Annotated in this window: 48 protein-coding genes (1 of these 48 running past the window's edge); 5 read left to right on the forward strand and 43 right to left on the reverse strand. The window is 46.4% G+C overall.

From position 1 onward, the window contains the following. Window positions 1–295: 295 nt before the first annotated feature. The 23 genes from J2736_RS22270 to J2736_RS22380 all read right to left on the reverse strand — a co-directional run bounded on the left by J2736_RS22270 (window position 296) and on the right by J2736_RS22380 (window position 26,525). On the reverse strand, window positions 296–1,126 hold the full coding sequence (locus tag J2736_RS22270; RefSeq protein WP_310500796.1) for a glycerophosphodiester phosphodiesterase: 831 nt from the start codon (window positions 1,124–1,126) through the stop codon (window positions 296–298). An 18-nt stretch (window positions 1,127–1,144) separates the two neighbouring features. After that, complete coding sequence (locus J2736_RS22275) at window positions 1,145–2,260, reverse strand: alcohol dehydrogenase catalytic domain-containing protein (protein WP_310500797.1); 1,116 nt, start codon at window positions 2,258–2,260, stop codon at window positions 1,145–1,147. Between the two features lie 62 nt (window positions 2,261–2,322). Beyond that, complete coding sequence (locus J2736_RS22280) at window positions 2,323–3,090, reverse strand: MgtC/SapB family protein (protein WP_310500798.1); 768 nt, start codon at window positions 3,088–3,090, stop codon at window positions 2,323–2,325. Window positions 3,091–3,650: 560 nt separating this feature from the next. Continuing rightward, window positions 3,651–4,481 (reverse strand): tetratricopeptide repeat protein, encoded by an 831-nt coding sequence (locus tag J2736_RS22285; protein ID WP_310500799.1) that lies wholly within the window; start codon window positions 4,479–4,481, stop codon window positions 3,651–3,653. A 133-nt stretch (window positions 4,482–4,614) separates the two neighbouring features. Then, entirely contained in the window at window positions 4,615–5,796 is a 1,182-nt protein-coding gene (locus J2736_RS22290) for an anhydro-N-acetylmuramic acid kinase (protein WP_310500800.1), read from the reverse strand. 26 nt (window positions 5,797–5,822) lie between these two features. Then, window positions 5,823–6,893 (reverse strand): serine hydrolase domain-containing protein, encoded by a 1,071-nt coding sequence (locus tag J2736_RS22295; protein ID WP_310500801.1) that lies wholly within the window; start codon window positions 6,891–6,893, stop codon window positions 5,823–5,825. A gap of 35 nt (window positions 6,894–6,928) precedes the next feature. Next, the gene (gene nagZ / locus J2736_RS22300; protein ID WP_310500802.1) at window positions 6,929–8,563 is read right to left on the reverse strand and encodes a beta-N-acetylhexosaminidase; all 1,635 of its coding nucleotides are present in this window, start codon (window positions 8,561–8,563) and stop codon (window positions 6,929–6,931) included. Window positions 8,564–8,593: 30 nt separating this feature from the next. Beyond that, a complete protein-coding gene (locus J2736_RS22305) occupies window positions 8,594–9,505 on the reverse strand; it encodes an N-acetylglucosamine kinase (RefSeq protein WP_310500803.1) in 912 nt (303 codons plus the stop codon). Window positions 9,506–9,535: 30 nt separating this feature from the next. Next, on the reverse strand, window positions 9,536–10,675 hold the full coding sequence (locus J2736_RS22310) for an exo-beta-N-acetylmuramidase NamZ family protein (protein WP_310500975.1): 1,140 nt from the start codon (window positions 10,673–10,675) through the stop codon (window positions 9,536–9,538). Window positions 10,676–10,765: 90 nt separating this feature from the next. Beyond that, a complete protein-coding gene (locus J2736_RS22315) occupies window positions 10,766–11,467 on the reverse strand; it encodes a PIG-L deacetylase family protein (protein WP_310500804.1) in 702 nt (233 codons plus the stop codon). After that, window positions 11,464–12,435, reverse strand: coding sequence for a GNAT family N-acetyltransferase (locus J2736_RS22320; protein ID WP_310500805.1), 972 nt, complete (start codon window positions 12,433–12,435; stop codon window positions 11,464–11,466). The genes J2736_RS22315 and J2736_RS22320 overlap by 4 nt, the downstream gene beginning before the upstream one ends. 28 nt (window positions 12,436–12,463) lie before the next feature. Next, window positions 12,464–13,324 carry a carbohydrate ABC transporter permease gene (locus tag J2736_RS22325; protein ID WP_310500806.1) on the reverse strand — a complete coding sequence of 287 codons (861 nt, stop codon included), beginning with the start codon at window positions 13,322–13,324 and terminating at the stop codon, window positions 12,464–12,466. A gap of 17 nt (window positions 13,325–13,341) precedes the next feature. Further along, window positions 13,342–14,247, reverse strand: a complete 906-nt coding sequence (locus tag J2736_RS22330) for a carbohydrate ABC transporter permease (protein ID WP_310500807.1) — start codon at window positions 14,245–14,247, stop codon at window positions 13,342–13,344. A 93-nt stretch (window positions 14,248–14,340) separates the two neighbouring features. Next, window positions 14,341–15,777: an ABC transporter substrate-binding protein gene (locus J2736_RS22335; protein WP_310500808.1), complete on the reverse strand. Its 1,437-nt coding sequence runs from the start codon at window positions 15,775–15,777 to the stop codon at window positions 14,341–14,343. 68 nt (window positions 15,778–15,845) lie between these two features. Continuing rightward, window positions 15,846–16,760: an N-acetylmuramic acid 6-phosphate etherase gene (murQ, locus tag J2736_RS22340; protein WP_310500809.1), complete on the reverse strand. Its 915-nt coding sequence runs from the start codon at window positions 16,758–16,760 to the stop codon at window positions 15,846–15,848. 185 nt (window positions 16,761–16,945) lie between these two features. Continuing rightward, entirely contained in the window at window positions 16,946–17,812 is an 867-nt protein-coding gene (locus tag J2736_RS22345; protein ID WP_310500810.1) for a MurR/RpiR family transcriptional regulator, read from the reverse strand. Between the two features lie 569 nt (window positions 17,813–18,381). Then, entirely contained in the window at window positions 18,382–19,263 is an 882-nt protein-coding gene (gene rarD, locus J2736_RS22350; protein WP_310500811.1) for an EamA family transporter RarD, read from the reverse strand. A 170-nt stretch (window positions 19,264–19,433) separates the two neighbouring features. After that, complete coding sequence (locus tag J2736_RS22355) at window positions 19,434–20,453, reverse strand: alpha/beta hydrolase family protein (RefSeq protein ID WP_310500812.1); 1,020 nt, start codon at window positions 20,451–20,453, stop codon at window positions 19,434–19,436. Between the two features lie 149 nt (window positions 20,454–20,602). Further along, window positions 20,603–21,484 (reverse strand): carbohydrate ABC transporter permease, encoded by an 882-nt coding sequence (locus tag J2736_RS22360; RefSeq protein WP_310500813.1) that lies wholly within the window; start codon window positions 21,482–21,484, stop codon window positions 20,603–20,605. A gap of 21 nt (window positions 21,485–21,505) precedes the next feature. Continuing rightward, entirely contained in the window at window positions 21,506–22,387 is an 882-nt protein-coding gene (locus J2736_RS22365; RefSeq protein WP_310500976.1) for a carbohydrate ABC transporter permease, read from the reverse strand. Between the two features lie 87 nt (window positions 22,388–22,474). Further along, window positions 22,475–23,833, reverse strand: a complete 1,359-nt coding sequence (locus tag J2736_RS22370; RefSeq protein ID WP_310500814.1) for an extracellular solute-binding protein — start codon at window positions 23,831–23,833, stop codon at window positions 22,475–22,477. Window positions 23,834–23,926: 93 nt separating this feature from the next. Then, on the reverse strand, window positions 23,927–24,736 hold the full coding sequence (locus J2736_RS22375; RefSeq protein ID WP_310500815.1) for a response regulator transcription factor: 810 nt from the start codon (window positions 24,734–24,736) through the stop codon (window positions 23,927–23,929). Further along, window positions 24,702–26,525 (reverse strand): sensor histidine kinase, encoded by a 1,824-nt coding sequence (locus tag J2736_RS22380; protein WP_310500816.1) that lies wholly within the window; start codon window positions 26,523–26,525, stop codon window positions 24,702–24,704. The genes J2736_RS22375 and J2736_RS22380 overlap by 35 nt, the downstream gene beginning before the upstream one ends. 375 nt (window positions 26,526–26,900) lie before the next feature. On the opposite strand from J2736_RS22380, the gene J2736_RS22385 reads away from it, so the two are divergent. After that, window positions 26,901–27,146: a hypothetical protein gene (locus J2736_RS22385; protein WP_310500817.1), complete on the forward strand. Its 246-nt coding sequence runs from the start codon at window positions 26,901–26,903 to the stop codon at window positions 27,144–27,146. Window positions 27,147–27,415: 269 nt separating this feature from the next. Here J2736_RS22385 and J2736_RS22390 read toward each other — a convergent pair whose 3' ends face one another. The 12 genes from J2736_RS22390 to J2736_RS22445 form a co-directional block, all read right to left on the reverse strand. Then, window positions 27,416–28,504: a nitric oxide synthase oxygenase gene (locus tag J2736_RS22390; protein ID WP_310500818.1), complete on the reverse strand. Its 1,089-nt coding sequence runs from the start codon at window positions 28,502–28,504 to the stop codon at window positions 27,416–27,418. Window positions 28,505–28,518: 14 nt separating this feature from the next. Then, complete coding sequence (locus J2736_RS22395; RefSeq protein WP_310500819.1) at window positions 28,519–28,848, reverse strand: hypothetical protein; 330 nt, start codon at window positions 28,846–28,848, stop codon at window positions 28,519–28,521. 33 nt (window positions 28,849–28,881) lie between these two features. After that, the gene (locus J2736_RS22400; RefSeq protein WP_310500820.1) at window positions 28,882–29,580 is read right to left on the reverse strand and encodes a pirin family protein; all 699 of its coding nucleotides are present in this window, start codon (window positions 29,578–29,580) and stop codon (window positions 28,882–28,884) included. 123 nt (window positions 29,581–29,703) lie between these two features. Beyond that, window positions 29,704–31,641, reverse strand: a complete 1,938-nt coding sequence (abc-f, locus tag J2736_RS22405) for a ribosomal protection-like ABC-F family protein (RefSeq protein WP_310500821.1) — start codon at window positions 31,639–31,641, stop codon at window positions 29,704–29,706. 107 nt (window positions 31,642–31,748) lie between these two features. Beyond that, entirely contained in the window at window positions 31,749–31,892 is a 144-nt protein-coding gene (locus tag J2736_RS22410) for a hypothetical protein (protein WP_310500822.1), read from the reverse strand. Window positions 31,893–32,012: 120 nt separating this feature from the next. Further along, window positions 32,013–32,774: a sulfite exporter TauE/SafE family protein gene (locus tag J2736_RS22415; RefSeq protein WP_310500823.1), complete on the reverse strand. Its 762-nt coding sequence runs from the start codon at window positions 32,772–32,774 to the stop codon at window positions 32,013–32,015. Between the two features lie 108 nt (window positions 32,775–32,882). Next, window positions 32,883–33,428 carry a nucleoside/nucleotide kinase family protein gene (locus J2736_RS22420; RefSeq protein WP_310500824.1) on the reverse strand — a complete coding sequence of 182 codons (546 nt, stop codon included), beginning with the start codon at window positions 33,426–33,428 and terminating at the stop codon, window positions 32,883–32,885. Window positions 33,429–33,542: 114 nt separating this feature from the next. Further along, window positions 33,543–34,091 (reverse strand): NADPH-dependent FMN reductase, encoded by a 549-nt coding sequence (locus J2736_RS22425; RefSeq protein ID WP_310500825.1) that lies wholly within the window; start codon window positions 34,089–34,091, stop codon window positions 33,543–33,545. A gap of 155 nt (window positions 34,092–34,246) precedes the next feature. Next, the gene (locus tag J2736_RS22430; protein WP_310500826.1) at window positions 34,247–35,365 is read right to left on the reverse strand and encodes a Ger(x)C family spore germination protein; all 1,119 of its coding nucleotides are present in this window, start codon (window positions 35,363–35,365) and stop codon (window positions 34,247–34,249) included. Continuing rightward, window positions 35,362–36,432 (reverse strand): GerAB/ArcD/ProY family transporter, encoded by a 1,071-nt coding sequence (locus tag J2736_RS22435; RefSeq protein WP_310500827.1) that lies wholly within the window; start codon window positions 36,430–36,432, stop codon window positions 35,362–35,364. Before J2736_RS22435 ends, J2736_RS22430 begins: the two co-directional genes overlap by 4 nt. Continuing rightward, window positions 36,429–37,856, reverse strand: coding sequence for a spore germination protein (locus J2736_RS22440; protein ID WP_310500828.1), 1,428 nt, complete (start codon window positions 37,854–37,856; stop codon window positions 36,429–36,431). Before J2736_RS22440 ends, J2736_RS22435 begins: the two co-directional genes overlap by 4 nt. A 165-nt stretch (window positions 37,857–38,021) precedes the next feature. After that, window positions 38,022–39,779, reverse strand: coding sequence for a glycoside hydrolase family 35 protein (locus J2736_RS22445; RefSeq protein WP_310500829.1), 1,758 nt, complete (start codon window positions 39,777–39,779; stop codon window positions 38,022–38,024). Window positions 39,780–39,941: 162 nt separating this feature from the next. Here J2736_RS22445 and J2736_RS22450 point away from each other — a divergent pair, with 162 nt between their 5' ends. Beyond that, complete coding sequence (locus tag J2736_RS22450; RefSeq protein WP_310500830.1) at window positions 39,942–40,856, forward strand: AraC family transcriptional regulator; 915 nt, start codon at window positions 39,942–39,944, stop codon at window positions 40,854–40,856. A gap of 305 nt (window positions 40,857–41,161) precedes the next feature. Here J2736_RS22450 and J2736_RS22455 read toward each other — a convergent pair whose 3' ends face one another. Next, the gene (locus J2736_RS22455) at window positions 41,162–41,932 is read right to left on the reverse strand and encodes a DeoR/GlpR family DNA-binding transcription regulator (protein WP_310500831.1); all 771 of its coding nucleotides are present in this window, start codon (window positions 41,930–41,932) and stop codon (window positions 41,162–41,164) included. Between the two features lie 231 nt (window positions 41,933–42,163). Here J2736_RS22455 and J2736_RS22460 point away from each other — a divergent pair, with 231 nt between their 5' ends. The 3 genes from J2736_RS22460 to J2736_RS22470 are packed head-to-tail and all read left to right on the forward strand — an operon-like array spanning window position 42,164 to window position 44,834. After that, the gene (locus tag J2736_RS22460; protein WP_310500832.1) at window positions 42,164–43,105 is read left to right on the forward strand and encodes a metallophosphoesterase family protein; all 942 of its coding nucleotides are present in this window, start codon (window positions 42,164–42,166) and stop codon (window positions 43,103–43,105) included. Between the two features lie 26 nt (window positions 43,106–43,131). Then, a complete protein-coding gene (locus J2736_RS22465) occupies window positions 43,132–43,995 on the forward strand; it encodes a GRP family sugar transporter (RefSeq protein WP_310500833.1) in 864 nt (287 codons plus the stop codon). A 17-nt stretch (window positions 43,996–44,012) separates the two neighbouring features. Continuing rightward, the gene (locus J2736_RS22470) at window positions 44,013–44,834 is read left to right on the forward strand and encodes an alkaline phosphatase family protein (protein WP_310500834.1); all 822 of its coding nucleotides are present in this window, start codon (window positions 44,013–44,015) and stop codon (window positions 44,832–44,834) included. A gap of 471 nt (window positions 44,835–45,305) precedes the next feature. Here J2736_RS22470 and J2736_RS22475 read toward each other — a convergent pair whose 3' ends face one another. The 7 genes from J2736_RS22475 to J2736_RS22505 form a co-directional block, all read right to left on the reverse strand. After that, entirely contained in the window at window positions 45,306–46,733 is a 1,428-nt protein-coding gene (locus J2736_RS22475; protein WP_310500835.1) for an alpha-L-fucosidase, read from the reverse strand. A 30-nt stretch (window positions 46,734–46,763) separates the two neighbouring features. After that, window positions 46,764–47,942 (reverse strand): metallophosphoesterase family protein, encoded by a 1,179-nt coding sequence (locus J2736_RS22480; RefSeq protein WP_310500836.1) that lies wholly within the window; start codon window positions 47,940–47,942, stop codon window positions 46,764–46,766. Window positions 47,943–48,076: 134 nt separating this feature from the next. Further along, window positions 48,077–49,624: a type 2 periplasmic-binding domain-containing protein gene (locus J2736_RS22485; protein ID WP_310500837.1), complete on the reverse strand. Its 1,548-nt coding sequence runs from the start codon at window positions 49,622–49,624 to the stop codon at window positions 48,077–48,079. A 96-nt stretch (window positions 49,625–49,720) separates the two neighbouring features. Beyond that, window positions 49,721–50,599, reverse strand: a complete 879-nt coding sequence (locus J2736_RS22490; protein ID WP_310500838.1) for a carbohydrate ABC transporter permease — start codon at window positions 50,597–50,599, stop codon at window positions 49,721–49,723. A 1-nt stretch (window position 50,600) separates the two neighbouring features. Further along, window positions 50,601–51,593: an ABC transporter permease gene (locus J2736_RS22495; protein ID WP_310500839.1), complete on the reverse strand. Its 993-nt coding sequence runs from the start codon at window positions 51,591–51,593 to the stop codon at window positions 50,601–50,603. A 211-nt stretch (window positions 51,594–51,804) separates the two neighbouring features. Then, window positions 51,805–54,054, reverse strand: coding sequence for an AraC family transcriptional regulator (locus J2736_RS22500; protein ID WP_310500840.1), 2,250 nt, complete (start codon window positions 54,052–54,054; stop codon window positions 51,805–51,807). Window positions 54,055–54,532: 478 nt separating this feature from the next. Continuing rightward, on the reverse strand, window positions 54,533–57,671 hold the 3' portion of the coding sequence (locus J2736_RS22505) for a polysaccharide lyase family 8 super-sandwich domain-containing protein (protein ID WP_310500841.1). The gene runs 542 nt beyond the window's last position; only the last 3,139 of its 3,681 coding nucleotides appear in the window; the start codon falls outside the window, past its right edge; the stop codon is at window positions 54,533–54,535.

Raw genomic sequence — 57,671 nt, forward strand, 5'->3', positions numbered from 1 at the left:
ATTGGCTTTCAATTCGTCGTAGACGAAGGAGAAGTCGACTAGCTCATTGATCTGGCGCAGCATGTTGTCTTTAGGCACAATGAGGTCGTAAAGCGCTGTATATGGACTTAATGCAAAAGAGAGTTGAGGCTGAAACATGGTCTTCACCCTTCCGACGTAATACTTAAAGTATACAGGAAAAAAGGCACAGCGCCCTCATAAAATGAGAGTCTGTGCCTTTTTTCTTAGTATACTTTTTCAGTGGCCTCCCCCTAGAGCGGTCCCTCTTTTTCCTTGTTTGTGAAACATTCATTCCCTATTCAAAATACCGTTGTAAAACCTCAACAAACCGTTTAGGCTCATCTACGGCATACCTGCGAATGCCCATATCTAATAATTCGAATACATCGCGATCAGCAAAATGGAATGGCAATACTTCCAATTCAAGCCCACGTTCCTCCAATTGCGCCAAAGTATCAGCGACATAGGACTGAGGTACGCGATATCTCCATTCTCCTTCCGTAGCGGCTTCTTCATCAACTAAATGAAGCTGTATGATATCTAACGTAGACGAATCCCCCTCAAGCACCTCGGTGCAGGTACGCATCAGCGTTTCAGGTACGCGACCTGATATCCACAGCATCGTTCGCACTTCTGGCACTAGCCGCTTCATTGCAGAACAATTCCCATGGTCATTATGAGCAAAAATAAGTTGCCGCGCTACGCCATACTTGCCGATTAGTTCTGCGAGCGACTCTAGATCAACACTCTTATAATCCAAATATAACTCTCGCTCGGCATGTTCAGCTAATACTTTGAATATGTGTTCCAAGTCGGGAATACGCTCTCCCTGAAACTGCTCCCCAAATTTAATGCCCGCATCCCATGCACACAATTGTTCATAGGTCAGCGTCGAAACGAGCTTATCTTTATCGGCCGCCGGAGCATTTGTCGTTCTTTCCGGCGTAGCATCATGGAGTCCTACAATTGTCCCGTCCACCGTTTGGCGAATGTCCAACTCCGGTATACCGCCAAGCTCCCAGGCATAGTTTACAGCCGCCAGCGTATTCTCAGGCATTTCTGAATTGGAATTTTGATGCGCCTGCCACTTCACACTCTTCCACCAAATCTCTTCACGTAACACCATTTCTCTACGCCTCCAACTCTAGCAAGATGGCTCCCATCTGAAATCCAGCAATACCTTCGTCCAACTGCGGTGCTCTTCTGCAAAAGCCATCGCTTCCGCAAAATCCTCATTCGACTTAATTTCGATAATGGCGCTAGGCAAAAGCTTGCTTAACGTCGCCTGACATGTCGGATCTTTCATGGCATGAAGAACAGGGATAAAGTCTTCAATGGAACTGCGGGAACTTCCCTTCAATGTAAGGCCTTTTTCTAGCACATCCCTCGTATTTATAGGTACTCGTTCCTCTGTAACTCCCATTAAAATAAGATGCCCGCCAGGATTCAACACATCAATCGCCTGATTAATTGCACCCTCGGAAAATTTACCTCCTGTGCATTCTAAAGCAATATCATAGGAAGTTCCCGATGAAAAGTCATATTCCTGCACAAGCTTTCGGTTAGGACAATCGAACTTTTCCAGTTTTTCAGGAACTGCACCAAACACCGTTATGCGATCTAGATCTACCTTATACACATGTTGAAGCATCGCCGCTGCTAAATACCCCACAGGACCATCGCCAAAAATAACAATATTCGCGTTCGTTAATCGATCAGCTACGTGGCTTAGCGCTTGATACGATACCGAACACAGCTCGGTCAACACCGCGATCTCATCCGGCACTTCTGCCGGAATCGGTATGGCACTTGCGGCCGGTACGACTAGCCTGCTTTGCGCGATACCGTCCATACCGCTCCCCAGGAAGCGACCATGCGTACAGTAATTATTTCCCTTATTGCCTCTGCAGGTTTCGCAGCATTGATCTTGATTCAGCCCTTTGATCAAGTAGCCTTGTAGATTCGGCACAATGACAACGCGCTGACCTGGCTGCACATGAGGATTTTTGCTCTGAATGATGGTGCCAATTCCTTCATGAATAAGTGCCATAGGCAACTTGCGCGCCAGCGCCTCGGCACGTCGTTGACCCGTGAAATAACGCAAATCCGCATGGCATACGCTCCCAATTTTCGGTTCAACAACAACCTCCCAGTCATGCACTTCGTGTTCTATAACAATATCCTGTACATCTCTAGGCTTCACAAGACGATAAGCGCGCGAAACAACGTTGGTATTCAAAGCTTGATGGGCATGGTTCATTGTGGATTCCTCTCCTGTCACATCTAGTTAACTTCATTAAACGCCAAGACATCCAAAGGTCTTCATCTAGGAAAAACAGAAGCTAATCGACTTTCATTCCTTTTTTTGAAAATGGGAAGACCATGCGGTTCAATCGCTTGCACATGAGGAATCCCGCAAATCATGTTTAACAAACTGCTTATGTGCTGCTCATCCTGCTGAGCTGATAACGAAATGCCAATTGCGATCAGCCCTGAGGCTTCCCCATCTTCATCGGACGCTCTATCCATTTGTATCTGTCGGATCGGGATGTTTAATTCAACCAAGCGCGCGATGACTTCGTTTATACAACCGGGATGATCAACCACTCTAACTGTCAATTCTTCATGTTTGCGCTTGCGATTCCAATATTTCTCCCAGTAATTCAATACAAATAAACAAAATAAAACAAGAATGACCGTGACAAGCGATACGTAATAAAAACCAGCGCCTACAGCTAATCCAATCGCGGCGACAACCCAGATCGACGCAGCTGTCGTCAAGCCGGATACCCTCGAGCCTGTCCGCATAATGGCTCCTGCACCTAGGAAGCCGATACCGCTGATGACTTGTGCAGCCAATCTAGCCGGATCACCGCGCAGTGTGGGTTCATTGATAAAAAACTCGCTAAATCCATACATCGACAGCAGCATGATTGTTGTAGAACCAAGACAAACCAAAATATGCGTACGCAGCCCTGCCGCATGGTTGCTCCATTCTCGCTCCAATCCGATACATCCGCCCAAAAACAGCGATAATACCAGACGCACTGTGAGATCAAAATGTGAAATGTACCATATTTGATCAGCCAACTCCTCACCTCCTTACTCTTCATTTGGAGCACTCGTATTTGTTCACTTACACTCATTTGTATTAATGTTTTGCTCATTTATGTTTAATTCGATGATATGTCAATCTAGATTCAGCGTCAAGGTGTCAATTTTCAAGAAAAACACAAAAAAACTATTCATCGTCACGATGAATAGCCCAACCATACAAACTTCTTGATCTTGCCTTGTTCAGACGAATTTCCCCTGTTCGGAACGATCGGGTCGAGGATACTCCTTCTCTCCTCCCATTAGTCCGAAATTGCCTAACTATTTTCACTGTCGGCGACCATAATCCTTCATTAGTCCGACTTTGCCGAACTAAATCGCCCAAAACGATTCCCTCCGGCGAAAAAAGTCCATTTAGTTGGGTAAAATCCAACTATTCATGTTTTTTCGCACGAAATCTCCGATTCAGTTCGGAAATATCGGACTATCGCCACTCCCGACATCTTGTCTATTGAGCCACTCACGAGTAAAGTCGCGCACAAAAGCCGAAGAGTTCAACTCTTCGGCTACTTGTTGTTGTATACGTCTTCGATTTTCTAATGTACAACCTCAACCTCATCTTTACCTAATTGGCTTGCAAAAAGCGCAATATCCTCCTTTGTCAAAGGAGTTACTAGAGCAAGTTCCTTCTCCTGCGCTATCGCCAACTGCTCTCGAGCCTCCTGTGTGCGACCGAGTTTATGGAGCGTTTGTGCATAAAAATAATAGGACTCCGCGTGCTTAGGCGTTTTCGCCATCACTTTCGTATACATCTCTTCCGCTTCTTCTAGACGCCCCAGCATATAGTAGTTCTGCGCTAAGTTATCCATAATGGTCAGATCACTGTCATTATACGCATAGGCCTCGAGATTATAGGTAAGCGCTTCTTCTACGTTGCCAAGCAAAATCTGAAAATAACCATAATTCCCATAAACCAGTGTATTTTTAACCTCTTGTGATAGCTCCTGCAAAATCTGGAGAGCCTCGTCCCTTTTATTCTGAAGCCAGTATACCGTAGCGATATTGAGCCTCGCTTGAATACGGATATCCGTTGCTTTCGTCATTTGTAGGACCTCTTCGAACATTTGTTGAGCCTTGGTGAGATCACCTGTCTTCATTAACAAGTAACCGTATCCAATCTGATGTTTCGGTAGAAATGCTTTAGAAAGATAGGCTTTTTCCATCCAAATCAATGCTTGTTCACGATCACCCTTCATATAAGCCAAATTACCTCGCTGTGCATAAAAAGCAGATCGATTCACATAAACAAAATAACCGAGGATGACTACGATCGCAGCTACCCCCACTAGCCAATTAACCCGAAACGCCATAACAATCACGATTAGCACTGCGATTAGTTTAAGAACACTTTTTAGGATAGGCGGCATGTCTACTATTCTCCTTTATAAAACGCTAGTAAGTTGTAAACATTGTATCAAAAAAGTAGACACTTCTCCTACTCCAAAAAAAAAAGACCGACATTCCACCTGCTAATCAGATGGCTTCGGTCTCTTGTAAATCCTATGGCAGTGCTAGTTTCCCCATAATTGTCGGTCTCACCGCTCCTGTTGCCGCAGGGATATTGTTCGGCTCACCTTGGATGAAAGAATTGCCTAGCAACGCAAATAACATCGCTTCCTTCGCATCTGCAGATATGCCGAGCTCGTCTGAGGTAAGAATGGTTTGGTTAGGGAGTAGCTCACCTAACATGTTAAGCAGTGTGCGATTATGTGCCCCGCCTCCGCTGATAATAACTTCCGCAATGTCACTCTGTGGAAAAATAAAATCCTGATATCCGCGAGCGATACTATGTGCGGTAAAAGCAGTCGCGGTCGCTACGATATCTTCGTGCGGAAGCCCTCGCTCCAATGCGGATGCGAGCCATGCAGCCGCATACCCTTTTCCGAAAAGTTCGCGTCCTGTCGTTTTTGGCGGCGGTTCTTGGAAGTACGGATGTGCAAGCATACTCTCTAGCAGCTCCATATCTACCTTGCCTTCTGCCGCCCAGTCGCCATTGGCATCGTACGACTTTCGTCCCTCGGACAACTCGTATACGACTTGATCCATAATCATGTTACCTGGCCCTGTATCAAAAGCGCTAATCCCACTGGCACCAGCAGGAATGGCTGTGCAATTCCCAATTCCGCCGATATTCTGAAGGATGCGCCCTTTATTTGCGTCTTTGAAAAGAAGATAATCACCGTAAGGAACAAGTGGCGCACCTTGTCCGCCAACCGCCATATCCGCTGTCCTGAAATCACCGACAACAGGTCTGCCTGTTTGTTTGGCAATGACGGAAAGATCTCCGATTTGCAGCGTTGATTTGGGTAGAAAAAGGTCAGTCTCATCCGCAGTCGGAATATGCCAGATCGTCTGACCATGTGAAGAGATAAGGTCAATATCCGCCATGCTCATGTTAGCTGCAGCTGCCGTATGGATGACAGCATCTGCGAAGCGTTGGCCGATGGCAAAGTTCATACCGCACACTTGCGCAACATCGGAATGCTCGATTGTGCATAGCAGCTTAAGCTTTTCTCTCATCTCGTCTTCGAAAGGAAGACTTTCAAAGTGAAGCAGCTTGATGTTCGTATCCGCGCCTCGCCCCTCTATGTGGACAATGGCCACATCAATCCCATCCAGAGATGTACCCGACATGAGCCCTGCAATGGTAAGTGATGTTTGATTCAGAAGTGTACGAAGCAAAACAATTCATCTCCTTTGGTTATGGGTTACTCGATTTGAGAAAGTATGAGATTGTGCAGCCTTGGCCGAATCCGCAAGATATGTTCTGTTCGTCCAAAATGAACCCGATTGGTGAGCAAAATGATTTGCAAATCCTGCTTAGGATCGAACAATAGACTGGTCCCTGTAAACCCTGTATGCCCGAAGGAATACTCGGATACGTAGTCTCCGCCGAACCAGAAGCTGCTCTGATGATTCAACATCCAGCCGAGCCCTCGGTGCTCTTGGTTATAAGGGGTAAAGTTGTGCGTCATCAGCTCGATCGCTGCTCTCGACACGATACGTCGCCCCTTAAAGATGCCTTGCTGCCGTATCATTTTCGCATAATTGGTTAGGTCGTGGACTGTTGAGAATAACCCCGCGTGACCACTTACACCACCCATTAGTTCCGCCTTTTCATCATGAACAATACCTGATTTGTAGGCTTGACGTTGTTCGGAATACTCGGTAATCGCATAACGCGTATCATCGAAGATCGGACAAAAACCTGTTTCCAACATCTCGAGCGGTTCATAAAGTTCCCGTTTGAGATAGGTATCGAACGCTTCACCTGTCACGGATTCAACGATGAGATAGAGCAATATCATTCCAATATCACTATACATGACCTTAGTCCCTGGGGGATGAACAGGCCGTTCGTTTAAGATGATGTCCACCAGCTCATCCCTCGACAGATGCATCATCCCTCGAATACCCGGAATATCTGCCCTAAGCCCTGAGGAATGTGTAAGCAGATGCATGATCCGGATCGGTTCTTCCTGAAGGTGCTGAAATTCAGGCAAGAAGACTCCTATCGGATCCCCTAAGGATAGCTTCCCTTGATCCATCAACTGAAGTACCGCCGGCATCGTTGCAACTACTTTGGTCAGTGAAGCTAAGTCAAACACCGTGTCACTTCTCATTGGCGCTGTTTCGGGATAAACAACGCGACTGCCGTAGGCTTCCTTGAGCACTTCGTTACCTTTATGAATAATAGAGAGAACTGCACCGGGGATATGCCCGGCAGCAATTTCTTGTTCGATGAAAAAGCTTATTTTGCCGATATCTACATTAGACACGATACTGAGCTCCCTCCATTTGAAATTCTTCAATCTCAAACCAAACTTAATTGAGCGCCTTCCCATCTCCATCCAGCTGGATAGTCAGCCCCAAGTGTAACAGGCAACCGGCCTTGCGGTGTCAATATACCGAGCAGAGCTCGTGCCGTACTTTGCAGCGCTAACGGGCGGCTTTCGTAAGCTGCGACGAACGTCGCTACGTCAGGGAACTCCAGCAGATCATACGGCACGCGCAGTGCGACGACGACCAGCGGCTTGCCGAGCGCTTGCAGTTCGCGCACCAGCTCGACCTGTGAAGGATGGAATCGGGCGTTGTACGTCCCGATGACGATCTGCTCCGCAGCTGCCGCTTCTGCAAGCACACTTGCGCGGCGCTCGTTCACTTCCGCAAGCGGAAGCACGCGGTCGATCACGTCCAAGCCGTGCCCAGCCAGCGCAGCTCCCAAGCTTGCGACGCCTGCATACGCTTCGTCGACACCCGACGAAACGGCTGCGGCCACGGTGATCGCCAGCGTCCGCACACGCGGCAGCGGAAGCAGCTGCTGCTCGTCCTTGACGAGCGTAATGCTCGCTTCGCTGAGTCGCTGTGCGACTTCGCAATGCGGCGCGGTTCCGACCTCTTGCGCAGCCGTTGCACGAGGCTGCTCCGCGATGACTCCGCGGCCCGCTTTCAGCGCAAGCAGGCGGTGGACGGAAGCGTCGATCTGAGCTTCAGCGATACGCCCTTCGCGCACCGCTTGCTCGATCGCCGCAATCGCGCCGACCTGAAGATCACGTCTGTGGCTGATCAAGACGAGATCCGCCCCTGCTTCTACCGCCATCACAGCGGCGGCAACCGTACCATAATGCACAGAAATCGCGTGCATCTCCATGCAATCGGTCATGATGACGCCGTCATAACCAAGTTCTTCTCTAAGCAGACCGGTTAGCACCGTCTTAGATAGTGTAACAGGCAGCTTGTTTTGTTCTAAAGCTGGGAAATAAATATGCGAGGACATTATCGCATCGACACCGTTTTGTATAGCTTCTTTGAACGGTACAAGCTCTACAGTCCGAATTCGCTCCTCACCGTGTGTAATGGTCGGCAAATCGAGATGTGAGTCTACATTGGTGTCCCCATGACCCGGAAAATGCTTAGCGGTTGCTACAACGTTCGCTTCTTGAAAGCCACGTACAGCCTGACTCCCGTACTGAGCAACTAGCTGTGGCGACTCACCGAACGACCGCACGCCAATGACCGGATTATCTGGATTGTTGTTGACATCCAAGTCCGGTGCAAAGTTTAGATTGATTCCGAGCGAGCGCAGCTCTTTACCCGAAATAAGGGCTGCCTCATAAGCACCCTGCGGACCTGCATCCCCGGCAGCCAATGCCATAGACCCTGGCATAAGGGCAACCCCTTCGGTAATACGGGCCACCATGCCGCCCTCTTGATCGATGGAAATCCATAGCGGCAGCGTACCGTTACGTTCCGCAATTACCTGTAGTCTGCCAGATAACTCAGCAACCTGCTTGGTATTCTCAACATTGCGGGCAAAATAAATAACTCCGCCGATGCGTTGTTCTGCAATTAGTGCTTCCAGCGATTCAGACGCTTCTGTGCCCTCGAATCCGCAAAGAAGCATTTGTCCGATTTTCTCTTGTAGCGACATCTTCTGAATTTCTCTCATAGTTGACTCCTTCTCTCGTCGCATTTATTTCTAGATACGGTTTAGTGCCATCAGCGCAGCGCCGCTAGCTGCATCACTCTTAGGCGTGATACATGTCATAGCCGGATAATGTGCTTTGAGCAAATCCATAAACGCTGACTGTACAAAGCTGTTCTTCAATAACACGCTCCCAGCCATGGCCAGACTGCCTTCGTGCATCGATAATTTCTCAACTAAAGGAACAACTAGTTCGAACAACGAATGGGCGCTTTTCTCGACTATTTTCCATGCCGCTCCGTCCCCAAGCTCGCAAGCTTCAGTTAGGATAGGTGCAAGAGCAGCGATATCCTGTTTATTCGTCTGTTTATCGTAAACAAATCGGATGATTTCCTGAATGGATGTCATACCTAATTGCTCATACACCTTATTCGCAATCACAGTCTCTGGCAAGCGACCATCATGCGCCCTTACTACCGCGGACAATAGATCTCTTCCGATACTGTAGCCACTACCTTCATCATCGATGAGATAGCCGAAACCCCCCGTGCGATGCGTTTCACCTAACTCGTTTTGACCATAACAAATCGAACCCGTACCCGCAATCAAAATCATGCCAATTTCGCTTTGATGTGCGCCGCTAAGTGCCGTCTGTTGGTCACCGGTTATGAATAGACCACCTTCGTAGCCACATGCACGTACACTGGCTTCCAGACGAGTTATGACGGTCGGATTGCTGACGCCAGCTGCGCCAATACATACCTGAGCACAATGCGAAAGTCCACCACATACATCCGCAATTGTACGAAAGATCTCCTCCAGACTGGCCGCAACACTCGCTTCGTCCTGTCCATTATAATTAATGGCCCCCGATGTAAAGGTATGTACGACATGACCCTTCTCATCAACGATTTTTACTGCGGTTTTCGTACCACCGCCATCAAGACCCACTGCAAATTTCTTCATCTCAATCGTCACCTCGATGTCTTCTAGTATCTAATACAGATGATATGGCTGCTTTCTCCGAGCAAATTCACGGCTCTCCTCACGGAATTGTTCCAACATCGCTGGAATATCAATCTGCGCCTCGCGATAGTGACTACCTCCGCCAAGCAAATCAATAAATGGTCTTGAGCCCTCTTTAAAAGGCGGCAAAAATGAAAATTGCTCATAATTGTTCTTGATCGTATACATTAACGTAACGCCTATATCAATTGGACGTACTGCGCGATTGTCTAGGACATGAATTTGCACGCCTGCACATTGTTCCCCCTGAAACTTGGAAAATGACGGCTTAAAATAAACAGGACGGAACACGACACCTGGCAATTTCTTCGCATTCATTTCATCGGCTAACTTGTATGCATCAATGAACGGAGCACCTATGATCTCAAACGGGGCCGTCGTTCCTCTGCCTTCCGATAAATTCGTCCCTTCCATAATACAAGTGCCGGGATACAGCACCACGGTCTCAAATCGAGGAATACCGATGGATGGCATAATCCATGGACGTCCTGTGTCTGAGAATAGCATGTTTCTCTCCCAGCCTTCACAACGAACAACATGCAGCTGACAGTTTAACTTCCTTTCATCGTTCGCCATCAAAGCTACTTCACCTGGCGTCAGTCCATACCGAACGCTGAGCGGGTAGTTGCCAACAAAGGATTCGAAGCCGCTTTTGAGCACATTGCCTTCTACCGTTACGCCGTCCAGCGGATTGATGCGGTCTAAAATGACAAATTCTTTACCAGCTTGCGCACAATCTTCCAAAGCATAAAGCATCGTATAAATGAACGTATAATAGCGAGTCCCTACATCTTGAATATCGTAGACGATAATGTCGACCTCATCCAGCATTTCTTGTGTCAAACGTTTGGAATCTTTCCGGTACAAACTATAGACAGGAACACCTGTCATCGGGTCTACATACGTATCAACCAGCGCACCTGCGGCTAGATCACCACGAACACCATGTTCCGGCGAAAACAGGGCCACTAAGTTGAACTTCTCATGAAAAATTTGGATAGTCGATACAAAATCGTTATTTAATCCGGTCGGTGCTGTAATTAGTCCTACCCGTTTACCCGCGAACAAATGAGCATACTTCTCTATAACATCGATACCATTTAAAATCATCGCTTCCTCCGCCTCCCGATTGTAAAATGACTGCAACAAGCTCCTCGTCTCGTTACAGTCATTTGTAGGTGTTTGGTGTTCTTAGAGATTTTATAATTCTGATTGACGAAGACGCATCGTCTCTTCTGGAATCATAAAGGTTTCTGCGTATTGTTTTCTAGCTTCGATACCGCGAACGCGGGCCAAATGCTTATAATATTCTAAATACGGGAAGGACTTACTGCCCGTCACGAACCAATGTGTGGACACAGCTTTCACCCATAGATCATACGCTTCTTGAGAGAAGTCGACATATACATAAGGGCGGTAATCGACGGCATCTTCCCAGTTCTCCGCATAATATAATTTGCTCGCAAAATGATTAGGCAGCTCTCGCTCGAATGAAGCTAGGCCTGCATAGAATCGCGCATCATTGACAATGCGATGCGTTGTCATGTGGTCTTTGTGCATACTGTTTTTGAAATGGGTAATAATGATATTCGGTTTCACCTGACGAATCACATCACATACCCTATAGCGCATGTCATCATTATCCTGCAACTCGCCATCAGGAATATCGAATACAATGGCTTCTCCGCCAAGCATTTTGGCAAATTCATTAGCCTCATTAACCTTCTGCTCGCGGTACTCCGACATGATTCTGCCTGCAGGTACACCTCGCTCACCAGCCGTCAACGCCAACGTTACTACACGATCGCCTTTCAGTGCGTGACTAGCTAATACGCCGCCTGCTGTGAGCTCCATATCCCCCACATGCCCGCCAATTCCCAGTATTGTGATCTTCTCGCTCATAGCTCAAACTCCCTTCTCATAACAGCAAATTGTTTAACGGTTTGAAATCCAGCACGCTCGTAAATACGAATCGCGGGATTCGAGATGCCTGTAAAGAGTGACATGTAGTCAGTTCCAATAGACTGAAACGCTTCACACAGCTTGAAAAAAAGAAGGCTCCCCAAACCATGGCCCTCATGGTCAGGAAGCACACCGATGCCGGCAAAATAACCTCGTCCGTTCGATTGACGAATAACTGGGCCTGCGAAACCAATGGTTTTACCTTGATACGCTGCAATGACGACTGGCACGCCAGTACGTACAGATGCACCGATCTCCTTGGTCCACAACGGATTCCCAAAGCCCTCCAGCATGTCTTCTACGCCAGCGTGCTTACCCGGGTCAAACCTTGCGATGGTGTACCCTTGGGCGCTCGCTTTCGCTTCTTTCACGCTGATTTCATCCGGTATCGAGAACCCTGACAAATGAAGATACATCGCACATTGCTTGGCACGTTCCACGTACCCACGCTTCAGTAAAAACGTATACAACTTACTATCCAATGGAACACCCGGGGCATTATTATGCTCATGCTGATCTGTTCCCGGGATATACCATGGTAATAGCATCGGATTAAAAAAGAGGATGTCGGCTTGCTTTTTACCTAACTGTTTAAAGCGATCTTCCAAAGCAGTTAATAGCATGAAATAACGGTCGTCCGTTTCATAGCCGCTGGCTAACACGATACATGTAAGGTAGCCGGCAACTTCGCCCAGGGGGAGCTCATCCCCCGTACATCCACAGGCAAAGCCGATGACCTTATCATCCGCTAATAGAAGGAATGTATTTTCCTTATCAAAGTACCGATTGCTCAGAAAAATATCATCCAAGCTTTGTTCCGTAAGTTCCTTATAGCCATCCTTCACCGCGGCATCATTCCATAACGCGATAACGGCTTGCCGATAGGAATCATCCCAAGTTATCAGCATGCTGCAGCTGCCTCCTTTTGACCCGAATCTAGCCCTTCACCGCACCTACCGTAACACCTTCCAAGAAGTATCTTTGTAGGCTAAAGAATAGAACAAACATAGGTAGTGCAGAGATGGTTGCCCCTGCCATCATTGGCGCAATCATGGTTGTATTCGCAAATCGGAAGCTCTTGAGGCCGACTTGGATGGTTTGCATCTCCATGGAATTGGTCACAAGCAACGGCCAGAAGAACGTATTCCAGCTTTCCATAAACGTCAGAATCGCCATAACGGCCATAACGGTTTTGGACAAAGGCAAAATAATTTTTCCGTAAATTTGAAACTGGTTGCAGCCTTCAATCTTGGCGCACTCCAGAATTTCGTTCGGAATACTGCCCATAAATTGTTTAGCAAGAAAAATATTAAACACGGTAACTAAACTCGGTAAAATCAAGGCGCTGTACGTATTTTGCAATTCAAACACGTTGACCATCAAAATGTATAATGGGACAAGCGTCACTTGCGTTGGAATCATCATGGAACCAAGCAGCAAAGCAAATAGAAAGCCTCTGCCTTTAAATTGAATTTTGGAGAAAGCGTAACCCGCCATACTCGCAAAAAGAACGTTCGAAATCATGACGGTGACTGCAACAATAAGCGAATTGAGCAGCCAACGAACGGAATGCTCGTTAAAATTAAAAAAGTATTTATACGAATCAAGCGTAAACTTTTTAGGAATGATTGAATACTCAATCTCTCCGACCGCTACTGGATCACTGAGCGATGAAATGAACATGAAGTAAATCGGAAATATCGTTGCCAAAGCAAATAGGATAAGGGCGATAAAAATGATCGCATTTCGAATCTTTTTCACTTTGGGCTTGCCTGCGTGAGTGCTATATAATGCCATTTATTATCCTCCCTCTCCTAATACTCGACGTCTTTACCTGCGTATTTAAACTGAATAAATGCAATAACACCAATAACGACTGCCAGTAGCAGTGATTGTGCTGCTGCTTTACCAAAATCGAATATCGTAAACGCATTATCAAAAATGAGCAAACCAACCATCGTCGTTGCATGGTTCGGTCCTCCGCCCGTCATCAGGAAGGCATTCTGGAAGACTTGGAATGAACCGATGACGCCAGTCACTAATAGGAACAGTGTAGCTGGACGCAGACAAGGGACAACGATGTGTCTCAGTTTTAGGAAGAAACCTGCTCCATCGAGCTCTGCCGCTTCGTAATACGTTTCGTCAATACCTAGCAAGCCAGCTAAGTAAATGATAATGCTTGTGCCGTGGCTGGATAGCCAAGACATAAGAACCAAGGAGAACATGGCTGTTGCGCTTTGGCCAAGCCAGTTCTGATTGTCAAAACCAAAAAGGGCGATGAGTTGATTCATAATCCCGCCATCCATCGGATCGAAAATCCAGAGCCAAACGACAGCCAAGGCTACGCCGGAAGCGACCATCGGCAAATAATAGATACCCTTGAAGAAAGATTGCGTTTTCTTCTTCAACGGCAAAATCAAAATAGCAAGTACGAAGGAAAGAAACAAGTTAACAGGCACCGTCAACACGGTATATACAACCGTATTCTTCATCGCTTTCCAAAACAATGGATCCGTCAATGAATTCACGTAATTGTCGAAGCCAATGTAGGTCGAGCCGAGCGGCTTGTATTTCTGCATACTAATAATGAAAGCACTAACGACTGGGTACGCATGAAACAAGGCAAACACTATTAATGAGACAGCAACGAAGGCATAGCCCCACATGGCATCTCCACCTTGAAACTTCTTTCTTTTGATCGGTTTTGCGATATTATTCATACTTGTCACCCCCCTTTCAGAAACTCCGCTTAAAATAGTTCGGATAGCCGCGCAGCTGTTGCTGCACGCCTATCCGAAGATATCGCTATACGATTAGTCTTTCGCAATTCCGTTTTCGCCAAATTCCTTGATTGCTGCAGCTTTTACAGCATCGTACATCGCTTGAGGTGTAACTTCACCTGCAAGTAGACCTTGGAATTTAGGAACGATTACTTCTGTTTCTAACTTAATTGCTTTTGCAGCCAAATCTGTCGGGATATCCGTACGGTTTGGCGTTGCATTTTTAAGCATGTTATCTACAGCTGCAACGTTGTCAGGGTTTCTGTCAATTTTCATGCTCTCAGCTGCTTTTTTACCGCTTTTCGTAATATGCGCAGCGAATAGATCGTTATTCGTTGCTGCTGCAACATTGCCACTTGCCAAGAAGTAAGCCGCTTTTACAATGTTTGCTTTGTGCTCAGCCGTCGGCTCTTTTTTGCCGCGGAATGTCATGTAGCCGTCAACAACTGTGTTCGCAGATGCTTTTGCACCTTGGAACGTTGGAGCTGGCAATACGATGTAGTCAACAGGAATACTGTCTTTTACAGCACTTGCGTCATTCGCTTTAATCTTCGCATTGTTGGCTTTTGCAGAGTTCTCGAATACAGCAAGTCCTTTACCTGTAATCATCGTTTGACCTGTCAAGAACATGCTCCAGCGTTTACCTGCGTCTACGGAGCTAAGCTCTTTCGGCATGGAGCCGTCATCGATCAGTTGACGAAGATCTTTTAGCAAGCCCAGGTAGTTTTTGCTTGTGTACGCATATTTCATATCCGATGTGAATGCGTAAGGCATACCTGCGTTTTTCGCCATAATGCCCAAGTAGTCAACTGCTGCAACACCTTTTACTGCGAAAGTGAAGCCATAACGTGTTTTACCGTTTTCAGTCACTACGCCTTTTTTGATTGCTTCACGGAATTGGTCGTAAGTCCAGCCGCTAGTCTGTACTTTTTTCCAATCGATGCCCGCTTTCTCCAAGAACTCTTTGTTACCGCCTAGCGCATGAACTTCCATATAAGCCGGGAAGCCGTAAAGACCTTTACCGCTCTTCATGTAATCCAATGCTGTTTGATCGTAATCGCCTTTCATGTCAGCTGTAGCGACATCGGAAATGTCCATCGCCAAGCCTTGCTCGATATATTTAGGAATTGTGCCGGATCCACCGAAAGCGATATCTGGAGGGCTTCCAGCATTCACTTGCGTATCTAGCTTCTGTTTCATATCTTCCCAGCTAGCTGGTTCGATTTTCAACGTTAGGTTCGGATATAAGGCTGTGAAATCCTTAGATAATTGTTCAAATGTCTTTTGGTAGTTCGGAGAAACCGGTGGAAGTAGTGCAGTAATCGTGTCTTTCGCAGTGCTAGCCGTAGCCGCAGGAGCATTCGTACCTGCTGGCGTAGTTGTTTCTTTTGTACCAGAAGTACCACCACAAGCAGTTAGAGCCATTGTTAAAGCTACGACAGAAGCTAAAATGGGCATTTTTCTTTTCATGAAAAACAAACCTCCTAGGATAGGGATCCTTGAGTAAGCTCAAGTCTCTCCTCACTTGTTTTAAATGCTTAAACAACTTTTACAAAGGTACGTATGGCTCTCTTCAAACTACCCTCACACTGTTCCAATCCTTCTTCCGCTTCCTTCACATCCATGCCGGTTTTAATCATCATAATGGCAAGTTTACAGTTCATGGATGCTTTCTCGAGGTGGGCAATCGCTGTGGATTCATCCACCCCAGTCGCTATTCGAATAATCCGAATGGAGCGATCGTACAACTTGATGTTACTAGCCTTCATGTCAACCATGAGATTATTATACGTCTTTCCAAGCTTCACCATTGTTCCAGTTGTCAGCATGTTAAGAACCAGCTTCTGTGCTGTACCCGCCTTCAGACGAGTAGATCCCATAATGACTTCCGGCCCAACCACTGGCGCGATGCATACATCCGTAACAGCTACCAATTTGGAATTCTTGTTATTTACGACACCAATGGTTGCGGCACCAATTTCTTGTGCTTTCTTCAAGCAAGCTATAACGAATTGTGCACTTCCGCTGGCCGTAATCCCAATTACCGCATCTTTGGCTGTCACTCCGCATCGTTCAATGAGGGCGACCCCCTCCTCAGCGTTGTCTTCAAAACCTTCCACTGCCGTTCGCAATGCCATGTCGCCACCGGCGATATGACCTTGCACCATCAGTGGATCAATGCCAAAGGTGGGAGGACATTCAGATGCATCAAGCACACCGAGTCTGCCAGAAGAACCAGCTCCTACGTAGAACATCCTGCCACCGTTTTTGAGAACTTGATGCAGTATATCAACCGCTTTCATGATCTGCGGTATTTCGGCTCCGACTGCTGTTGGAACCAACGCATCCTGTTCATTCATCATCCGAAGCATTTGCTCTGTTGAACATTCGTCAATTGTCTGTGTCTTATCATTAATCTCTTCCGTAGTTAAACCCGATAGATACTCATCCATAGCTGTCCTCCTGCCTGCTGTACTCTTTACATAATCTTTACTGGTCTAATACTAACGAAAAATTTCAATTCGGTCAATAGTTTTTGAAATTTTATTTTATTATAAAATAAATAACTGATTTTTTATTTCTAAAATTTCAACAAAAAAACGACTCCTGAAGGACGTCGTTAGTTTGTTCGAATGGCCTATTTTCTATGCTTACTGCTGGCAATAATGTCGTGTGTTTTGGCCAAATACTTCTTCACATGCTTATATTCGCTGCTCGCTACCCCAGCAAATAAGATATCAATCACCGTAAGCATCGCGATGCGCGAACCCATGGCTCCGCTACGAATCGTCACTTCTGGTGTCGAGATGCTCAGTACGATATTGGCGTTATCTGCCAAGGCGCTTTTATTGTATTTGGTAATAGCGATGATTGTCGCACCATTCTTCTTAGCAATTTCCAAGGTATCGAGGATTTCCATTGTGCTTCCCGAATTCGAAATAAAGATAGCAACGTCGCTTTTTCCAAGCAGAGTGGCTGCTGTAAGTTGGCTATGTCCATCCGTGTAGGTATGGCACATCTTATTAATGCGGGAGAATTTCTGCTCCGCGTCCATTCCTACCAACCCCGAAGCGCCAATCCCGAAGAATACGATCCGGTTGCAATCCACTAATACTTTGACCGCGCGGGCAATTTCATTGCGATCAATGACACTAAGGGTATCAACAATCGATTTGCTATTATTGTGCGAAATGTTCGAGATAATCGTCGATAGATCATCGCCAGGTTGAATATCCGTGTATTGATCCTTCTGCTCCTCATCCATCGAGCCTAAAGAAGCAGAAATACTCACGATGAAGTTACGATAGCCTTTATAACCCATCGTTTTGCAAAAACGTAGAACAGACGCATCGCTCGTTTTCGTCGCCTGTGCGAGACTCTTAATCGAGAGATGTGGAATCTCGTCCACATTATCCAAAATATAATCCGCTACTAGCTTCTCCACCGGTGTGAGGCTATCTTTCATATCGCGAATTTTGATTAAAATATTATCGTTTATTGACATATATGTTCCCTACTCACCATAATTTATCCGACTGAAATCACCTTCATCATACGTATTATTAGGCAAAAATACAAGATCCTCTTACAATATATTTGTAAAATTTAGTGATATACGTAAAATTTAATTTCATTAAAAGTTAATTATATTGAAATTATTTTACAGATTGTTATTGAAGCAATTCTTGGCGCGCTGCTTTACTAGAAGCTAGATTTGACGGCTTGGAAATCAGGGCAGAATGAGGCAAACATTTACATAAGTTACTAAGTCATCTGAGGGAATTTTTTAAATGAGCTAACTGGGTTTTATGTAGTTAATTTTACCGAAATCGTCGAATATTGGGGAATAGCTGGATTTTGTACATTTAATTTGGCACGGTTTCACCAGATAGGCAGGAAGTGAGCGAAATAACTGGAGGTTCTACAGTTAATCTGAAATTCTAGGGGAATTCGCCTGAATTACCTGTAGGTTTTCCATTTAATTGTGTCGGAGCTTGCTGCCCCCTCAGCACAAAAAAAACGCTCAAGACATAAGTCTCAAGCGGTTTATTAGCTATACGAGCTTCCCATATTCTATTCTGTTACAGCGGCTCTCGCTACGCGGACGGATGCGAAGGCATACACGATGAGTGCGCTCCAGATAAAAGCAAAGCTGATCAGCAGCACGGGGGAAAAGCTCTCTTTAAAGACAAATACGCTGAGTAAAAGCGTAATAGACGGGCCGATATACTGAATGAAGCCTAGCATGGATAGCGGCAGTTGTGCCGCAGCTTTGGCAAACCACAGTAAAGGCAATGCGGTGGCCGCGCCTGCAAGGAACAGCATGATCAACGTGATCGGCGGAAGTGTCCAGGCAGCATCTTGATGCGTAGCAAATAGGTAGATGACGTAGATGATGGCGATCGGAAAGACGAACGCGGTTTCACCCGCGAGCCCGGTTGCCGCATCGTAGGTGACTCTTTTTTTGACCAAGCTGTATAAGCCAAATGTCCCCGCTAATGTGAGCGACACCCACGGAAATCTGCCATAATCTATGGTGGCAATCAGGACACCAATCCCCGCTAAAGCTACGGCAAGCCATTGTCTGCCAGTGGGCTTTTCCCGCAAGAACAGCACCGCTAGCATAATGTTAAAAAGTGGCGTGATGTAATACCCGAGACTCGTCTCGATGACATGCCCATTATTTACTGCCCAGATAAAGATTAACCAATTGGTACTGATCAGAAGGCTGCTTGCCCCCACGAGTAATAAGGTCGTGCGATTCGTGATAAGGCTGCGAAATTGCTGCCATTTGCCTTTACCAACGATAATCAGAATCGCCATAAAGACGAATGACCAAATCACACGATGCGATAATATTTCTCCCGCCTTCAACGTCCCAAAAAGCTTCCAATACACAGGCAGCAAGCCCCACGCGATATAAGCAATAATGGCATATCCTAGCCCTTTTTTCATCGTAAAAACCTCATTTCACAAACAAGTAACACAATTCTATGAAGCATAAAATTTGTCCGACGGTTAAATAACATTGCTCCATTGTAGCATAGGCTTTGCGCGATGTGTGTGAACATTGCAAAAAGCCCCCTATACAGGAGGCTGCTGCAATACGCGGCTGAGAGTAATTATTAGTTGGAGAGAATCCAAGTAGATAGATCTTTTAAAACAGCCTGATCAACATGGCTTGGTGTCTTATATTCCTCTACTGTACCCGTGGTGGATGTCATAAACAAATGGTTTAATCCGATATACAGCTTAAATGATGCATTTGATTTTCCATCAAGTATAGTCTGATATGCTTTATAATCTTTATTCGCATATACTTGAAAATCTTTTTCTCCCTGCATAATGAGTACAGGCTTAGTCATATTTTCAAGATACTCACTAGCCGGATGGGCGTCCATCTCTTTATAATAATATCCGGTTGCACCAGCTAAAGAAACTTTCTTTGCATCATCATTTGACATCGTTTTTAGATTTGCAAAGACAGCCATTAGTGTATCAACCTGACCTTGAGCAATCGTCTTATGTTCAGCTGGAAGAGTATTTATAATCGCCATATTTTGGTCATAAATGATTTCAGCAAAGCTTCTCGGAGAGCCTGCCATAATAATAATTCCGGCAGAGTCTCCGCCTTCACTATCAATCCTTGGGGCAAGCATACCGCCCTCGCTATGTCCAAGGATAAACACCTTAGTTTTATCTATTCTCGTATCTTCTTTTAGAAAGTTTACCGCTGCGATCGAATCCTGAATATACTCTTGATCAACTGTAAAATTCGCAATATCAGACACGACTTTTGATTGATAGGTAAGTGTACGCTTATCAAAGCGTAAAACAGCAATTCCCTTTGAGGTTAGATAATCTGCTATGTCCTTAAAAGGCTTATTGCTATAAATAGTTTCATCACGGTCATTAGGCCCTGAACCAGCGACAAGAACCACGGCAGAAACCGGTCCTGTTGCTCCATCTGGTATTGTCAACGTGCCATGAATTGCCCATTCCGTATCTTTGTTGATGGTAACACTTTCTTCTTTAATAGTCATGGATACCTCCCTTTTATCAATAGAATCACCTTTATTACCATTAATTGGGGATGAACAAACAGATATAATTAAAATCATCAAGGCTATCAACATTTTTTCCATATAACCCCTCCTTAAATCATTTAGAAATTTGTCTAAATATATAATTAAATCATATCTTTCCTTTTTCAAACTGTCAACCCGCTTACCAAAAGTAAAACGCAAAAGCAGCCTGCCCTCTAACGAGGACGGACTGCTTTTTTCTACAGACCTTACCCTTTCACAGAACCCGCCGCAATACCCTCTACGATCCGGTTACTCAGCAAGATGAAGGCGATCATAATAGGCAAAATACTAATCATTAAGGTCGCACCAATCGCGCCCCAATCAGTCGTATATTGGCCCACGAAATTCTGAACGCCAACGGTTAAGGTCTTATACTTTTCCGAGGAAATAAACGTATTCACAAAAATAAACTCATTCCAGTTGTAAATCATGTTTATGATGACTGCGGTAGACAGCACCGATGCCGTCATCGGCAGTGTGATGCTGAAGAAGATGCGATTCACCGAACAGCCATCCATCACGGCAGCTTCTTCGACTTCACGCGGCAGCGTGTAATAAAAACCGAGCATAATCATGATCGTTATCGGCAGGTTAAAGGCAATGTAAGACAAAATGATCGACAACGGATGGTTGGTTAGGTTCATTTTCATAAACATACTGAATAAGGGAATGAGCGTCGAGTGCACGGGAATCATCATACCCACCATAAACAGACCCAGTACAAAGGATTGCAGCTTCCATCTCATCCGGGTTAAAGCGAATGTCACCAAGCTAGCGAGCAGCACCGTGACCCCAACCGACACTAACGTCATCCAGACGCTGTTAAAAAAGTAATTATTGATATGGCCCTGCGTCCAGACCTTTTCATAGTTCTCCCAACGCAGTCTCTCGGGAAATGCCATCGGTGCAAGATTGAAGATTTCTTCATTATTTTTCAAAGAGAATAGCATGAGCCATAAAAGAGGGAAAATCTGAATGACAGCGACAATCGATAACACGATATACAATACGCCATATCCGATTTGCCCAGGCAGCTTGCTTCGCTGGGTTAGCGTCTGTGCCTGACGACGGGTGGTTTCGAGTTGCATTGGAATCGGAATCTCCTTTCGTTACGAGTATTGGGTCTCATCTTTGGAAGCCGTCGCTTTACGGATTAACCAAGTAGCCACGAGGCAAATCAAGAGCAGGAAGAAGCCAATGGCGCTCGCATAGCCGAAATCATAGCCTTTGAACGCTTTACGGTACATGTAGGATGCCATTACTTCACTGGATCCGTTAGGCCCGCCGCCTGTCATCACGTAGATCAGGTCGAAATATTTCAGTGATCCGACGACGGCCAGAACGACCGTTACTTTCATCACTTCTGCGATTAACGGAACGCGAATGGATAGGGCGATGCGCCACGGACTAGCACCATCGATACGTGCGGCTTCGATCAGCGAGGTCGGTACATTTTTCAATGCAGCGTAATAGATCAAAATGTAAAATCCGGCGTACTGCCACAAAATCGGCATAAAAATGGCGTATAAAACAATGGATGGATTGGACAACCACTCCGGTGTATGCGTGACCCCCAAAGACGTCAGGATAGCATTCAATACCCCGTTCGTTGGGTGGAATATTTTCAACCATAGTTGCGCGATAGCGACAGAAGAAAGCAGCATAGGGATTAAATAGATTTTGCGAAATAGATTAGCCCCACGAATGTTCGCAGATAACACTAATGCCACGAGTAGATAACCAAGCAGGGAGATTGTTGAGAAGATCGCCAGCAAAAAAGAGTGCTTCGCGCTTCCCCAAAATAATTTATCCTTAAGCAGTTCGGCATAATTATGCAAACCGATGTAACTCATTTTGCCTACGCCATCCCATTTCATAAGTCCGTAGTAGCCCGTCATGATGATCGGCATATAGATCAAGGCTAGCAGCAGAAATAACGAGGGAATCACGTAGATCGCAATCATGGATTTGTTAGACATGACTTTATCCATAGCAGGCACTTCCCTTTCAGCGATTATGACAAAGGACATACCACTTGGAGGGATATGTCCTTTCCCAAATCGTTCGTTTTCGTTAGGCTACTTCGGTTCTTTCGCCAAGGCATCCTCATGATTCTTCGCAAAAACTTCCGGTGACACCGCTTTACCAAACAGGGCTTGAATCATATTCAAGTGAACTTCTGCGGAAGCTGGCTTCATTTGAACATCGGCGAACAGCGTAATATTGCTCGCTTTATTCAACTCATTTAAGAGGTCAATGTACATTTGCGGCAGCTTCACTTTGGATGTGTCTACTTTCGTTGCTGGGATTACACCGGCTTCGGAGATTGCATGCTCGCCCCACTTCTGAACGAAGAAGCTCACGAATTTCTTGGACTCTTCTTTCACTTTGGAATTGTTCGCTACGAACAAGCCTACGCCTGGTCCGCCAACCCAGCTATCCATGTTGCCTTTTCCACCGTCAACCGTTGGGAATTTAAAGAAACCAATCTGATCCTTGAACGCTTGCGGAACATCTTTATTCGTTGTGTAGTTCGGTAATTCCCATGTGCCCATCATGTACATTGCTGCTTTGCTGTTCATGAACTCTGCTTTACCTTCGTCGTTGCCAAGTCCGTTAAAGCCTTTGTTGAAGGCATTCATGTCGACAAGCTGGGAAACCTCTGATGCCGCGCGTACTAGACCTGGATCATTGAAGGATCCCGAGCGATCGATCGCTTTTTTCAAAGTTTCAGGTCCACCGATACGGTCAGCCAGGTACATGTACCAGAGTGAACCAGTCCAACGGTCTTTGTTGCCGAGTGCGATTGGGGCTACACCGTTTGAACTCAGTGTTTTGACAATGTTTTTGAACTCATCATACGTCTTAGGTGGCGTAAGATTGTGCTTCGCAAAAATCGCTTTATTGTAATATACAGGCACGATGTTCAACTCAACCGGAAGACCGTAGGTTTTGCCGCCGAATGCGTAGGCATCTGTTGTGCCTTTCACGAATTTATCTTTCAAATCGCCTTGCAGCAAGTCATCCAGCGGGGCGAACATGTCGCCTTTTACATAAGGATCCATGTAGCCTGCTGCCCACGTAAAGCCCACATCAGGAAGGGCATTCGAAGTAGAAAGCACTTTCATTTTATTCTTGTATTGTTCATTCTCGAGCACTTCCTGCTCAATCGTCACATTCGGATTCGCCGTTTGATACTCTTTGATGATATCGTTTACAATTTTGTTTTGCGTTGCGGAATTTCCTGTTGGCCACAGGTGCATCATTTTAATCGTTACTTTTTTAGCAGGTTGCGCTGTTGCTGCTTCGGTTGCTTTCGCAGTTTCTTTAGGAGCTGTCGTTGGACTCGCATTATCTGTGGAACTAGAGCAGCCCGTCAGTGCCATAGATAGGCCGAGCATCGTAGTTAGCGACCATGTAAGCGTTTTTCTTACCATGTTTGTTTCCCCCTAATCATTTATGTGCTACGTGTTTTATTGTAGCGCTTACATTGCTGCCGCAGGGAGTAACAGCTATCGGGTAATGTTCCACTATTTCGAGGTATCTATCCGATCATCCCCATCCATAATCTGTTTCCGATACTGATTGGGGCTCGTCCCCTCGTACTCTTTGAACAGCTTGATGAAATATTTCGACGTCTGGTAGCCCACTTGCTCCGAGATATCCGCAATCGTTAATCGGGTCTGCAGCAGCAGCTCCTTAGCCTTCTGGATACGGCTTCTCGTAACGTATTCACTGAAGGTGAAACCTGTCTGCTCCTTGAAAAGAGCGCTAAAATAGCTCGGATTCAGATGAATATGGCTAGCCACCTCGCTCATACCGAGCGGATCTTGAAGATGTAACTCCACATATTGGATGGCCTCTTGTACAGGAGCACTATAATTTTTGTCGGTGGTCTTCGCCTGCATCAAGCGCGTGTCCACCATTTTCTCCATCGTTTCAACGCGCCCGCGTTCTACTTCAATGCGCAGTGCCTGCTCGACAGCGTCGATCAACTTGCTTTTCTGAATCGGCTTAAGTAAATAGTTGACGACGCCAAGTTCAATCGCCGTTTGTGCGTATTGAAAATCCGGATGTCCTGAAATAATGATGACCACAGGTTTATGAGCGAAACCACGTGTTCCTTCCACGACTTGGAGGCCGTTCATTTCAGGCATACGGATATCTGTAATCAATAGATGCACCGGACGCGATTGTAAAAGCTCAAGTGCCTCCGTCCCATTGCTGCAGCTGAGTATCGTGTAACGCCCAATGGACCAGGCTTCTAATGTTTTGCGTATACCTTCTCGCGTTAATGGCTCATCGTCAACGATGAGAATGGTTTTCCCCGATTGGTTCATCGTGTTCCTCCTTAAAGATGGGTATGTCGAAGCTCACGCTGGTACCCAGTCCAGGACTACTTGTGATCGTTAAGCCACGATACGTGTCAGGAAGGGATGGGTAGTAAAGCTGAAGGCGCCGCTGCACGTTGGAAATGGCCATGCCTTTTCCTTTGGGGGATGGAACAGATGAGGATGATGAGCCTACACGCATGGCTGCGCCACCGCGTTCGATCGACTCCTGCACCGCTTGAAGCGTCTGTTCATTCATCCCCGGACCATCATCACATACCGTGATGCGGAGCCCTGTCGTTTCTATAGGTGACGGTTCCACCCGGATCGTGATTAAGCCCGTTCCTATTTTCCCCTCCAACCCATGCAAAATCGCATTCTCCACCAACGGCTGGATCAGCAACTTCGGAATGTGGACAGGGCCATACACATCTTCGCTGTCAATATTCCATACAAGACGTGAACCGAATCTCACACTCATAATGCTCAAATAACGCTTGATATGCTCCAATTCCTCATCCAACGTGACCCATACATCCTTATTAGGGTTACCGATCACATAACGAAATAAATCGGACATGGCAACCACTAGATCAGCAAGTTCCTCTTCATCTTTCTCTTGGAGGGACCAGTACAGGGCTTCCAACGTGTTATATAAAAAATGCGGATCAATCTGCGCTTGAAGAGCTTGCAGCTCTGTGCGGCTTTGAATCATTTCTTTCTCATACACCAGTTTAATAAGCCGATTGATATTGTCTACCATCTGATTGTAGGTCACATTCAAATCATTCAATTCCGTGGTGTAAGACGGTGTCAAATTCGGGGTCAATACCCCTTGCCTTGTATTTCGCATCGCTCGCATCAGCCGAAGAATCGGCCTGGTAATCATCGAGGAAAGCAGAAACGATAGAATAATGAAAAGGACTAATCCGATAGCTCCAGATACGATAATCGCCCAGCGCAACACAGAGATCCCATCGGTAATATCACTTACCGGATACAGAATCATCATCGTCCAGCCCGTCTGCTCTGAGAGCTGTTTCACCAGAATGTACCGTCTCTGCTCTAGCGTAACCTGCTGGGCATCGGTATGCATGAGTGAGCTTATGCCCCCAAGTGCTTCGCCCTCGGAAACAATCGGCCTAGCCGAGCTGTCGGCTAGCAGCATCAATTCGCGATGTCCCGTATCGGGGAGCTGGTTTTGGAAATCGAAATAGCTGCGATTCATTCGCACCATCAAATACCCGCCATTCGAGAACCATCGATCAACTAAATTGATCCGACGAATGGCGAGCACGGTTTCTGGATATTTCGGATCACTCCCGATCCAGATCAACTTGCCCTTTTCTTTATCCGCCTGTTCGATCCAATGGGGCTCGATGAGATCTGTCAGCTTTTGCTCATCTAACGGAAACATCCGCGCAAACCCCGTCGTATACAGCTCTACGTTGCTAACACCGCTGTAGGCTTGAATGTGATTGGCGATTTTCAAAAGCGACTGACGTTCGCTGAAGTCGGGTGCCTTCCCTTGAACCGAGGATAAAAACAATTGCTGCAAATACACATCATTGACAGCCTGTAACGTCAGCGTATCGATTTGTGTAATGATCGCTTCCAGCCTGCCGTTGGCTTGACTGGCGATTTGCTTCATCTGCGTCTCCGCCTTCGTATTAAGGAGGGTTGACACCGAGTTATACGTAATAGCGCCTGCGCAGATCAGAACGATAATCATCACAGCTATGAATCCCGCAAGCATCTGATTGCGCAATGTATTCCAGTTAGCCACCTTCTGCCACAAGCGGAATTCCCCTTTTCGGATATAGTAAGTGCTTTCAATATGCCAAATGATACTACATGCAAGTTAGTTTGGCTATTAAACTATTAGTGGTGAGAGAGGAACATTTTGGAGATGCGTTAGAGGTTGCTGGCGGAGTTACGGTTGATGGGGCGCCAAAATTTAATTAGTCCGATTTTGCCTAACTAAATTGAGGATTACTTGTAAAATGTGCCCAATAGTTCGATTTCGCCGAACTATTCCCCCATTTTTCTGGTTTGAATGGTTTTTCAGTCGATTTAGTTCGGCTATGTCGGACTAATTAGGATTTCATGGTGCCGCCAATGAAATTAAGTCGGCATTTTCGGACTAATTGCGGTAGTGGGAGTTATCCGCAACGTGCAAGAGCATGTAAGGAAGGCTGTGGTCCCTAGGCGGGAGCACAGCGGGGCTGGGCTGCGGACTTTGAGCGCTGTAAGTCGATTTTCTCGACTTACGGGAGCTCGACAGGCGCTTTGGCGCGCTGTAAGTCGATTTTTTCGACTTACGGGAGCGCAGCAGCCGCTTTGGCCAGCTGTAAGTCGAATTTTGAGACTGTCGATTAATTCCCAAGCGTTTACCCTACAATCGATTTTAATGAGTTAGTTCAAACCGAAAAAATACTTAATCGATTAGAAATGACTTGGCAGAACGATTCTCAGCTATTTAACGGAATTGGGACCCCTCAAAATAATTAATCGACAGTCTCATTTTTCGACTTACGGGAGCGCAGCAGCCGCTTTGGCCAGCTGTAAGTCGATTTTCTCGACTTACGGTAGCCCCGCAGGCGCTGTGCCGCGCAGCTGCGGCCCCAACCCAAAAAGCCTCCCCACCTTCACATCAAATGTGAATACGTGAGTAGGCTGATCGCGCAGCTAGCGCTTCTTGCTGTGGTAAAAGAAATTAGGCAGCTTCACTTCGTTGGTGTAGTGCTGGTGAAAAATGTGCGTCGTCGCCGGGGACATTGGCGGAATCAGCCATGTCCAATCACCCGTAACGTCGCGGCCGCTTTTCTCTTCGTTGTCCTCGAAGCGTTTGAACTGCTTCGCCGCCGTGTGGTGATCGACGATGGAGACACCGTGCTGCGCGAACGAATGCAGCACCGCTACATTCAGCTCGACCAGCGCTTTGTCCCGCCACAGCGTCGACTCGCGTCGCGTGTCGAGCCCCATGACCGATGCTACGCGCGGCAGCATGTTGTACCTGGCCTCGTCAGCAAAGTTCCGCGCGCCGATCTCGGTTCCCATGTACCACCCGTTAAAAGGTGCCGCGGGATACATCACGCCGCCCATTTCGAGGTACATGTTCGCGACCATCGGCACCACGTACCATTGCAGATTCAGATCAGCGAAAGTCGGCAGCTCCGGGTGGGTGATCGCCACCTCCACAATCAACGCCTTTGGGATCTCGAACAACCGCGGTGCTCGCTCTCCCACTTGAAGCATGAGTGGCAGCACATCATAATGCGTGCCAGCACTCTGCCAACCGAGTGCTTGGCATGCCTTGGTGAATTCCACTGAAACAGGATCACCAACGATGCCATCATCCGTCTCATAGCCCGCATAGCGTATCAGCTGCTCATTCTTGATCTGGACAACTGGCTTCCCTTCGCGGGTAGGCGGGAATATCGTAATGACGGGGCGGATCTTACCGCCATTCGTCGCTTCCTCAATATGCCTGAACAGCGCATCCGCCGCTGCTTCTTCCGTCTCGATATGACGAGCGTCGTATACACGAAGCGACTCCCAAAACAAACGCCCAATGCAGCGGTTGCTATTGCGCCAAGCCATTTTCGCGCCATGCGTCAACTCTTCCATCGTATGCTCATACGTCCCGTTATACTGAATGGCTTGCGCAATCTCGGCAATACGCCTAGCGATTTCCGCCTCACTTTTGCCCATTTCCGTATAGCATTCGTGTATAAAGGGGATCGCTTTCTCTAGCTGCTGGTCCTGAACTTTCATCGGTATAACTCCAATCACTTCACACTAAATTGGTCAGGAATATAGCTGATATGGGAAGTTGCGATGATCGTTAACTCGCCTTTATCCTCCGCAAATTGAACACCATCTTCACTCACATAGAACCATAATTTCCGTGTAGGCTCATTCTCAATCTCTTGAAATACGAATACATTAAGCTCCTCTTTCCATTTCAAAAGCTCCGCAATCCGCTCCGGCTGATCAATCTGAACACGGAACAACCACTGCTCGCCTTGCTGCTCCCATGTATAGGGCACAGGCTGCTTACCTGTATCAATAAAAGCACGACCACCAACCGCATGCTTGACTAGAAAAGTTTCCTTCATCGCTGCAACCTCCTCTATCTCTCCATTATCGCCTTATGGCAGATCAATAAGCATGAAATGTGTATCTTCGAGCGCACGAATGGTTAACGTTGACTCTCCCTGGATACGCGCACTGTCCTTTGCTTCGAGTACCGATTCATTAGCCGAACATTTCCCACTCACCAGCATGAAGAAAATACGACGCCCCTCGCCCTGCTCGAACACTAGCTCTTTCCCTGCATCCAGTTTGCTCAAATAGATGCTCATATCCTGATAGATTTTCGCGATGTGAGGTCCGCCTTCGGGTGTTACAACCGGTAACAGATGATTAACCATCGCCTCTGGCTCATACGTCACATTTTCAAAAGAGGGCTCCATCCCACGTTTCGCAGGCATAAACCATAGCTGAAACAGACTCATCGGTTCCGTTTCCGATGCATTATACTCGGCATGAATGACGCCGCTGCCTGCGGACATTCGCTGTACACCATTAGAAGCCGTAATGGCTACATGGCCAAGGCTGTCTTCATGCTTAATTGCTCCGCTGAGTACGATACTGACGATCTCCATATCGCTATGGGGATGCGGGCCAAAGCCCCGTCCTGCTGCGATATCATCGTCATTGCACACTCGCATGACACCAAAACTTACATTTTCTTCATCAAAATAGTCGCCGAAAGAGAAGCTTTTGTGGCTCTTGAGCCACCCCAAATCAGTTGAATTACGTGTATTGGCCGGGAAAACTTGAATCACAGTAATCGCCTCCTTCTAAAGTACTTCTAGCTTAACATACTGGGGGGAGGGACTCCATGTCAGATCGGTGGCGGAACGAAGCCAGTTTTGTGACAATGGCAACGTAGGTTGCATACGTCAGTTTTACTCCTCCAGCATCCACTGCTCATACAGACCATCCAACTGCGCCTGTACGGCTTCCCGCTTCTCCCAGAGCTCAGCGAGCTTCGCCGGTGCCAATGCTTCGCTTTCCTGCTGCAGCTGCTCATCCAGCGTGACCAACTCGGCTTCTACGCCAGCGATCCGCTTCTCCATAGCGACCTTCCCAGCAGCGGCTGGTTTCCCCCGCTTAGCCCCGGAAACTTCGGGCTGACTCACTTTTTCTTTTGCTTTCTCCTTCACTTTATCTGCGCCCCGACGCTCTTCAGCCCGCAATTCTTCCCGCGCGCGAAGCTCGCCGCACTTCTCTTTATAAGCATCAAAGTCACCCAAATACACGGTGATCTTCCCCTGATCTAACTCCCATATTTTACGCGCTAGCCGATTCATAAAATACCGATCATGCGTCACCGCCAGCACCGTGCCTGGGAATTCCTCCAACGCATCCTCCAGCGCTTCGCGCGATGCGATGTCCATGTGATTCGTCGGTTCATCCAGAATGAGCAGGTTCGGTCTGCGCAGCACAAGCAGAGCCAAGCGCAATCGCGTCCATTCGCCGCCGGATAAGGAACTTACCGCTTTGAACACGTCTGCGCCATAAAACAAATAAGCTGCCAGCCGCCCCCGCGCTTCCCCTTCTTCCAGCTTCGCTTCCTCGCAGAAATACGCCAGCACGGATTTTTTATCATCCGCTGGGTATGCTTGCTGTGCCAGATAGCCGATGTCGACACGAGCACCCAGCTCCAGTTCCCCGCCATCGGGCAGCACTTCACCAAGCAGCATTTTCAGCAGCGTTGTTTTTCCTGAGCCGTTATGCCCGACGAGCATCACCTTCTCGCCATATTCAAGTGCGCCGCTCGCCAGCCCTAGCACCGTCTTCTCGCCAAATCGCTTCGTGACATTCTCAAAGCGCAGCACCCGCCTGCCGGAACGGTCCTCCGGCTTCAAATCAAAATCAGCCGCCTTCGGATCCAACACAGGCCGCTTGAGCTTTTCCATCCGATCCAGCGCCTTCTGCATGGAGAACGCCCGGCGGAAAAACTTCTCATTCCCGCCAATACGCCCCCATTCGATCAACTGCTTGATCGTCTCTTTCATCTTTTTAATAGCCTTCTGCTGCTCTTGGTATTCCGCGAACTGCTGAAGCAGTCGTACTTCCTTCTCCTTCACATAACCTGAGTAGGAGCTGTGATACGTTGTCGACTCGCCATCTTCCAGTTCAACGATTTTCGTAACAACGAGGTCCAGAAAGTAGCGATCATGAGAGACAATGATACAAGCCCCATCATAATGTTTGAGGTATTCCTCTAGCCACTCCACGCCCGACAAATCCAAATGATTCGTCGGTTCATCCAGCAGCAACAGGTCTGGTTTACCAATTAACTGAGAGGCCAAAGTAATCTTCGTCTTCTCTCCCCCAGACAACGAGGCGAAGCTTCGCTCATAAAACCCTTTTGCAATCCGCAGCCCATTCGCTACCTGATCGATGCGTGCATCAAGCTCGTAACCGCCTTCGCGTTCAAATCGTTCCTGCAGATGGGCATATCGCGCAAGCAGCTGCTCCATCCTTTTCTCATCGTTCATCACCACTGGACTCGACATTTCACGCTCAAGCTCACGCATCGTTGCGCGGCAAGCCAGCAGCTCCTGAAAGCTCGAAGCAAGCACATCATACACCGTGTAGCTTTCCCAAACTGTTGGAATTTGCGCCAAATAGCCGATCCCCGTATCTTTTCGCACCGTCAACTGCCCTTCATCAGGCTTTTCTAACTTAGAAATAAGGCGCAGCAGCGTTGATTTCCCACTGCCATTACGACCCACAAGTCCGACACGTTCCCCTTGATGGATTTCAAATGTAACATCCTCGAGTACTAACTGGGCACCGTGGTATTTTTTTATATTTTGACCATTAACAATTAACATAATAAAGGATCCTCCTTGGTTTGAAGACAGACCCTGACCTGCACGCAGCTAACACAAAAAGGCCGCAGGAAAATTCCTACGACCTTTCGGATCATTTCCGTAGAGGGTTAAGGTAGGTGTCTTTTCGTGAGTTGGTAAACCGTATGCGCATAAGTGGACAGACCTCTCGCGTCTTTGACTTCTGCATGAACGATGCCAGCCATCGCAATGGGTAACTGGCTCACACGGTTGTTTACGAACTCTCGATTCATCCTACCTTCACCTCCTTCATATACACTCTGCTAAAATCATATCATAACCATCGGTCAATTCGCAATGGATCCTTCCGAATCTGGGCTGGCACATAAGGGGTACAAGGTGTACTGCTCCCACTACATCAAGCTCCAAATCTGCTTACCCACCAACAGTACACATACTGCGATAAAAAGCGGCCGCACATACGCCGATCCTTTACGGATCGCCATGCGTGAGCCCAGAAGTGCGCCGCACACCATGGCCAATCCCATCGGGATGCCGATCCAATAATTAATGGAGCCCAGCGCCATGAACGTAATTAAACTTGCGATGTTGCTGCCGAAATTAAGAATTTTGGCGTTGCCTGCTGCTTTGACGAAATCGAATCCGACCATCAGAAACGCGAAAATGAGAAAGGAACCTGTCCCTGGCCCAAAGAACCCGTCATAGAAGCCCAGCAGGAACGCGGCGCAGCCCATCAAGAAAGCCGTCCTCGCTGAGTACTGACTGAAGGTCGAGATGTCTCCCCAATTTTTGCGGAATATCGTATAAATCGTAATCAGAATCAGCATCACCACGACCAGTGGTTTTAGAAAATCGGAAGGAATTTGCCGCAGCACGAATACGCCGCACACCGCTCCAGCCAAGGATAGCACGAACAATCCCCGTACCGCTTTGAGATCAACATTCCCTGTCCGCATAAATGAAATCGTGCTTGTCAGCGACGACATCGTCCCCGCTAATTTATTCGTACCTAGCGCCAGCGCTGGTGGCATCCCTGTTGCCAGTAGGACTGGCACCGAAATAAGCCCGCCTCCCCCAACAACCGAATCTACATAGGCTGCCAAGAACCCGCCGACGATAACGAAAATCATCATTTCCCAACTCAAATGCAACATGATGTGAATGAACTCCTCTTGTGTTTGAATAAGTATGGTTTGTCCAACACCTATTCTCGCATGATGAACCCATTCAGGCAAGAATTTACCTGTGGTAAAAAATAAAAATTAAACCGAACGCTTCCGTAATTCATCTATAATCCGATCGACAATTAACACTGTAGGCCATTCACCTTGCAGGACAACATCCGAATTGGTCTTTACCGTCTTTTCCATTTCGAGATAAGCAGCTCTTCCCCTGATCAAATAGTTATGTAAGTCACTTTGTAATTCACTCATCCCATGTTCCTGCTCGTTCCGTAGAATGCGTCTAGCCATGGCAATATCCAAAGGGGTATCTATATAAAATGTCACATCAATCAAGTCTTTCACAGCATCGTTCAAGTAAGCAAACGGATAATCAAGGACAATATAGTCTAGTGATTCGTCTTTTAGTAGAAGTTGAATATCTGTAATGAGAGGAGAAAGCACCCAAGCATTGTAGTCAGCCCCTGCCTCAACCCACTCGCAAATATCTGGGCAATTCTCAAACTCATAATCATCAAAATAGAGAGCTTGAGCATGATCTAATTGATGGATCAAGTGTTTGATGGTCGTTGTCTTACCTCCACCCGAAACGCCAGAAAAGGATAGTACACGAGGCTTCTTATTCAAGTAAATCACACTCCCTCAGGAAAAATTATCCTTTAGCATATCATATTACTCTTTAATCTTAACAATAAAAATAACCCCACAGCTCATCCCTGTGGGGTATTTCTATTCCAATATTTATCTCAATGTTTTCAACGCGCCGCTCCAAGCATTCACTTGGTCTAGCATTGCATTTACGTTAGCTTTGTGAAGATCAGCTGGTTTGAAAACGGAGTAGTTTTCGAAATCTGTAAATAAGGAGAAAGTCGGGTGTACGCGAACGTCAGCTACCAATAACTCGCCAAGAATACCGCGTAAATGTTCAGCAGCACGAGCACCGCCAGTTGAACCATAGCTCACGATACCAGCAGCTTTGTTATTCCAAGCCTCACGTGCGGAATCCAGTGCATTTTTCAAAGCTCCTGTAATGCTGTGGTTGTATTCTTGCACGATAAATACGAATCCGTCTAAGCTATCAAGCTTCGCATTCCATGTTGCAAGACCTGGTTCTTCCCCAGTACCTTCACCCAAGAAAGGAAGTTTATACTCGGCAATATCTACGATTTCGTAAGCAGCATCTCCGCGTTCGTCAGCAACTTGCTTAATGTATTCCCCTACTTGTGGGCTAACACGTCCTTGACGGGTGCTACCTAGAATAATACCTATTTTTAATTGTTCGTTCGACATCTTTGTTACCTCCTAAAATAAAGTGAATTACTTACTTAACGTAACTTCATCAGTATAACGATTTTTAGGGTTTACTGGAAGTAGGCACTTTAAAGATACCCGGTATACTTTAGGATACCTACTTCGTGTATTCGAATGAACTTTCTACTTGCCGGCTAATTTATAATCCCATGTCCGATAATCTCCACTTTCATAACAACTTTGAAATTGGATTTCGCGTAGTCTGTCTCCCAGTCCATCCTTTTCCACTGATTCGGATAAAAAGCCATCACATCCCGAGCGATGCCGAGTGCATCCGAATTTGCCTGCTGAAGCAACTTGCATATCTCATTGCCTTCTTCCGTTATTACCTCAGAGAATCGCTTGCTTAACTGTTCGATCTTTTGCTTGTCTCCAAGGTCACCCTTCGCATATTCAATAACTCTGCCTTTCATGCTCAAGTTGAGTTGAATCTGCACATGCCCTTCCGCGTCAATCCACACCTCTTTTTTTCGCTCTAAATTAGATATATTAAGAGCTAAATAATCTAAGGGGTTATTTTTTCCATTAGAAGATCTCTCCTTGATATTCCTTGTAATCACGCAAATGTCACCTTTTTTGCCATTCATTAATAAATACAACATGGACTGCTCGGGCGTTAACGAAAAGCCTGTAAATCTGCGGGCATGCATAAGAGCCAGACCATCGACCACAGCTTTATCGGACTCCTTCCTCAGAATGGGAATGGCGGGATCTCGCCCGGCATCATGCAGCATAGGGTAGAGTGAATGCAGCGTCATGGATGGAACCATCGTTTCATAGCTGGCACTCTTAAGAATCTTTCGTAAATATTCACCTGCCGTTGCAGACCCAATACGATCGAGGCGAATTAAATCTCCAGCTTTCCCGCGAACAATAGATACTTTAGAAAGCATAGGCACATTGGAACTCCGAAAGGATGCATCCAGAATTTCGGCTAAATCTTTTTTGGCCAGCTTCTCACCGATCAGTGTGACTTGATTTTTGGAGGTACCTATCGGGCCAGCAATTTGTAACCCAATTTTTTTTAACAATGCATCTTGCAGCGTGGGTCCCGTTGCCGTTAGCACCTCGTGGACAGGCGCCGTTCGTTCCTTCCCCCCAGGCGATTGCACAGTCACGGTAGCGATGATCTCTTGTTGATCGTTGGTATCAATCGCGGCCGCATAGATGAGTTGCAGGTTTTTGAGTTCATTTCGATAGTTGCATCCCGAGAGTAATAGGAGGCTAAGGCATCCGATCATAAGCTTTTTCATAGCGGAAGCTGCCCCCGTTTCCCTCTCAACCAGGCAAACAGCAAGAGCACAATCGGAAGGCTGAGGACGATAAAACTATCAAATTGGGTAATATGCTCAAAAAATTGGACGCGACTCTCCGATCGCCAGAATATCCCGGTTAAACAGACCAGTGGGACAAGATAATATATGGCTTTCTTGTGCTCATTGCGATGAAATAATAACCCTAATCCTTTCCCTGCACTGTAGAGGTAACTGATCTGTGTTGACGTTACTTTTACCAGCCAGATCGAAAGAAAAATCAGATCCAACCGTTCTAGAAACGGCAGGGAAATCCCATTCAAATAGTACGGCACGGGCTGCGGAATGAAATCAAGAGAATCCGGACTAAAATTAAGATAACAGATGAAAACGATGAGCAAAAAGAAGGCGGTAGCCAATCCATTTGCCCACAGAATGGGAGGGATTATACTTTTTCCTTGGGTTTGAATATCGGAATTCAGCACTAAAACCACTTCAAAACCCAAAAAGGAAAGCACAGAACTTTTTACGCCCAATAATATGGCTTGGAATCCTTCTTGTCCCACAGGCAATAGATAGCGGAAATCCATCGTGCTAAAGTTCGTCAACATGATGGCGACCATGATAATAATTAATAAGGTTATTAACGCATGGTAACGGGCAATTACCCGAATATTCTCCTTGGCCATGTATAAACAAACGATACAATTCGCAACGATGATGAGTCCAGGGTTGGTGTGAGGTAATATCCATAGTTCTACGAACATCATTTCCATCAATAAGATCAGACTGCTCGTAATGGTAAAATGTAAAATATAAACCACGTTGACCAGATTCCCGAGCCATTTGCCCACAATGAGAGGTGCGAATTGATACAGATGTTGTCGTGGAAATCTTTGGCAGAGCATGGCGTAACCCACTAGAAGAAGCTGCACAGCAGCTCCAGCCACAAGAACTGAAATCCAGCCATCTGCCCCGGCAGCTTTATGTAAATCATAAGGGAAGGAAAGCACTGCGATTCCGATCTGCGTTTGCAAAATGAAGGCAAATAATTGAACCCGTGTCATGATGCCCTCCTATCAGACGCTTTCCCACCGAAGATTCGTTTGGGCAGTTGAACGAGCGTGGTCAGAATTCGTCTTGGATTGAATGGCGTAAACGGAAAGAAATAGGGCACGCCAAACGTCTCGAGTTTACTTAGGTGCATGAACAAGAGACTGAAGCTAAAAGCTATACCTGCAAAACCAAGCAGTGAGGACGCAATCATAATTGGAAATGAGATGAGCCGTAAGGCAAGGCGCATTTCATGTGAAGGCACGCTAAATGAAGCTACGGCTGTCAGTGAAATGACGACAATCATCGTAGTTGACACCAAATTGGCATTCACAACTTCACTTCCAATCACGAGACCTCCTACGATAGAAAGCGTAGAGGCAATGGATTTGGGCAAGCGAATCGCGGCTTCCCTAAGCAGCTCAAGTACAGTAATCATGAACATCGCTTCCATGAGTGGATTAAAGGGGATATTTTCCAATGAAGCCTTCAATGAGAACACCAAATCTATGGGCAATATATCAAAATGATTGGAGACAATGGATATATAGACAGAAGGAAGTGCGATGCCAATCATGACGCTGATAAACCGAAGAAACCGAAAAAAAGTGCCATTCCACCATCTGACATTAAAGTCGTCTGCCGCTTGAAAGAACATAAAGAATGTGACTGGCAGAATCGTCGCGAATGCACTTCCATCCACGAGTAGTGCAATACGTCCCTCCATTAAATGTGAAACCGTCGTGTCGGGTCTTTCGGTGAAAAGCAATTGTGGAAATGGCGATAAATGACTGCTCTCCAAACGATCTGTGATTTGACCCGGGGATTTGATATAGGTAGCTTGATTGGTGAGTAAATTAGCGATAATATCGTCAACAACGTTCATATCCGCGATATCACACATGTACAGCAGCATGACATCCGTCGGGCTTTCAGAACCAAGAGTAAAATGTCGTTCAACCAAGTTGGCATTCTTCAACCGTTGGTGGATTAATTGCGCATTCATAGAAATATCATCTACGAACCCGATATGCGAGCCGCGGATCGTTTGTTCATTTTGCGTATCTCCCACACTTTGTATGGCTCTTGTACTCGCATCGACCAATATGATATCCATTCTCTGCTCCAGCAGAATGACGCATTTACCCTGAAGCATCCCTGCGGCTGCTGACTGCAGATCAGTAACAAGCTCAATATCTAGAATAGGAAGTATATCTTCAAGACGTCCTTCACTCGATTGCAGCAAAGGTTTGAGAATGTCCGATTGCAGTTTATCTGTATCTGTAATTGTAGTTAGATAAAGAAGGCTACCCTTGCGGCCATGCAAGGAAAACCCTCTGGATCGCACATCATCAGAAGAATGAAAGCACTGGAAAAGATGACGAATATTCGTCTCAAGCTCTTCCGAGATTTGAGATGACTCCTGCTGGATTTCCATACGCTTTCCCTCCCGTTCTGCTATATTTCCGTTAGTATTTACCTGTTGCCCCAGATTATCCTTGTACCCCCATCAAAGACAAAAACGCCTCCTCCTTCTGTGCTAGCGCAAAAAGCACCTCCAGCCGCTATTGCAGCCGAAGGTGCCTCCTTTTCTACTTTTAAATTAACCCAAATCAGGCGTATCCGTTAGTTCAATAATGGCATTCTCGGTGTGATGCAGTTCAAATACGATGATCTCATTGCGCCCTGCTTGTAGTAACGGGGCTGGCAGATACAACGTGTTTTGAGGGCCTTTTTCCCAGAAGCGGCCGAGGTTGAAGCCATTGATCCATACGACGCCTTTGGACCAACCGGTTAACTTGACGAACGTATCTCCTGTGTCATCTACAAGAAATTCCCCGCGATAGAGCGTAGGACGATCTGCACCAACCTCCGCCTCCTCACGCCCAAACGGAATTACCACTAAATTGTCTAGTGGGAGTGGATGTATCGTCCAGTCAAAAAGGAACTGATTATTCATTCGCACGCCTTCCGTAATGCCTTTGCAATCTCGTAGACGCGGACCATAGTTAACACGACCCATGTTCTCAACGACGATCTCCAGCTTCGCTCCCCCAGCAGGAATGTCCATCTGGAGTGGACGTGGATCCCAACGTTCTACCGTACCTTGATATACGCCATCTAAGAATACTTGCGCACGATCGTGCACCTCTTGCAGGTGCAATTTCTCACCCACACGTGGTCCGGACACTCGCGTCGAATAGACGATGAAACCATAATCTTGTCCTAGATGCTCCATTGATACGGGATAGGTCCGCTCAATTGGTTTTGACACATACGCCAAAGAGTCCAGCAAATCAGCCTTTTCCGTCAAAGCAACTTTACCGTAGCTTTTCTTCTTACTAGGTGCAGGCAGTGCTGGAAGTTCATCTTCACTTTTGCCCAAATAGTTAGCAATCACCTTACGTACAGCGCTATATTTCTCCGTCACATCACCACATTCGGACAAGGGTGAATCGTAATCGTAGCTAGTAATTGTCGCTTCATACTTCTCTTGGTAGTTCGCACCGTTGTAGAATCCGAAGTTCGTTCCACCGTGGAACATATAGAAATTGACCGAAGCACCCGCTCGCAGCATCCGATCGAATACATCTGCGACATCTCCAGCTTCACGCGTGTGATGAGGCTTCAGCCAGTGATCAAACCACCCGTTCCAATACTCCATGCAAAAAAGCGGCTCATTCTCACGATACTGACGGAATTTCTCGAAAGCTGCTTCCGGCTGTGAGCCGAAATTAACCGTAGCCAGTGTGCCCGGCACCGTACCTCCTTGCAGCATGCCATCCTCAGGACCGTCTGATGTAAACAGCAGCACGTCCACGCCACGACTGATTAAGCCGTCTCTTAAATAGGTTAAATACGCGGTATCATTTCCGTAGCTGCCGTATTCATTTTCAATTTGAACAGCTAGAATCGGCCCGCCATTCGTGCTGAGCAGCGGCTTCAAACGAGGAATCAACTCATCGTAATATCGATCCACTTTTTGCAAATACATCGCATCCATACAACGTAATTTCATAGAGGGATATTGAAGCAGCCACGCTGGCAATCCACCAAATTCCCATTCCGCACAAATATATGGACTAGGCCGCACAATCACATGTAGACCTAGGTTTCCTGCTAGTTGAACGAATGCCTCTACGTCCGCGAGGCCGCTGAAGTTGAATTCGCCTTCCTTCGGTTCATGCAAATTCCAAGGTAAATACGTCTCAACCGTATTAAAACCGCAGGCTTTCAACTTTAACAAGCGATCTTCCCAATAAGCCGGCACCACACGGAAGTAATGAATGGCTCCTGAAATCATTTGAAATGGCTCGCCATCTAGTAAAAATTGTTTATTTCCAAGAGCTAAAATAGCCACATGTATCCCTCCAGCACCCACATAAAAGTCGTGTTATTCCCTTTTCATCATCGCTGAAAAGCGACTCTCCCTCAATCTCCAAATGGAGCATATTCTATACCAAATGTGCCAACAGATGTTACAATAGACAGAACAAATTGAGCGGAAAGAGGCGACGTTACGATGGAGGATTTGTACCGGGATACTTACCGTTTTCCAAACATGATCCAGACGCTGCAAGTGACAGGCTGCCACTTCGGACTACAGCCTCCAGGTTGGGAATATCCACGGCATCATCATCATTTATTTGAGCTGCTGTATTGCTCGGAGGGAGAAGTTATACACGAAATCAATCGTGAAACGATTACCATGCGGGAAGGAGACTGGCTGCTGATCAAATCCAGTGTTAGGCATCGCTCATCTAACAAGGCAGCTACAAATTATGGTTATTTTAATGTGCATTTTGACCTCGATGATGCCGATATTCGCAGTCTGCTTGCTGCGGCAGCTTACCGCCACATGTCTAAGCAACACGCGGAGCGCAGCAAGCTGCGCTTCTATGTGAGCGAGCTGGAGGCCGTTATGCAGCGCAATCACGCCAAGGGCTCCGCTCCTGAACAAGGACAGCCAAACTCGCTGCGATTTGAAGACAAGCTGCTGCTGCAATCGTACACGCTGCTCATCATCCATGATGTGCTCCATCTTCTGAAGCAACAAACCACACCCAAACAGCACCCTTCTGATCAGAGCAAAGATGCGTCCCTATTTAGTACGGATGTGGCGCATGCCATTGAAGAAAAGCTGTCGCTCGGCATTAGCGAGGAAGCGAGCGTTGCGGGGATTGCCAAGGAGATGAACCTTAGCCGCAGCCAATGCTCTAAGCTTTTTTCCAACGTGTATGGCTTATCTCCGCGCCAGTACGTCAGCCAGCAAAAACTCAAGCTGGCCAAGGAACTGCTCGTCACGACGCATCTGCCGATGACGGCCATTGCCGATAAGCTTGGCTTCCAGTCCGCCAGCCACTTCTCGCGGCAATTTCGCCGCTGGACTGGCCAGTCGCCCAGCGAGTTCCGGCCGAAACACCATACGGTGCAATAGGATGTTGCGCGGGGCTCGGGGACCAGCTGTAGTAAAAAAACATGGGTCGGTAAACGACCACTGCTGCATTCGATTAGTCCGAAATCGCCAGTCTAATCCTAGTAACTCTGTCCATTAAAGGTAATTAGTACGAAATTACCCAACTAAATCAACCCAAACAGCACACCAATGAGAAAAACCGTCCAATAGTTCGGTAAAATCGAACTATTGGACGGTTTTTACATGTAATGTTCAATTTAGTTCGGAGAAATCGGACTAAAGCACGATAAGTTCGACTTACTCAGCGCTTTCGCCGCGCGGGCTCCCTACTCACCTATCCGCACCTCAATACCAAGCCCCTCCATCGTATCCACCCACTCCTTCGGGCAGCCGGCGTCCGTGATCACCATGGATATTTCCTCCAGCTTCGCGACTCTGGCAAACGTAGACAGGCCGAATTTGCTATGATCTGCAACTAGGATACACTCTTCCGCTCTTTGCATCATTTTGCGCGAAATCACCGCTTCAGCCAAATGGAAATCAGTTAATCCATCTGTAAACGAAATGCCTCCCGCTGAAATAAAAGCTTTGTTTACTTTAAATTGATCGAGCATCTGATCAGCCAATGTGCCTGTCACAGCCCGACATTCTTGATTAACTTCCCCGCCAGCAAAAATAATCCGGCCCCTAAACGACTCCATCGCCAAATTGAGAATCGGAATTGAGTTTGTAATTATTGTTACATTCGTCTTATCGCTCAAAAAGGGCACAATCTCAATTGTCGTTGTTCCATTATCCAACATGATGGTTTCCCCATCTTGAACCAGGGACGCCGCTAATTTCCCAATCGCTGCTTTCTCGGGTTTCATCATTTGCACGCGGTTCAGAAAGGGAGGCTCGACCATCTCCATGCGCATTTTGACGGCGCCGCCATACACCTTGCGCAGTTTGCCTTCCTTTTCCAAGCGATCCAGATCCCGACGAACTGTTTCCGTCGAAACCGTGAGCAACTCAGACAGGTGATGCACCTGTACTTTTCCTTCCATTTCCAAATGATGAAGAATCGTCACCCTGCGATCTTCATAGGTTAATGACATAATAACCTCCTAATATGACCGATTTCTAATATATCTTGTTGTTTTATGTTGTTTTCACTAGTTTAGGGGTTTGCGCTAGGTGTGTCAATCTAGGCAATCTAATCCCTCACCTCAACAAAAATTGCTCGTTGACAGTTCTGCCCAACCCGTTTACAATTGGCAACAAACAACAACATAACTAATGAAATCAACATGATTCCACAAACATTAATCAGATCGGAGGCTATATTCATGTTCAAGCAGCAACCGCTGACTTTTCGTGAGGATCACACATTTACGATCACGCAGTTTACAGATTTACACTGGATCGATGGCCGAAAGGAAGATCAACTGACCCTTCGTCTGATGGAGGAAGTACTCGATGCCGAGCAGCCTAATCTAGTTGTCTTTACCGGAGACATCATCTACACTGGACCTGTTTCCACGGGTGAACCCCCCTGTGAAGATCCACTTCAAGCTTTTCGCGACGCTGTGCAAGCTGTAGAAGCTCGCCAAATCCCATGGGCACTGGTATTTGGTAATCACGACACCGAAACCCTCATCACAAGACAGGAACTTATGAACAGCGTCCTTTCTTATCCTCACACGGTGACACAATCTGGCCCTGTAGATATTAGTGGCGTTGGCAACTACTGTCTCTCCATCCAGGGCCGTGACGGACAGTCTGCAGCGAACTTATACTTTTTTGATTCAGGCAGTCATTCGACCGTACCACGTATTCGAGGCTATGACTGGATTCGCAGCGATCAGATCCATTGGTACACGGAGCAATCCCGTAACGCGCAGCGCGAGCTGCCCGCTCTTGCTTTTTTCCATATCCCGCTTCCCGAATATCAGCAAGTATGGGAGCGTGTAACCTGCTACGGAAACAAGCACGAGAATGTTTGTTGTGCTCCTGTAAATTCTGGCCTTTTTGCAGCCATGGTTGAAATGGGTAACGTCGTTGGAACTTTCTGTGGCCATGATCATGTCAATGATTACTGGGGAGAGCTGCACGGGATTCGCCTCTGTTATGGCAGAGCGACAGGCTACAATACCTATGGGAAAGAAGGCTTCCATCGCGGCGCAAGAATGATTCGCCTCCGTGAAGGCGAGCGAGCATTTGAAACTTGGCTGCGACTCGCTGACGGCACCGTCATTCGTGATCAACCCGAACACTCACCAACGCTGTAACCCCATTTACGTTTGGAGCTGATCACTTGTTAACTGCATCAATTTTACTCGTAATTGCTTCAGGACTTGCCCATGCCATCTGGAGCTTGTTTACCAAAAGCAGCCTGAACAAAGGCGTTTTTCTATGGTCCATTATCATGGTCACCACCGTTATCCTGCTTCCTTACTTAATCAAAGAATTATGGTTCACACCGTTAACTCTATCTGCATACGGACTACTTTTACTATCTGCCGCCTTACAAGCGGTTTATGCGCTCTTATTATCACGTACCTACAATATGGGGGATCTTTCGCAGATCTATCCGATTATGAGAGGAACCAACACGTTATTTATCCCAATTTTCGGTGTCCTATTTCTACGTGAATCCTTATCGCCACTTGGATGGATGGGACTGCTGTGCATGGTCATTGGCTTCCTATTGCTCAGCGGTATCTTCACAAGTTCACGATCTTCTGGACAGAAGTCTGTCCAATCGCTTACTCCCTTTCTCATGGCACTTAGTGTAGGGTTGTGCACGACTTGCTACGTACTTGTCGATAAGCTGAATCTCGCACATATCTCGCCTATTGCCTTACTGGAAGTGACGAATATTGGTTTCGTCGCAGGTCTTACACCGCTTGTTATTGCTTCCAAACAACTGCGCAGAGAGTGGCAGATCAACTTCAAAACGATTGCTCTTGGCGCCATTCTCAATCCAGTGTCATATTTATTATTTCTTTTCGCCATGAAGTACGCGCCTGTTGCCCATATTTCCCCACTGCGAGAAATTGGAACTGTTTTCGCCACCCTTCTTGGCATCTTTATTCTCAAAGAGAAACAAGGTACCTTACGTATTCTTTGCTCTATTCTTATTTTAATAGGGATTCTAGTTATCAGTTTTTGGGGGTAAAAAAGGGAGGAATAACCATGAGCATTTGTAATCGTGTCATTATTATTGGTTGGGATGGCGCCGGCAACTTTGTCCGTGATGCGCATACCCCGAATTTGGACCGTCTATTTCAGGCTGGAGCCTCTACGCTCGAAGCGCAAACCGCATCGCCAACGATCAGTGCCGAGTGTTGGGGAACCTTACTGCACGGAGTTAATCCTGTGAAACATGGACTTACGAATACCAAAGCAGAAGTAGAAACCTTCCCTGACGACTCACCTTATCCATCTATTTTCCGCGTAGCTAGAGAAGCGTTCCCACTTGCGAAGCTAGCCGCCTACAGCGCCTGGAAGCCCATTAACGACGGGATTATCGAACCTTCGATGGACGTGCACAAAATCTCTATGCCAGATGATGAACTCGTCCTAGCTATAGCCGCTTACATACAGGAGAACCCGGATTTCAAGCTGCTCTATGTGCAACTCGATCTCCCCGACGCTGCTGGTCATAAGTATGGGTACAATATGCCAGAACAGCATCGTGTTATTGAAGAGTCGGACCGTCAGACTGGAGTTATTCTAGGGGCACTTGAACAAGCTGATCTATTAAAAGATAGCCTCATCATCGCCGTCACTGATCACGGTGGTGGTGGCGAGCATGCCTTCAATCATGGCAGTGACCATCCATGGGATAAAACCATTTTCTGGAGCTGCATGGGGCCTGGCATCACACCTGGTACGAAGCTCGACAATGTCACCATTGCCGACACCGCAACCGTCGTCGCGCATGCGCTCGGACTGAATGTGCCTGCTTCCTGGGAAGGTACCTTACCTCATGGATTGTTCCACGACAATTCCTAACCAAAAGAGGCTGTCTCAAAGTCGATCTAGACTTTTTGAAAACAGCCCTCTTTTTTCGTTCATGACCTTCATGAACCTGCTTCCTTTTGCTTCCCGCAATCTAACTGGATATTCTCCATCTATTTGAATAGGATTTCTAGGTTTCGAAAGGTTAACTGTATTTCCTGTAGTTAATTCCCTTCAATTTGCTCATATCTTCAAACTTCATGCATATTAGCTGTAGTTTTTCCATTTAATCCCGCAAACAGTTCAGATTTGGATAAATTAGCTGTAGTTTATACATCTAAATACATAGTGGCAGCTAGGAAGAATACCCCAGTGTTAAAAGGTTCTGCTGCGCGTCTTCCACGAAAAATAGGAGCTTAGCGAGACAAACCGCTTAGCTCCTCAGTTTTTATGGAAAGTGATCTTTTTGTTCCCGACGTGTTCCAAAGATTACTTATGGGACAGCCTCTTTTCTGATAATTCGATTCACCCTCCCGTGTCATACACACCGAAGTGATTTAATGTGGGATTCACACGCGATTCTGTGATCGCAAGACGGATATACCTCGCAGTAATCCTCGGCACTCGGCATATTTTCTTATACCCGACCACCGTGCCTTCATATAACGGCTTCCATTCTTCTCCTTCTTTATAAGCCAGCTGAAAACGTTCGATCCGTTGTCCTGATTGAATATATTCCTTCAACACAATACGATCCCATGTCATGACCTTGCCAAGGTCCAACTCTAATTCGGCACGCTCCGTCCCCTCTGGTGGGCACCAATACGTGTCAGAACGTCCATCCGTGACATAATGCGCATCCACATCACTGTCCATGGTCTGAGAGGCCTTCACATACGCCCCCGCAGCCTGATCTGTTCCATATGTTCCACGAAGCCAGTATCCCAACTCACGCAGATGCCTAACATCCGTCTCATGAATAAGTCCACGCTTATCAGGCGGCAGATTGAGCAGCAGCGCACTGTTGCCCCCTACCGTGCTTTCATATAAATTAACCAGTTCCTCTACGGTTTTGACCTTATCATCTTCCGTCGGATCGTAGAACCATTGTGGTCGGATGGATACGTCGACTTCAGAAGGGTACCAGATGACGCTATCGACCTGCGCCAGAATAGTACGACTACCCAAATCATCCACCTCCGTATTGATCCGTTGAGCAAATGCTGGGTCATCCGCCTGTTGGGAATCTGCGTGGATCTTCTCCGTATCCTGCAAATACGCAGGTACAACGCTCCATTCCGATTCGCGGGTATGTCCGGCTTCATTGCCGCACCACCGAACATCGGGGCCACAAATGTTGATGACGGCATTGGGCTGCAGCTCACGAATGATTGAGTAGACTGCTTCCCAGTCATATACCTGCCTCTTCCCATTGCTGCCTTCGCCGCAAGCCCCATCAAACCACACGCAAAAAATCTCACCATACTGCGTAAGAAGCTCTCTCAATTGATTTTGAAAATAGGCATTATACACGGGTGAATCCCCGTAACTAGGCTCATGTCGGTCCCATGGCGATACATAGACACCAAATTTCATACCCTGTGCACGGCAAGCTTCAGCCAGATCCCGCACAACATCGCCTTGTCCATCCTGCCAGGAACTATTTCTCACCGAATGATCCGTATACGCACTTGGCCAGAGGCAAAATCCATCATGATGCTTACTAGTGAGGATAATCCCTGTCATACCTGCTGATTGGCAGACCTCTACCCACTGTGCGGCATCGAATTCTGTTGGATTGAACAGCTGTGGATCCTCATCACCTAATCCCCATTGTCTTCCCGTAAACGTATTCATTCCGAAATGTATAAATGCATAAAACTCCATTTGCTGCCACGCCAACTGACGAGGAGATGGAACTACCTTCACTGCTTCTTCCATAGAAACTGCCATCTTATTCATGCTCCTCATCCGTTATAATTCTCAAGAGCTACTTCCTATATCGAAAGGCATTCGAGTGAGTTCCGTATGTAACGTTTCACCCAAATAGATCATATCGTAACTGCCAACTGGAAGATCTAGATCTTTAAAAACCAACCTTCCATCTGGCTGGCCGAACGTTTTGGTCTGCATGGAGACAATAGGACTTATGCGTTCTGTCTCACTCGGTTGAGCTCCTCTTAGATAAATGCCGAAGGCATCTTCTCTTAGCGAGCCTATATACATAACCTCAATGTCTTCATGGGGCTGAAAGACAGATTTGTTCATAGACACGGAAGGATTACGGAGCGCACCATCCGGGTCTACCGTCAGATCGACAACTGGAATGATCGTTGGCAGATTCACCGTGTATTCGGCATCTGCAACCCATGATCTCGAGGCAAAATCTCTTCCTTTTACAAGAACCCTATCCTCGTACACTTCCACAAAAAAACCTTGTGAACCCTCTTTCAACACGTCGTCATCCGTCCATAAATAAGCGACAGAAGCCGCATTAAACAGGGTCGCATACTTCCTGTTGTACATGGTCTCCTTGGCGCCTAGCTCCCAGTGCGTGTGGCCGGTAAAGACAATCGAATTTGGGTGTTTGGCTAAAATCATCTTTAATTCCGCGTCCTGCCTGATCCCATTCCAACCAAACTCACTTTGGGACCCAGCGACAGTGTTCAGCAGAGGCTCATGTACAAAAATAAACGCTGGTTTCTCCGTCACTTCATCTTCGGATAACTTGTGATCCAACCAATTGAGCTGGGTCTCTGATAGATAAGCACAGTCTTTCAAGCCAATCTCGGTGCCTAGGAATATAAAATGATAGCCTTCCAACCACACATCATAGTAGGCCTTGTGAATCCCCGTATGTTCTGCAAATAACAACATCTGCTCATCAAGATCTTTCCAACGCACATCATGATTGCCAAAAGTAAAATAGATTGGCGGCAGCCCCTCCAAGTTAGCTTTCCAAATCTGTTCCATGATTTCGAATTCTGCTCGCTCCCCATTGTCTGTGATATCACCAACATGCATGATCCCGTGACAATCTGGGGAAGTTGCCACAATATCCTTGAGAGCCCGATCCCAATTCTGGGCTGCAGTCCCCTCTAAAGTGTCTTTAATATGGGTATCCGTCAAGACTACGAACGTGAGACTTGGTTTCTTTACCATTTTGTTCTCCCCTTATTTCGATGTAGAAGGAATAGAAAAGTCTATGTTTGCGCATTGAACCACATACCTTCTAGTTTAAAAGAAACCCGACCACGCCATCAACAGGCACGATCGGGTCCTTCATCTCATCAGACTTATTTGGATTTCTCTTTGTAGAAGTCGTTCGTTTCTTTCATATGCTGTTGGAAGCTTGCATCATCTTTAAATTGTTTCACCAGTTTATCCCAATCCTCAAGCGAATTTTTGCCAACAATCACATTAACCATCATATCGTTCACCTTTTTATCCCAGTCTGCTCCTTTTTCCTTAAATGGTGCGGACTTCATTAATCCGTAAGTTGGATCTGGAATGGAGGTGATGGTATCAATGACTTTTGCATTGGCTTGGTAAATTTCGTTTGGCATGCCTGCTGTTTTGGCTCTTGTATACTTATCAAAGTACCCCGTTACCCATTGGCCTGTCGTATCGCCGGAATATCCTTTTTTCTTACCTTCTTCGGTTTGTTCTACGCTTCCGTCAGCTTTGACTGTGAAGTCAACATCTTTGATGCCGTAAGTAGCCAAATTATAGCCCTCAACCGTAGCCGTGTAATCGTAAACTTCTAAGATTTTCTTTAATTTCGCCTCATCAACGGATTTCTTATTGATCAGGAATTGTCCATAATACCCACTAGCTTGCTCATAATATAATTTGCCGTCTGGTGCTTTTGGTATTTCAACAGCAATGAGGTTGGCTTGCGGATTCACTTTCTGCAACTCCACATTATATTTATAAGCATCATTCACGTTCGAGAACGCTACGCCTGCTTTACTCTGAACAAGCATATCTTTAATCTGCGCTGCCTTAAGCACTGGGAAGTCGGGAAGAATCCCGCCTGCTTTATAGGATTTATTCCAGAAAGCTAGCGCATCTTTGGTTTGTGGTGTATACCAATACGGGATCAGGCTGCCGTTCTCCTCTTTCCACTTTGTGCCTGTACCAAACATAGATAGGATCGTGCTCGAAGGTCCATTTGCTCCTGGAAGAGCAGCACCATAGGTATCTGCTTTCCCGTTGCCATCTGGATCTTTCGATGCAAAAGCTTCGAGAACTTTGGACAACTCATCCATTGTTTTCGGCTGTTGTAAGCCGAGCTTATCTAACCAATCTTTGCGGATCAGCATGGACTCGTGGCCATCGAGCGGTCTTACCCGTGGAAGGGAGTACAATTTCCCTTTTAAAGAGGCATTTTTATATACGTTATCTGGATACTTAGCTAGGTTAGGGTAATTTTTAATGTAAGGACTTAGATCCCAGAAAGCACCTTGATCAACGGCATTGAGGAAAGCAGGCGTATAGTTAAAATCTTCAAGGAATAGCACATCGGGTAAATCTCGTGAAGCAAGCAGCGCATTTAGTTTCTCTGTAATTTGGGCTGCTGGAATCCAATTAAGCTTCAGATTAACATTGAGTTTTTCATTAAGCTGTTTCACAGCTTCTAACTCACCTGTAGGTGCTGCAGCGAAAGCGAGCGTTGTAATGGAAATATCGGTTGGTTTTGCAGATGGTTTTGCTGATGCCCCTGTTGTACTCGCTGCCGAACTTGCAGGTGCAGCTTCATTCGCTTTACCACAAGCTGCTAAAGAAGCGACTAGCCCCGTTGCTGTTAAGAGTACTGCCAATTTTTTGACCATTGGTTTCATGTAAAGACCTCCCGTTTATATGCTTATTATACAATCAGAATTATTGACCTGCATGTCCAGTACTTCCCAGCATCCCCCCTCTCAGGTACGTTGCTCTCACCCCTTCACGGAACCAACCATCATACCCTTAACAAAATACTTCTGTAAGAATGGATACACCATGACAATGGGTAAGGAGGAGATCACGACTGCAGCCATCTTAATCACTTGTGGAGGCACAGTTCGTTCACTTTCCAGCATTGCGGCCACCGAAGGATCTGCCATTTGCGATGCGGAAATGAGCAGCATTTGAAGGAGTACCTGCAACGGACGCAAGCTATCACTATTGATGTAAAGGACGCCGCTAAAGTACGTGTTCCAATACGCTACAGCGTAGAATAATCCGAAAGCGGCGAGCGCCGAGACGGAAATCGGCAGCATAATGCGGAAGAACACACCGATATCTGAGCAACCATCCATTTTAGCTGCTTCCTCTAGTTCATCAGGAATTTCCTGGTAGAAGTTTTTCATCAAGAAGACATACCAAGCACTGGTCAGCGCTGGCAAAATAAGTGCCCAGATCGAATCCATTAAACCAAGGCTATCCACGAGCAAATAGTTCGGAATCATGCCTGGATTGAATAGCATGGTCATTAGGATGGCAACAAGGAAAAACTTCTTTCCTTTTAACCGTTTGCGAGAGAGCACATAGGCTAAAGCACTTGTCACAATTAGGCTTAGTAAGGTCCCAAACACCGCTAGTATGCCGCTTATCCCCATCGCATGAACGAATGCATTTGTAGAGAAAATGTATTCATACGCAGATAAGCTCCATTTGTCAGGAATCAGAACCAAGGACTTCGTCAAGTACTCCGTTGGATCGGTAAATGAAATGATCACAACGTAAATGAAAGGCAGTAAGGTAACAAGTCCAATTATTGTGAGTATCGTGTAGTTAAGGACATTAAATATCTTAGAACCTAGCTGATTATCCATGTTAGTAAAGTCCCTCCTCGCCGAACTTCTTGGCTACACGATTGGCTGAAACAACCAGTATGAGTCCTACAACTGATTTGAATAATCCAGCAACCGTTGCATAGCTGAACCGGCCTTGTTGAATACCGACACGATAAGCATACGTATCAAATACGTCAGCTACATGTGATACAGGTCCGCTCGCCATCAGGAAAATTTGTTCAAAACCTACATCCATCACTTGGCCTAACCGTAGGATTAGCAACACAATGATTGTGCTTTTGATACCAGGAATGGTGACATTGCGCATCTGCTGCCATCTTGTCGCACCATCAATTTGCGCGGCTTCATACAACTCAGAATTAATCCCAGCCAGTGCAGCAAGGAAGATAATCGTTCCCCAGCCCGCTTCTTTCCAAATACTTTGAGCCGTAAGCAGGGCCCAGAAATAATTAGGCTCCGTTAGGAATTCAATCTTGTGTCCGCCGAATTCGACGATTAATTGGTTAATGACTCCACTGCTTTGACCGAGAATCAAGAAGCAAATACCGACGATGATAACCCAAGATAAGAAGTGAGGCAAATAGATCACCGTTTGTACGATTTTCTTAAAAGGTAAACTCTTCACCTCATTCAGCAATAAGGACACCACAATGGGAATCGGGAAGAAAAATACGATATTCAGAAGTGAGATCGCCATCGTATTTCGAAACAACATCATAAAATCGGGATTCGTGAAAAACTCATGAAAGTATTTCAATCCCACCCACTCGCTATCCCAGAAACCTAAATATGGAGAGTAATTTTGAAAAGCAAGCAATAATCCCCATAACGGCACATACTTGAAAATGAGGAAAAATAGTAATCCTGGCGCTGCCAATAGATAGAGATATTTGTCACGCTTCAGCGCGACTTGCCACTCGTGTACCCATGATTTCTTAGATATCTTTCTTTCTTCGAGTCCACTCGGCATCACTTTCTGAAACTGTTCCACTTGACTATGTGACAATGTCATCACCTCTCATTCGTACGATTGCATCTCGTTGTTTTGCTTGAAACGATCGTACCTGATCGTCAGTCAAAGGGACAATGACCAATTCTTATCCACGGTTTGTGGAAAGACAAAAAAGGAGAAACCCCGTAACGACGGGGTTTCTCCTCACTTTATCCTCTTTTTTCGCCTTCATATGAAATGTTAAAAACAAGATATGGGCATTTTAATTCCCTTAATTTTCCTCGTCTGATCCTCGGAATTGACCTGGCGTCACGCCCATATGCTTTTTAAATACCCGAATGAAGTTTTTCATCTGGTACCCTACCCGTTCAGCAACATCGGATACGGATAAATCCGTTGTACGAAGTAACTCAATGGACTTTTCAATCCTTACCTTGGTCAAATATTCAATAAAGGAGACATCTTTTTTCTTTTTGAACAACTTGCTTAAATATTGCGGACTTAGTCCACAAATCTGTGCACATTGATCCAATGACAGATCGAAGTGATAGTTCTCCTCCATGTACCGAACCACTTTGGCAATTAACTGCTCATGCTCCTGATGCTGCTTGCCATGCACATAGGCAACAAGGGGCTCAACCAATTGTTCTTTAAACCAGGCATTCAATTCATAAGTCGTACTGATATTGCGAATATGGAGATAGGGATCCTCATTTGATTCCCCAAATAATTGTGCGGTATCCAATCCTAGCATGTAAGCTGTTCGAATCGCAGCGGTTAGCAGTCGATAATATGACATTTGAATGAGCTCAGGCTTCTGAATCGCAGCCCCCATCGCTTTCGCAAACTCGTCCATCATCCTGACGGCTTCATCACGATCGCCTAGTTGCAACGAGTTCTCAAAATGCGTCTCGATCTCCAATGGGTATCGATAATGCATGTCTGAATGACTTTTACTCTTCGTATGCGAAATGACCTGATTGCCGCCTACGATCATTCGTGAGCGGACTGCCAGCAGTGCCTCTTCGTAAAGTTCAGGCAACTCCCCGATATGCTCGCTTTTCCCACTGAGCCCAATCGTAACCTGGAGATGCAAGTAGTCAGATACAAGCAAACGCAGCCTCTCAGCAAACTGTTTGATGTCCGACTCTTCATCTTCAGCTAGCAGCGGATCGCGATACAGCCAAACAGCAACCTGATCATTCAGCAGATTGATGCCTATTCCTTCCATGGCATGGGATTGTAAAAGTTCACTCGCGATATTTTTTACGGCAAAAACAATTAACTCACGGTCATTTTCTTGAAAACGCACCTTACCTTCCGATTGTAAATCAAAGGCAATCACGATAACGATGCTTTCCTTTTGTGCAGGCACGTTATACCTTCTCAGCATGGCCGCTAACTGATCTTCGGAGTAATAGAGAAAGCGTCCCTGCAAAAGCTGTAGAGCAAAGATTTCACGAATTAGCGGCAATTGGTCACTGAGCTGCTGCTGCATGTCATTCGCTGTATTGCTGAGTTCTGCCCATCGTTTATGGACAAAGCCTACTTCATCGGTTTCCATTTCATCCATTTGTCCGTCTTTCACATAGGCGACAAGATTCTGAATAGGGCGATATACACGACGTGTGCCCCACAGCGTTATAAGTGCACCGAACACCAAGCATATGAGAACGATGACCAGTGTGATTAACTTAATCCCATTCGACTTGGCATTTAATTGATCGATGGGAACCATGTTGATATATTGCCATTGATTCAAAGATGACGTAATCGGGGTCACCATATATTCAGTATCATGGAAGACGAATTGGAACCGCTGTTCGGAACCTTTTTGAGCTACTCGATCGAGTAGACCTTGTGGAACCTCAGTCCCACCCATGGAGGTAACGAGCACGCCCTTTTCGTCCAAGATAAACATTTGTTCACCTGTATAGCTTATAAACCGTTTCATAATATTCTGGAACAGCTCTTCATTAATTCGAATAAACATGAGTCCGATGGGCTGTTTACCCAGCAGTGGCAACTTGGCAATTAACGTAATGCCATTGTCGTTGTAGCCTGGTATTAAAGGGTATGGTCCGCTGACCCACCTAAGCTGATCATTGGAGGCAAGCTCTTTCAGGAGCGACTCACGTTCCACGTTGCCCTCAATGCGTCTCCCCCCATAGATCGGAGAGATCAAATAACCTTCATCCGGTATGTACACAGCTACGTCGCTAGCTTCTTTATTCCCATTCATGAGCGCAGATAACTCACGTGAAATGCCAGAGTAGAAACCTGCGTAATTCGTGCTCTTTAATTCCACCAAGTTAGAGCTAAAAAAAGTACCCAGCAACATTTGAATCGCATTGTTTTGCAAGCGATCTAGCGTGGCATCGATGGTAGAAGATACGTTGTTTAAGATTCGAACATTCGATTGGTTCACTTCACTCTGTACAGCGGATGCTGAATATAAATAACTCCCAATCCCAACAACGAGAACAGGAATAATCGCAGCGAACAAGGAAAGAGTGACCATATTGCGAAAGATCGTTTTGCGTCGAAAAAAACGCTTCCAAAAATTCGTTATTATTTTGCGCAGAACAATCACCTCGCTAACTGAATACTGAGCATTTTAATCGGTTAGCCCTATAAAATCAAGTATCTCGAGAAATAAGGATGACCCGACTTCATCACATAGACGAAGTCGGGCTGTATTTGTTTCCAATAATCTTAGCTAACTTATGATTCGAAATAAACGGCTATACCGTCCTTTATCTGCCTTACTTTCTCTACCTATCCCCATGAGTCCGAAATGACCGAACTAATTTCTCTGTCGGCATCCTAGATTGTCCAATAGTCCGAATTAGCTGAACTAATTCCCCTCAAATGACCGCTACATCCGAAAAATGGTCATTTAGTTCGGTAAAATCGGACTACTCACACTTTTACGCACGAAATCGCCGATTTAGTTCAGAAATATCGGACTACACTCACTACCAGCCCCTTATAAAGTCTTATGACTTTAAAAAGGATATAGCCTTTAACAACTTTTCGGCGAATCCTGTGTCAATCTTTTTACCTGATTGTGCACGAATATGATTTTCTAACGCGTTGAATGCTTGTTGAACTTGTGTCTGATTTGCACGCTTCTGAAGAACATCAATCATGACTAGCAAGCTGTTATAGATGCCTTGGTTCGTAATCCAACCTTGCCCATAGGCATACCTGACTAATTCATCCAAGTGTCCTATATCCATCATTACTTTTAGCGTGTACACGGATCTGGTTTCGTTCCCCGCTATATCCCTTGCCGTAACGACTATGGGATGATCGCCAATTGAAAGACTTAATGGACTGAACGTATAGGGGAGGCTTACTGTTTGGCCATTCAGCTCTAGTGACGTTTCTGCGACTCCGCTCTCAGCATCCCTTATGTCGAAATTCAAGCTGCCGCCCGCTGTCCAATAGACAGCCATCGAAACGGTTGGTGTGATAACGGGAGCTGTCGTGTCCTTCTTGAACGTTACGACATGCGTTTTGCCTACGGATTCTGCTACATTGATCTGGAGCTTTAAGGTCGGCAACGTTTGTACAACCGTAACTGTCTCGTCACTACGCACGAGGGATAGTGCAGCCTTGTTCAGCTCCAGCGTAATCGTGCTTTGCTTTTGTGTTGGATCGGATACAGCAACGGTTAACTCCGTTTGGGATTCCTTCACCATGACGGAAGCAGGATTGTGCACGGAGATAAAATCCACCGTTCCTGGCTGCCAGAAATTCGCCGCGGTAATGCCGAGCTTCTTCTCTTTAACCGCATGTACATCCGCCGTATTGCTCAGAATCTCTACATCAGGCGCATGGCTGTATTGTGCGGTAGCCTGAGTGTCTTTATGCGGCAGCATCACATACGCATACGCAGCATTCGAAGGCGTTGCCCCATGTTCAAAGGCCAGGCTCATGTAATTCCGAGTCATTGGCGTGGCCGTTTGGCCGCTGTTAATGTCGCTCCATTTGCCTGTTCTGGCTTCACGCAGTCCATACACGTTGGCCGCTTCTGGGAAATAATAGCCAATATCCGTTCCCGGCATATTTCCCGCCAAATGAGCCCAGTTAACGTTCTCCATCGTTTCCGACCAACCAAGCTGAGTTGGTTTGGCTGCTCCGTTCACGGTTAGCACATTATCACCTGCATCACGCAACTTGCGGTTATCAATGATCGTTTCAACAGGCTGTGGTCCCGCATTATTACTTGAAATACCTGCACCCAATGCAACGATTTCATCATCGAACATAAACCACGACTTTTTGCCTTGCAAGTCGCTTCCAGTCACTTTCGCCAAGGAAAAGTCCATGCCTGATGCACCGTAAAGTCCCTCAATCGTCGTGCCTCCTACCCATTCTTTCGCATTCATGTAAGAAGTCCAGTCACCTGGCGTCACGCCTTTGCCAGAACCATTCGTTGTCGTACCTGGTAAACGAAACGAATCTACTGTTGGCCAAAAATCATTGCGATACTGGCCTAGATCTTGATCGTAAAGGTACGTCATACCAATCCCTGTATACCACCCTTTTAAGTTCTCGGTATTCCCCTTTTCAAATGCTGAGATCCGATTGGAGAACATGCTGATTCCGAAACCATATCCCTCGCGCAAATGAACAACACGGTCCATTCCTGCGAAAATTTGGTTTTTGATCAATTCGCCTCTAGGCTGAATCGAAGCATCGTTCAAGAGATTTTTCACAATACTCAAATCATAAACAGATAATCCATCGAAATAATTGGAATATGTCGTATCCGACGCAATCCACGCCTTCGCCATACGCTTAATGGATAACGCTACATCCGCCGGCGCCCCTTCAGCTAAGCGAAGCAACGTTGTGATCGTACCTCTAGCACTGCCTGAAGCTTGCCTCGACATGCCTCTGCCATTGACCATATCCATATAGAGACCTTTATAAATTACCGGCTCAAATGTATCTGACACCCAATTGTAGACGTTATTGACGTTGGGATCTGTTACCGGCCAAGGGGAACCGTTCAACAAGTACGTCATATCGGCGGCTCTGCTTAACCAAACAGCTCCATATCCAGCCGTATACGCAATATTGGTATGTTGAACAAGGGAACCATCTCGATAAACGCCATCTCCATGCTCGGTGTAAGCAAATTCCGGACCGATCGCATCGCGGCCTTGTATAAGCCTTGCACTATTATTTCCGATCACACCCCGAACGGTAGCCACCAGTGCTTTATCCAGCAGATTTGCTCCCGTCATTTTGACACCTTTGACACCAAGAACGGAACCTGCCTTTGGATCTGGACAAAATTTATCAATCGGTTTGATAAACTTGATGATTTGCGCCTGTGTCAATTGCCCGTACATGAGCACGATGAGATCATTTAAGGCTTGCGGGACACCGATCTCCCAGTCAAACCAGTTTCCATATGGACTCTTGTTTTCGTTATATCGATTCGTATACATCCAATCCATCGCGCTCACGATATCATCGCGCAACGCTGTGTTGTGATACAAGGGCGTCCCTGGCATGGAGTAGGCTAATGCCATTGTTTTTAAGCGAGCATACGCTGTGCTAATCTGGCTTGAATCTGTTGTGCTCGTCATATCGCTCCAGACATGTGTGCGATTACTAGCTTTGTTCACGCGATCCCACAAGCCGGTTTGATCTGCATTCGATACACTATCTGCCAGTTTAGTGAGGTTAGCAGCCATATCTGGATCCGCAGGATTGAACAGGGCACCGCCCGTTAGTTTATCGTTCCATTTCTGTCGAAGCGCACTATACGATGCTGCCATTTCCGCTGAATCAACGTTTATTGTACATTGCGCCGAAATCGTTCCATCTGGTGTTGAAACGGTAATCGTTGCCGTCCCAACCCCTACAGCCGTCACTTTTCCATTGCTGTCTACTAGGACTGCATCCGGATTGCTGGTAGTCCAAATGACCGTTCTGTCCACTGCGTTCGTCGGAGTGAGCGCCGCTGTGAGCGTAGCCGTTGTATCTTTTGTCATGGAGAGCGCGCTTGGATCCAACGCAATTCCTGTTACGCCGTTATATTCCTCCAGACTCACTTCATCGAACCATACTTTCCCCATACCCGTCTCCAGAAATGGTTCGATAACCAATTTGGTT

The organism is Paenibacillus qinlingensis, from assembly GCF_031455095.1.
Taxonomy (GTDB): Bacteria; Bacillota; Bacilli; order Paenibacillales; family NBRC-103111; genus Paenibacillus_E; species Paenibacillus_E qinlingensis_A.

What these genes read in the sequence shown, in the direction of transcription:
- J2736_RS22270 (WP_310500796.1), bottom strand. Translation starts at nt 1,126, where the DNA reads ATGGTGTTACGTGAAGAGATTTGGTGGAAGAGTGTGAAGTGGCAGGCG.
- J2736_RS22275 (WP_310500797.1), bottom strand. Translation starts at nt 2,260, where the DNA reads ATGAACCATGCCCATCAAGCTTTGAATACCAACGTTGTTTCGCGCGCT.
- J2736_RS22285 (WP_310500799.1), bottom strand. Translation starts at nt 4,481, where the DNA reads ATGCCGCCTATCCTAAAAAGTGTTCTTAAACTAATCGCAGTGCTAATC.
- nagZ (WP_310500802.1), bottom strand. Translation starts at nt 8,563, where the DNA reads ATGAGAGAAATTCAGAAGATGTCGCTACAAGAGAAAATCGGACAAATG.
- J2736_RS22305 (WP_310500803.1), bottom strand. Translation starts at nt 9,505, where the DNA reads ATGAAGAAATTTGCAGTGGGTCTTGATGGCGGTGGTACGAAAACCGCA.
- J2736_RS22310 (WP_310500975.1), bottom strand. Translation starts at nt 10,675, where the DNA reads ATGATTTTAAATGGTATCGATGTTATAGAGAAGTATGCTCATTTGTTC.
- J2736_RS22315 (WP_310500804.1), bottom strand. Translation starts at nt 11,467, where the DNA reads ATGAGCGAGAAGATCACAATACTGGGAATTGGCGGGCATGTGGGGGAT.
- J2736_RS22320 (WP_310500805.1), bottom strand. Translation starts at nt 12,435, where the DNA reads ATGCTGATAACTTGGGATGATTCCTATCGGCAAGCCGTTATCGCGTTA.
- J2736_RS22325 (WP_310500806.1), bottom strand. Translation starts at nt 13,324, where the DNA reads ATGGCATTATATAGCACTCACGCAGGCAAGCCCAAAGTGAAAAAGATT.
- J2736_RS22330 (WP_310500807.1), bottom strand. Translation starts at nt 14,247, where the DNA reads ATGAATAATATCGCAAAACCGATCAAAAGAAAGAAGTTTCAAGGTGGA.
- J2736_RS22335 (WP_310500808.1), bottom strand. Translation starts at nt 15,777, where the DNA reads ATGAAAAGAAAAATGCCCATTTTAGCTTCTGTCGTAGCTTTAACAATG.
- murQ (WP_310500809.1), bottom strand. Translation starts at nt 16,760, where the DNA reads ATGGATGAGTATCTATCGGGTTTAACTACGGAAGAGATTAATGATAAG.
- J2736_RS22345 (WP_310500810.1), bottom strand. Translation starts at nt 17,812, where the DNA reads ATGTCAATAAACGATAATATTTTAATCAAAATTCGCGATATGAAAGAT.
- rarD (WP_310500811.1), bottom strand. Translation starts at nt 19,263, where the DNA reads ATGAAAAAAGGGCTAGGATATGCCATTATTGCTTATATCGCGTGGGGC.
- J2736_RS22355 (WP_310500812.1), bottom strand. Translation starts at nt 20,453, where the DNA reads ATGGAAAAAATGTTGATAGCCTTGATGATTTTAATTATATCTGTTTGT.
- J2736_RS22360 (WP_310500813.1), bottom strand. Translation starts at nt 21,484, where the DNA reads ATGCAACTCGAAACCACCCGTCGTCAGGCACAGACGCTAACCCAGCGA.
- J2736_RS22365 (WP_310500976.1), bottom strand. Translation starts at nt 22,387, where the DNA reads ATGGATAAAGTCATGTCTAACAAATCCATGATTGCGATCTACGTGATT.
- J2736_RS22370 (WP_310500814.1), bottom strand. Translation starts at nt 23,833, where the DNA reads ATGGTAAGAAAAACGCTTACATGGTCGCTAACTACGATGCTCGGCCTA.
- J2736_RS22375 (WP_310500815.1), bottom strand. Translation starts at nt 24,736, where the DNA reads ATGAACCAATCGGGGAAAACCATTCTCATCGTTGACGATGAGCCATTA.
- J2736_RS22390 (WP_310500818.1), bottom strand. Translation starts at nt 28,504, where the DNA reads ATGAAAGTTCAGGACCAGCAGCTAGAGAAAGCGATCCCCTTTATACAC.
- J2736_RS22395 (WP_310500819.1), bottom strand. Translation starts at nt 28,848, where the DNA reads ATGAAGGAAACTTTTCTAGTCAAGCATGCGGTTGGTGGTCGTGCTTTT.
- abc-f (WP_310500821.1), bottom strand. Translation starts at nt 31,641, where the DNA reads ATGTTAATTGTTAATGGTCAAAATATAAAAAAATACCACGGTGCCCAG.
- J2736_RS22410 (WP_310500822.1), bottom strand. Translation starts at nt 31,892, where the DNA reads ATGAATCGAGAGTTCGTAAACAACCGTGTGAGCCAGTTACCCATTGCG.
- J2736_RS22415 (WP_310500823.1), bottom strand. Translation starts at nt 32,774, where the DNA reads ATGTTGCATTTGAGTTGGGAAATGATGATTTTCGTTATCGTCGGCGGG.
- J2736_RS22425 (WP_310500825.1), bottom strand. Translation starts at nt 34,091, where the DNA reads ATGTCGAACGAACAATTAAAAATAGGTATTATTCTAGGTAGCACCCGT.
- J2736_RS22430 (WP_310500826.1), bottom strand. Translation starts at nt 35,365, where the DNA reads ATGAAAAAGCTTATGATCGGATGCCTTAGCCTCCTATTACTCTCGGGA.
- J2736_RS22435 (WP_310500827.1), bottom strand. Translation starts at nt 36,432, where the DNA reads ATGACACGGGTTCAATTATTTGCCTTCATTTTGCAAACGCAGATCGGA.
- J2736_RS22440 (WP_310500828.1), bottom strand. Translation starts at nt 37,856, where the DNA reads ATGGAAATCCAGCAGGAGTCATCTCAAATCTCGGAAGAGCTTGAGACG.
- J2736_RS22450 (WP_310500830.1), top strand. Translation starts at nt 39,942, where the DNA reads ATGGAGGATTTGTACCGGGATACTTACCGTTTTCCAAACATGATCCAG.
- J2736_RS22455 (WP_310500831.1), bottom strand. Translation starts at nt 41,932, where the DNA reads ATGTCATTAACCTATGAAGATCGCAGGGTGACGATTCTTCATCATTTG.
- J2736_RS22460 (WP_310500832.1), top strand. Translation starts at nt 42,164, where the DNA reads ATGTTCAAGCAGCAACCGCTGACTTTTCGTGAGGATCACACATTTACG.
- J2736_RS22470 (WP_310500834.1), top strand. Translation starts at nt 44,013, where the DNA reads ATGAGCATTTGTAATCGTGTCATTATTATTGGTTGGGATGGCGCCGGC.
- J2736_RS22475 (WP_310500835.1), bottom strand. Translation starts at nt 46,733, where the DNA reads ATGGCAGTTTCTATGGAAGAAGCAGTGAAGGTAGTTCCATCTCCTCGT.
- J2736_RS22480 (WP_310500836.1), bottom strand. Translation starts at nt 47,942, where the DNA reads ATGGTAAAGAAACCAAGTCTCACGTTCGTAGTCTTGACGGATACCCAT.
- J2736_RS22485 (WP_310500837.1), bottom strand. Translation starts at nt 49,624, where the DNA reads ATGAAACCAATGGTCAAAAAATTGGCAGTACTCTTAACAGCAACGGGG.
- J2736_RS22490 (WP_310500838.1), bottom strand. Translation starts at nt 50,599, where the DNA reads ATGGATAATCAGCTAGGTTCTAAGATATTTAATGTCCTTAACTACACG.
- J2736_RS22495 (WP_310500839.1), bottom strand. Translation starts at nt 51,593, where the DNA reads ATGACATTGTCACATAGTCAAGTGGAACAGTTTCAGAAAGTGATGCCG.
- J2736_RS22500 (WP_310500840.1), bottom strand. Translation starts at nt 54,054, where the DNA reads ATGGTCACTCTTTCCTTGTTCGCTGCGATTATTCCTGTTCTCGTTGTT.